The organism is Arthrobacter sp. RAF14 (assembly GCF_052114185.1).
GTDB lineage: Bacteria > Actinomycetota > Actinomycetes > Actinomycetales > Micrococcaceae > Arthrobacter_E.
In genome coordinates, this window is the sequence record NZ_JBFREG010000006.1 from 55,632 (window position 1) to 113,302 (window position 57,671).

A 57,671-nucleotide genomic window follows, 5' to 3' on the forward strand; every position below is an offset into this window, starting at 1 on the left:
GGAGACCCTCGGCAGCGAGATCTTCGGGGAGGAGCGTTCCCGGGAGCCGGAGACTTACGGCGGCCGGTACGACGAGACCTCGGGTGAGGTCATCCACTACGACTCGGAGCAGGGCTGGAACCCCGAGGACGACGCCCCGCGGACCGCTCCGGGTGAGCAGGTCGCCGCGGAACCCGAGCGCCCGGCTCCGGTGGCTCCGACGGCTCCGGCCACTGAGCCTGTGACCCGCACCCGGGAACCCGCTGCCACTGAGCGACCCACGGCGACTGAGCAGCCCAAGGTGACGGTGTGGAACGATGAGGACCGCCGCGATGCCGGTGCCGCCGCCGCGGCGCCCGAGACGGCGGCCTTCCTCCAGCCGTCCGCGAACTCCGCGGAGTCGGACCGTCGCGAAGCGGGTCATTTCCCCGCAGCTGCGAGGGGTCAGATGCTCGGTTTCGACACCGAGACGGACGACGACGAGGAAGCACCTGCCCCGGAGAACCGCAGCACCCGCTGGATCGTCGGCGGGGTGCTGGTGGTCGTGCTGATCGCCGCCCTGGTGTTCGCGGTGAGCAATCTGGGCACGATCTTCAATTCGGGAGCTCCGAGCGCAAGCAAGACGACCACGACGGCCCCGACCTCGGCGAATTCCGGCTCGCAGCCGCCGCCCAGCACGGCGCCCGTCGCCGCGCCTCCGGCGATCGATTCGCTCACGCGCCTGGGTGACTTCGACTTCGCCGCCGGGTTCGACAAGGATCTGCCCAAGGCCATCGACGGTAACAATGCGACGTACTGGTCCAATATGGAGTTCGGTTCGGAGAACTGGGGAGGCCTGGTCAAGAGCATCCCGCTCGTGGTCAAGCTGAAGCAGCCCGCACAGGTCAAGTCGATCACGCTGACCCAGCTTGGCGGCTCCGGTGGTTCGGTGACCCTGTACACCAACGACAAGCCCAGCCTGGACGGGGCCAAGCAGGTGGCCAGCAACTCGTTCACCGGCCCGAACCTGACCATGGCCGTGGGCGGCGAGATCACGACACAGTACGTGATCATGGACATCACGGCGCTGCCGCGCCTGGCCGCTCCACGGACGCAGTTCCCGTACGGACTGCGATTGTCGGAAATCAAAATTCAGTAGTCGACTGGCCCCAGGTACTCTGAGAAGAGGCCTGGGGCCACTTCTTTGACGGAATAGTTCAGCGCTCCGTTCTGTTGTGCCCTCTGCCGCATTCGTTTGGCTTGAGCGAGGAAGAGGATTCCACCCACGTGAGCACGCAAGAAACCACGGCCCCTGAGGTCCACGACGTCATCATCATCGGATCCGGTCCCGCTGGGTACACCGCTGCCATCTACACGGCACGTGCCAAGCTCAACCCGATCGTGTTCGCAGGCTCCGTGACCGCCGGTGGCGAGCTGATGAACACCACCGAGGTGGAGAACTTCCCGGGCTTCCCTGAAGGCATCCAGGGTCCTGATCTGATGGACAATCTGGAGCAGCAGGCCAGCCGGTTCGGCGCTCAGGTGGAGTACGAGGATGTCGTCTCCGTGGACCTCGACGGCGAGGTGAAGTCCGTGACCCTCGGCAACGGCGAAACCCACCGGGCCCGCACCGTCATCGTCTCCACCGGTTCCGCCTACCGCGAGCTGGGCCTTGAGAACGAGAAGCGGCTCTCCGGTCACGGCGTCAGCTGGTGCGCAACCTGTGACGGTTTCTTCTTCAAGGATCAGAACATCGCTGTCATCGGTGGTGGCGACTCCGCAATGGAGGAGGCGCTGTTCCTGACCAAGTTCGCGTCCAAGGTCACGGTGGTCCACCGCCGCAAGGAACTGCGCGCCTCCAAGATCATGGCCGACCGCGCCCTGACCCACGAGAAGATCGACTTCGTGTGGGACAGTGAAGTCGTGGACGTCATCGGTGAGGACAAGGTCACGGGCATCCGGATCCGCAACCTCGTGACCGACGTCGAAGACGAGCTCCCGGTCACGGGCCTCTTCGTCGCCATCGGCAACGACCCCCGCACCGAGCTGTTCAAGGGTGTCCTTGATCTGACGGCGGATGGGACCATCGCGGTGGACGGCCGCACCTCGAAGACGAGCCTGCCCGGCGTCTTCGCCGCCGGCGATGTGATCGACCCGAAGTACCGCCAGGCCATCACCGCAGCCGCCTCCGGTTGCGTCGCGGCCATCGATGTCGAGCACTACCTCCAAAACCACTGAGAATTCCGAGGAAAGAAGGAAACCATGAGCAACGCCAAGGACGTTACCGACGCAAGCTTTGAGAACGACGTTCTCAAGGCTGAAAAGCCCGTGATCGTTGATTTCTGGGCGGAATGGTGCGGTCCCTGCCGCCGGCTGAGCCCGATCCTGGACCAGATCGCAGAGGAGAACTCTGACAAGGTCGAGGTCGTGAAGGTGAACGTCGACGACAACCCCGCCGTCGCCTCCAAGTACGGAATCACTTCCATCCCGGCCGTCTACCTGTTCCAGGGCGGCGAGGTGAAGAACACGGTGACGGGTGCTTACCCGAAGCAGTACTTCGAAAAGGAGTTCGCCGACGTTCTCGGCTGAACAACCGCCTTGCGGTGAGCAGCCGCATGAAAGGGACCTGGCGCCTCAGCGCCGGGTCCCTTTTTGGTGTTTCACGTGAAACACGGGGGATCGAACCGCGGTCCGATGTCGTGGTACCGACACCCGGGCGACAGCGTGCATATCGAGACTTCGAGCATCGGAGCGGACTCATTCTCGGCAACTCCGCACCTCGCCCCAACGCCCTGAGGGTGCACCATCCACTCAGGATTGCGAGCTGCACACGTTGCCAGTAGCCCGTCCCGGAGAGTCTTAGGCGGCCGGATTCCCAGTGGGTCCGAATCCCTGAGCAGGGAACCAGCAGGGAACGCCGCCTGCATGATCAGAACCTGAACCCTCGGACCTTGGCTGCAGACCTGAGTGATCTCCTGCCGAGTGACGAGCCGAATCTCAAGTGAATTCAGTGAATTAGGTGAATACCCTAGGCTGACCGGGGGCCGTACACCGATCAGCGTCCGACTCTCCGTTGCACACCAGGAGGAATCAGTTCTTCGCTCCAGAGACCGCTCAAACCCCGTCCGCTTTCAGGAGACTGCAGGCTGCTTGAGGCCATGGCGCCTACGCAGGCGCTGGTGGATGGGTATCCACCAAGGGATCATCTGGAGGTCTTGGCTTCTCCAATCCCATCGGTCCGCCCACGGCCGCGGGTGCGGAACTGACTGGTGGCGGGGCGCAGCCAAAGGGAGCAATTGCCCTGTAGCGGTGAATGCCGAGTGGGGTGAAGACTATTCAGCGGGCGAACCTGCGCTCGGAGGCAGGGGCTCCAGCTCGTCGGCCCGAAGGTCCAGAAGATCCTCGGCTACAGCGCTCTGGCTCGTCCTCCGCCCGTTTGGACCGCCTGTGTATCGGTCCTACCGAGCCGTGCGCCGTCCTCAAGGAACCGAGCCTGCGTTGATCAAGGAAACTCAATATCAACCTTGCAGCGTCTTCTCGTCCGTCATTTAGGGGAGAAGGCACCCACAGCCTTCGGCCTCATGGAGTGAGCTCCGGTGGCCTTCTGAACGGCCCTGTAGCCTCCGAAGCAGCGACCGCCGGTGTGGCGACCGGATCTTCTGAACCTCAGCACTTCGCGTCCATCTGAGTCCCAGGGCGAATACCCAGAGCCACGGGGAGAGCGGGCCAGGATGCGTCAGGGAGCCTTCCTCAGCTCTATCCTGACCAGCACGCCCCAAGGCTGCGCCGTGGCGGCCGTTCGGTGACCCGTGGGCCTTCGGAGCCACCGACCCTCCAAGTAGTTGTAGGAGCCGACCTCGGGATCTCGCCGAACTCACGGAGGGGCTCACAGGGTTCCCACTCCGGGCGCGGAGCGGCGCGATCCAGATCCCAGCCACCCCGGCATACTCACGCCGGACTGTTCCACGTGCACGAGACCTGAGGCTAGGCACGTACACGACCGGATCATGCTCGTCCGTGATGAGATCCCTGTTTCCAACTCTCACCGGTGGTTCCGCGGATGAGCCACCACGGAGCCACGTGACACCCACACCCACATGATCTCCCGAAGCGGACCCACCAGGTTCCTTCAGGGGTGCCGCCGCCCCCACTAACGCGCGCCCTCACGGAGAGGGGAGTCGGCGCCCTCTTCGGATCCATCAAAGGAGTTCCTACGAGGTGAGGAACCTTGCGCCCGCCCGGCTTAGACTCCCCACGTGAGCTGAGCCACTCAGCAGCGCCCTGGAGCCGCTCAATGCCCCGCAGAGGCCCTCCGAGTCCCTTCTGCACTCCCGAGATCCCCGGGTCGTCCTCCAGGCTCCCAGATGCTCGACTGCCTGGCGTACGTTGAGAGACCGCCAATTGCGAGGGGTGTCATCCACGAGGGGTCCCTTGGGCACTGAAGCATGACCTGGGCCACCCTCGTGACACCACCTGACTGGGCACCGGCCACCCGTGCCGCGCCCTTTGGTCCGGTCGACGTCGAGCATCGCCTTCCTGAGGTCTCCACGGTGGGAAGGCCTGAAGCGCATCCATCGCCCGGCGCGTGGATATTCAGCGTCCCCAATCGTGCGGAGGTTGTCCCCGGTAGCCGGCGCAGTACACGGACCGCTATGCAGACAGTACAGAGGAACACTCATTCAACGCAGCGGCCTTCTACGACGCGCTGCCCTCACTCACCCCTCCAGGAACGCTGAACAAGCGGTGTCGTGATGGACGAACACCCGGGCTGGTGAGCCCCGTCAGCCATGATGAGGATCCGGGGTGTATGGACATGTCCGGGGGAGCAAATGGCCCGGATCCGCGGATCCGATTCATCAACCCAAGCTGCGCTGAAGTCCGCGGTCTTCCGGTATCGCAAGTCGGGACGATCGGTGCTGCTTCGCGATCGCTGAGGTTCACAGGAAGGCACAGCGTTTGAAGGGTGGGTATTGCCCCGTACCTCCGGAGCCTATGGTGAAAAGTCACCGCGCCACTCCGAGGAGGCCCGATCGCCGAAGGACCTCACCATGCTGATACTCCGCGATGATCATTGGTACACCTCAGTAGCCACGCGGAGAAGTCCAATGCGCCTCACTTGTCCGCTCGAGATCCGGGCCGCGGGCAGGACTGCAAAGCGACCGCCGACCCGCATCCGCAGCGCGGGGCAGCCCGGGACGGGGCGGTCGGGGTAGGGTGGGGGCCGGTTAAGGCCTCTGGCGCCCACGCCCGCGTCCGTGCTCTGGAGCTTCCAGATTGCCTCCCATTCCGAAGTACGCGATCCAGAGCGCCGTGCTGAATGCGTAACCCAGGAGTCCGAGCCTTCGTCTACTTATGTCCGCTCGCGACGATCCATCCGTCCGAAGTGATCGCGTTGTTTCACGTGAAACGAACAGCCGCTCGGAAGGCGGACTCGGGACCGGGCCGAGTACCAGAACGCCATGCCAAACCTCGGGCCTCGCCCACGCTGCCCTGGTCGACCGCGTGAGCTATCCACAGGCTGCGCCACGTCCTGGCTCCACTATCGCCCGTGAGGATCCGCCGCCCTCTCACACGGAACGGACACGCCGCAGGGGAGAGTCGCCCAGATACACGGCTCCACAGTCCAGCACCGCACAGAGACAGAGTTAGCGCGATGGGCCATACGAGCGAAGGAGTCACTGCTCGAGGCCAACCTCCACGTCCGAGACAACATTCACGCCTCACCACCAACCACCCAGCTGCATCAGCCAGGGTGGTATCTCGGCGACGTCGTGCAACCAGTACTCCCATTGAGGACACCCAACGGATTCGTTCACCGGTTCAATGCCGGGCTGCGGTCCGCCGTGCATCCGGATGGAACCACGTGTCGGGGATGTCCTAGCTCCAGACCGGCCTACTCCTGAGGTGACAGTTCAGACCGTCCAGCTCGAGAATCCACCACGTCATCCACATACTTTATCCACAGCGAAATCCACAGGCGTCCTACCGATGAAGAGTGAGCTGTCGACACCGTCGCTCATCTTATCCACAGAGGGCTATGGATAAGTTCGCAGTACTGTTTCACGTGAAACATGGAGCGCCGTCGACACTCGATGGTCCCACGACTGCCGCTCACACACGCTCCTGTTGGCCAAGTGGGTCCCGACGGAGTCAGAATCTCCCACCTAGCTAGCCGTCCGAAAACCCCGGAAATTCAAGGCATTTCTAGCTCCTACATGCCAATTCATCAGGAAACCGCACTGATCTCCGAAACACACGCTCGTCGACGGCGGCCACCGACCTGCTGTCCGGGACATCCCACGCAGGAGGCTGGGCCCGCAAGGATCACCTCCCGAGGTAGGCACGCTGTCAACAGCCATGCTGGAAACCGCGGCGAGAACGCACCCCGAGTACGAAACTGCCGATGGGTCTATCCACACGGTTATCCACAGGCGATCTCCACAGCCGCGAAGCCGCTCATCCAAGGCTTCATCGACGGATACGCACTTCGTCCGAACGGCATCGGGGGAGCAGCTCTCGCCGCAGCGGAAGAGGCCATCCACGTTCCACGGACCGACGAACCACACACCCTGACGATGCCCCTATGAGGAAGACAGCGGCACCCGAACAATCCATCTTCCATGCCGATGTGGCTCAGGAACAGGTGGCGCCCCACCCGGTCTGATCACCTATGAAGCTCCGAGCCCAAGACGTTCCTTACCAGACAGGCAACCAGAGTCGGGGAGCAAGTGAGGCCCGAACCTTTCGGTCGGCCTCGGACAAGCGACCGGGTCTAGGGCTCCAAGGAAAGGCCCTCCCGTCGCCCAGGACCAGAGGTTCAATGACTGTTTCACGTGAAACACACTTCCGGTCCTCTCCGTTTGCACGAGCGGAGGCATAAGCTACAGGATCGGCAGCCCCAGTTGAATAGCCCTCGACAGGCCACTCCCGGGGCGTGGACGTCTCGGACACCCCATCTTCGGCCCTGGCCGATTCGAAGGCCCAATGGACTCCTACGCCGCACTGACACGCCATCCAACCGACTCTGGTCCCATCAGCAGGCGGCAGACCATCGGACTTCGGTCCTCCAGCCGTTCCGCATCCCTACGGCGACGGCACGATGGACGAGTTGATCGGAGAGAGTGGCCCTCACGCACCGACGAACCACCACACGGAAACGCGCCCGAGCCCTTGTCAGAGCCTGCCGACGTGGTGTGGCCGCAGCCTCGAATCACGTCCAACGGGGCGGGCCGCAGATTGCCCTTGGGAGCGTTGCTAACGGGAAACGACTCCCTAGACTCGCCCGCGGGTTTGTTCAGTCCTGCTTCGCATTCTTGACTCCCGGGGGAGGCATGTACTGCTGGGCCGTGACCGAGTTGGCGCGGGAACGCATCTCAGAAACGACGCTTGGCGATCTCAGGTCGGATGATCTAACCCGCGGGGTGCGCAATGCCGACTCTGGGTCGAGTCCTTCCATCGTCACCGGAGGAGCACCGAGCAAGTCTGCTTCAAAGGTCCTAGGTGAGCGATCATCTGCTGAACAACCTTTGTCAGTTTATGAGCGTCCTCGTCTAAGGACACCTCGAGGACTTTGGCCCCGTGCGCCGCTCACGAAGCATGAGCAGCTCACCCAGGAGACCGGCGACCTGACGACGCAGTGTTTGGGCCAGCACCCCATCGACCCCCCGAGATGGGAGTCGGAGGCCCTCAGAACCGACTTGAACGCACCCGTAGGCCGGATCGACGTAATCGGAGAACCCGAGAATTTCTATCATGGATGGGGCGCTGATTCGAAGGGCTCTAACTGCCCACCGTACTGTTTCACGTGAAACATGGACAGCCGGCACCTGTCTGTGCGGGGGCGATCAACGACCCATTGTCACTATTCAGTGGAACGGGAACCGAGGCGACGACTCGATTCATCTTCTGCCTCTCATAGGATCACCCACTAGCACCCAAGCAGTATGAATCCCTCCTAGATCTGTTTCGCGCGTACTTATCACCTGGATCGCCCAATAGGGGACATCTCTGATCGCGCAGCGGCTCTCACCGTGTCGACGACGGCAAAGGCAGCTAGTGACTGCGGATTCAATGACATTGACCCAAACTGCGCAGGACTGAAATTGGCGGCTCCGCCAACTTTGCAGTCGGAGCAGGCGCGGAAGGGAACGTTGGTTCGCCCGACCACTCATCAGCATCTACGGTCCGGCGTTAGTTCCGAGGCTTTAAGTCTCCGGGGGAGAGGTCACAACGAGCGACCCGGCGAGCTCGCCACTGTCACTACGGATTGTGTTTCACGTGAAACATCGCCGAGAGTAGCCTAGTTGGCCAACCGAGATGGGGATGGAACTCAGAATCCAGCACCTCCGGTAGCTCGATCGCACAGGTTCACATCAATGACCCCATTGGCAGTCGACAGTGCCCCACATGGAGGAGGCGTCACCCGGAGCGCCGGCAGACCAAGTCAAAACCCAGAACGACACCGATGAGTCCTGCGGGACTTGCCGGGTACGGAGCACGGGAACGCACGGGTCTACTGCTGCCGTAGAGTCCGCGAGAGAGAACCGTCACGGGAGCCATTGTCCGTGAGGTCAGTACTGATAACGCAGCCCTACTCTCGTCACCATGCGCCCTCTTAAGACAATCGAGTAGGGCGAGCTCGCGACGGGTGGCAGCGCACAAGGGGTCTGTGTTTCACGTGAAACACAGACCCCTTGGAGCCCGGGAGGCTTAGGACGGGTTGATCACGTCCATGATACGGTTCAAATCGTCAACACTAGCGAATTCAATGCTCACACGTCCCTTTCGGGCTCCAAGCGTGATCTTCACGTTCGTGTCAAGCCGGTCGGCCAGAGACGTGGCCAGGTAGTCCAGCCGCTCATGCCGGGCCGTGTTCCTCGGCGCGGTTGGCTTCTTCGGATCGGCGGGATCCTGGAAAAGAACCACCGCCTCCTCAGTCGCACGAACGGAAAGACCCTCGGCGACGATCCGCTGAGCCAGACGCTCCATAGCGGGCGCATCGGGAAGACCGAGAAGTGCACGGGCATGACCGGCGGACAGGACGCCAGCGGCCACACGGCGCTGGACCAAGGGAGGAAGCTTCAGGAGACGGATGGTGTTGGACACCTGGGGGCGTGAACGGCCGATCCTGTCCGCCAGCTCTTCATGAGTGGCGCCGAAATCTTCCAGGAGCTGCTGATAGGCGGCTGCTTCTTCAATCGGGTTCAGCTGGCTGCGGTGAAGGTTCTCGAGCAGAGCATCACGCAAGAGATCGTCATCGGTGGTCTCACGGATGATCGCAGGGACCGTTTCGAGGCCGGCCTCCTGAGTGGCGCGCCAACGGCGCTCACCCATGACCAGTTCGAAACCGTCCTGACCAGGCTTCCGGCGGACCACGATCGGCTGCAGGATGCCGATCTCACGGACGGAATGAACCAGCTCCGCCATGTCCTGCTCGTCGAACTCCTGACGGGGCTGACGAGGGTTGGGGGAGATGTCACCGACAGGGATCTCCGCGAACTGGGCACCGGGTACCGGAACCAGTCCATCCTGGGAAGCCTCGGAGTTCACGGAGATTGATGCATCCACCGCATCAGTGGACTCAGGAGCCGCGGCTTCGCCAACCGAGGCCTTTGCCGGCTGAGCCCGACGGGCCCGGGGCGCAGCCTTTTCGGCCGAACCGTCGACGTCCGCGGCAGCCGCCTTCGGTGCGCGACCGGGAGACTTCTTCGCAGAGCTCTCCTCGGCCTGAGAGGCCTTCTCGGACGTCACCGCCGAGCGGGAGCCGCTCGAAGCCTTCGTCGTCCTCTGAGCGGCCTTCTGCGGCTTCTCAGCACCGGCCGGCGCCTCCTGCGAGGGATTCGCTTCGGTCGCCTGTGCGCCATTCTGGTCGCGGGTTCGCTGAGGAGCGGGGAAGAACAGATCCACCGGGCGGGTTGCCGGGGCTGCACTGCCTGCATCGGCAGCATTGGGGATCAAGGCACCCAGACCACGGCCCAGGCCACGTCGCTTTTCACTCATGTGGGATTCCTCCCTCCTTCCGATGGCGCGAAATCAATCGCTGGGGGTTTTGCTCTGTTGGGTTTAGCGTGCGCATCAGCTGCGCTCAGCGATCTCGGCAGCCGCTTCCAGGTAAGACAACGCGCCACTGGAATTCGGATCATACGTCAACACGGTCTGCTGATAACTCGGAGCCTCCGAGATCCTCACGGACCGGGGAATCACCGCGGAGAGGACTTCCTGCGGGAAGTGCTCCCGTACTTCCGCAGCCACCTGAGCCGCCAGGTTGGTGCGACCGTCATACATGGTGAGCAGAATGGTCGACACTCGCAGATCGCCGTTCAGATGCTTCTGAATCATCTCGATGTTCTTGAGCAGCTGACTCAGACCCTCCAGCGCATAGTATTCGCACTGGATCGGGATGAGAACCTCTTGCGCCGCACAGAACGCGTTGACCGTCAGAAGGCCCAGGCTGGGCGGGCAGTCGATGAAGATGAAGTCGAGACGTTCGAGCCCCTGCTGTTCACGGTGCTTGGCGTAGACATCGATGGCCCGGCGGAGCCGCTGTTCACGGGCCACGAGAGAGACGAGCTCGATCTCAGCGCCGGCCAGGTGGATGGTGGCCGGCGCGCACTGGAGGCGATCGATATCCGGGCAGTCCGCCACCACGTCGGCCAGAGGAAGGTCATTGATGAGCACGTCGTAAATGGAGTCGACCTCGGCGTGGTGTTCGATACCGAGGGCCGTCGACGCATTGCCCTGCGGATCGATGTCGATCACCAGGACGTTCAGCCCGGCCGAAGCCAGCGCGGCGGCGATGTTGACCGTGGTGGTCGTCTTCCCGACGCCACCCTTCTGATTGGACACCGTGAAGACCCGCGTGGCCTTCGGCTTGGGCAACACGCGGCCCGCAAGCTTCTCCCGCCTGCGCGTCTCGCTGGCCAGCTGCCGCGCGATAGGGCTGGACTCGTCAATCGAATCGATCACAGTACTCGCCTTCTTGGCAGACGTTTCACGTGAAACGCCTTCTTTAGATGCGTTATCAACCGAATTAGGTTTCTTTACCGAATCCCGGGTCGGAACACTCCGGACATCGGCGGCACGTGCGGAACCCAGCTGAACGAAGGGCGGAATCCGGTGTACGGTACTCTCGCGTTCACTCACGGGACACACTCTTTCTCCTGGAAATCTCTCCGACCGACTTCTAGCCTAACTGCTCAGCCTCCCGGCTGACTGGCGCGCTTCACAGAGCGCGTGCCCCATGGACCACCCCGGGCGGACCCGGAACCGGTCCTCGCCGGCGTCGGCCCTACTTGCCGACCTTCACCCGGACCACCGTCGTGGACTCTTCCAGAAGGCCCTCGCCACAGACCACGATGTCCGTCTTCACCGCACCCAGTTTCCTGAGCACCTTCTGCGCCTTCTCGATCTCCTCCTGAGCACTGCGGCCCTTGATGGCCACCAGCTCACCGTGACCGGAGAGCAGCGGAAGAGTCAGGCGTGCCAGTTTGTCCAGGGCACTCACAGCCCGGGCGGTCACCACCGTGAAATCCTCGAGCCCGAGAGCCGCCTCGGCCCGTCCTCGCCACACCACGACATTGTCCAGGTCGAGATCGTCGATGACCTCCTGGAGCCAGATGCAGCGGCGTTCGAGAGGTTCGATCAGCGTGAGCTTCAGGTCCGGGCGGGCGATGGCCAGGCAGAGACCAGGAAGGCCGGCACCGGACCCGACGTCGGCCACCACGGCTTCCTGCGGAATGCACGACTCGATGACCGCGCAGTTCAGGACATGGCGGCTCCACAGACGGGGCACTTCGCGCGGTCCGAGCAGACCACGTTCGATGCCCGAGGTCGCCAGGTGGTGCACGTAGCGCTCCGCCAGAGGCAGGCGATCGCCGAAGATGCGCTGCGCGGCTTCCAGCTCGCCACCGGTCAACGCGAGATCGGCTGCGGACACCTCATGACCGTCCTCGACGTTCTGCGCCGACTCATCCTGGATGGGGGACATCCGTTCCTCTCCTGATCTGATTCCGGTGGACCGACCGGCGGCCCATGACTTGCGCTTGCTGCGTGAAAAAGTGACCCGCCCGGTCCTCGCGGGGCCGGGCGGGTGAAGAGTCAGTCTGCGCTGACCACGATGTGCCGTCGGGGGCCTTCGCCCTCGGACTCGCTCACGAATCCGAGCTCGGCCACGGCGTCGTGAACGATCTTGCGCTCATAGGCGCTCATCGGCGCCAGCGCGACGCGGCCGCCGTCGTTCTTCACGCGGTCCACGGCGTCCTGAGCGATCTTCGAGAGCTCGACGGTGCGGCCACGGCGGTAACCGTTGATGTCCAGCACCAGACGCGAGCGGTTCTCCGTGGCGGAGAGGACGGCCAGACGAGCGAGCTCCTGCAGGGCCTCCAGGACCTCGCCGTCGTCGCCCACCAGGCTGTCGAGGCCGTGATCCTCGCCCTCGGCCTCGATCGAGATGTAGGTGCGTCCGTTGCGGACCTCGATGTCGATGTCGCCATCGATGTCGGCGATGTCCAGAAGCTCTTCGAGGTAGTCCGCGGCGACGTCTCCCTCCTCGTCAAGACGGTTCACGTTCTCCGGAGCCTCGCTCACGGTGGTCTCCTCGGCCGGCGTCTCTACACTCACTTCTTCTTCTTCCGGTTGTTCTTGCGGCTCGGCTGGTAGCGCTGGCCCTTGGGCTTCTCCGGCTCGGCCGGGATGTCCTCCGGGGCGACCTTCTTGCCCGTGGTCACGTCGATCGGAGCCAGACCCTTGGCCTTGCGGCGCTCATTGAGCTCGCGGGCGGCCTGGGAACCGGGGGTCGGCATCCGGCGGATCACGTAGAACTGCTGTCCCATGGTCCAGAGGTTGGAGACCGTCCAGTAGATCAGGACACCGATGGGGAAGTTGATGCCGCCCACGCCGAAGACCACCGGCAGGATGTAGAGGAGCATCTTCTGCTGGCGCATGAAGGGGCTGGCCAGAGCTTCCTCGGACATGTTCTTGGCCATGATCTGCTTCTGGGTGATGAACTGCGAGGCGGTCATCGCCAGGATCATGATGATGGACAGGATCCAGACGGACACCCCGCCACCGTGCAGCAGCGCGGAGGACAGCGGTGCGCCGAAGATGGAGGACTTGTCGAACTCGACGACGTTCTCATGGCTCAGGGCGCTGATGCCCTCGCCCTTCTCCTTCGCCTGAGAGATGCCGGACAGCACCTGGAAGAGGGAGAAGAAGAACGGCATCTGGATCAGCATGGGGAGACAGGCCGAGAACGGGTTGGTGCCGTGCTTCTTGTAGAGGGCCATCTGCTCCTGCGCCATCGCCTGGCGGGAGAGCTGGTCCGTCTTGCCCTTGTACTTCTCTTGAAGCTTCTTCAGATCGGGCTGCAGAAGCTGCATACCGCGCTGGGCGCGGATCTGCTTCACGAACACCGGGATCAGGGCCGCACGGATCACGACCACCAGGCCGATGATGGACAGGGTCCAGGTCCAACCGGATTCACTGGGCAGGCCCAGGAACGTGAAGGCTTCGTGGAAGCCCAGCATGACAATGCTGACCAGCCATTTGAAAGGCGCCAGTATCGCCCCAAAGATGTCCATGATGTGTCCCTCAATCAGGCCGCTGAGCGGCGCTCTTCTTCAGTGGTCTTGGCTTCTGCGGCCTCGGCTGCGGCCGGGCCGGGCCCGCCGTCGCGCGGCAGATGGTCGTGCGGATGGTTCAGCATGACGATCCGGGGAATCCGGTCGGGCGGCCAGGACCGTCCACCGTCCGGCACCGGGTCCAGGCCGCCCTCGCTCCACGGGTGACAGTGCAGCAGGCGCCGGCCCGCGAGCCAGCTTCCCTTGACCGCACCATGGACGGTGACCGCTTCCAGCGCATAGGCCGAACAGCTGGGGAAATACCGGCACACCTGCCCATAGAGGGGCGAGATCGCCAGGCGGTACAGCTTGAGCGCGCCGATCAGGATGTTTCTCGGCAGATCGATGACACCGCGCACGACGGCGGCCGCCGCGCTCACGCCTGAGCCTCGCCGGGGACGGTGTCCGCCCCGGTCCGCTCGCGCGTGCGCGCGACAAGACGACGCTGTGCCACGGCGAATGCCTGCTCCATGTCCGCCACGAGTCCCTCCCAATCCGCCTGTGCCGCCGCAGGCAGGGACCGCACCACCACATCGATTCCTGTGGGGTGCTCCTGCAGCAGCCGGGCACCGATCTCTCTCAACCTCCGCTTAACGAGGTTGCGGACCACAGCGTTCCCGACGGCCTTGGACACGATGAAGCCGAAGCGGCCCGGTGAGTCCGGTGACGAAAGGCACGCAGATAGAACTAAGTTCCGGCGCCCTACACGGACACCGGAACGAAGCGTGGTGGAGAAGTCGGCAGGGAGCCGCAGGCGGTTCTGTGCGGGAAGCACTGTGACGCCAGGCCTGGCTCGGGTCGACTAGTCGGCTTTACGCCGAGAGCTCAGTGCGGCCCTTGCCACGGCGGGCAGCCAGGATGGCGCGGCCTGCACGGGTACGCATACGAAGACGGAAGCCGTGCTTCTTGGCACGACGGCGGTTATTCGGCTGAAAAGTCCGCTTGCTCACGGTGGTTGCTCCAGTTGTTTGACGGGACGCGTCTACCTGGATCGCGGGGAAGCAAAGGCTGACGCAAAGTGTGTACTCACCCACGGAACGAACGGAACGGCTGGCTGCCATGTTCGTCCCTGAAGTGTGGGCGTGGATCCCCCATGAGGACATAGGGGACTAGTCAACGTTAGGGCAGCCAAGAGCTGGGCGTCAAATCTAGAGCATACCCACACCCATCCACAGGGGAGTGGACAAGGAGCTGTGGAAACTGTGGATGAGCCGTGTTCCCGGCCATTCCGCGGAACCACATCCATGTAATTATCCACAGGCCAGAGGCTGGCTATCTTCTGGATTTTCGATCGTCTACAGTGTCTCAGTAGCCGTTTTCCACCGATTGTGCATAACACTGTGGAAAAGTGCGGTCCATCACCACGGTCCGGCGCGGCACGACGTACGGGAACCCCAGAGTCAGAAAGTCACGGTGCGCATGGACGAGAGCAATCACGCAGACACGGTCGGTGGTCCCTGGCGCCAGGTGGTCCATCTTCTGGAGCGGGATCCGCAGGTTTCCCCACGTCAGCGCGCTTTCGTCTCCCTCGCTCAGGCTCAGGGCCTGGTGGGTTCCACCCTTCTGGTGGCCGTCCCCAACGAGATGACCCGTGACGTCCTGATCAACCAGGTCAAGGATTCCCTCGACGCCGCGCTGCGCGAGGTCTTCTCCGATGAGATCCGCTGCGCGATCGACGTGGACGCCAATCTCTCCCCGGTCGCGCCCGCGGTGCCCGCCGTCGTCGTGATCCCCGAGGAACTGGACATCGAGACCCCGGCCAACGAGGTCCGCGCCCAGCCCACTCCGCCGAGCAACTCGCAGGAGTTCGGCCGGCTCAACCCGAAGTACCTCTTCGACACCTTCGTGATCGGGCAGTCCAACCGCTTCGCGCATGCTGCCGCAGTCGCCGTCGCCGAGGCGCCGGCCAAGGCCTACAACCCGCTGTTCATCTACGGCGACTCCGGTCTGGGCAAGACCCACCTGCTGCACGCGATCGGTCACTACGCCCGGCGCCTCTACAGCGGGATCCGGGTCCGCTACGTGAACTCCGAGGAATTCACGAACGACTTCATCAACTCCATCCGTGATGACGAGGGCACCAGCTTCAAGCAGATGTACCGGAACGTGGACGTCCTGCTGATCGACGACATCCAGTTCCTGGCCGGCAAGGACGCGACGATGGAGGAGTTCTTCCACACGTTCAACGCCCTGCACCAGAACAACAAGCAGGTGGTCATCACCAGTGACCAGCCGCCGAAGGCCCTGGACGGGTTCGAGGACCGACTGAAGTCCCGTTTCGAGTGGGGTCTCCTCACGGACATCCAGCCGCCCGAACTCGAGACCCGCATCGCGATCCTCCGCAAGAAGGCCCTCAGCGAAGGCCTTTCGGCGCCGGACGAGGCCCTCGAGTACATCGCTTCCCGGATCTCGAGCAACATCCGCGAACTGGAGGGGGCCCTCATCCGGGTCACCGCCTTCGCGAGCCTGAACCGGCAGCCGGTGGATGTCGCTCTGGCCGAGATGGTCCTCAAGGATCTCATCACCGATGAGGGCGCCCAGGAGATCACCGCCTCGCAGATCCTCGACGCCACGGCGGACTACTTCAAGCTCTCCCTGGACGAGCTGTGCAGCAAGTCCCGCACCCGCACCCTGGTGACGGCCCGCCAGATCGCCATGTACCTCTGCCGCGAGCTCACGGACATGTCCCTTCCGAAGATCGGGCAGGAGATCGGCGGACGCGATCACACCACCGTGATGCACGCCGATCGGAAGATCCGCGAGCTCATGAGTGAACGCCGTCAGATCTTCAATCAGGTCACCGAGCTGACCAACAAGATCAAGCAGCAGCAGCGCGAGGCCTGAGGGCCTCCGCGGAACCCACTCCTTATTAACTTAACAACACCTGTGGATAAACCTGGGGACAGTTAAGTGGAGAAGCCGCTGCGATGGCCTTAAAACCTCCAGCACGGCTGTGGATCCCCGAAATGGCGCCGAAGCACTGCCCACAGGACTGCTGGAGTTGTCGGCATTAACACCCACAGCGGGTCAACAGGGCACTTCCGCGGAAGGACGCGGCAGGATCCGGTTATCCACAGAATCCACAGCAGTTATTAACACTACGAATCCCAAAAGATCTGAAATCCGTTAGATAACAAGTTCCCTCCACTCCAACGCCCCACCCCGGGAACTTCCAACGGCCTCCGGCCGAGGACGGAAGGAAGCCACCTCGGCGGACGCCTTCCAGCTGTCCGGACCGTCACCCGAACGACCCCTGGCCAGGAACACTCCTGGTGGCCCCGGTTCCACCGAACTCCAGTGACGACCGCCACCGGTGCGGCACTTGGCTCCGGAGCCGGGTATTCTTGCAAGCTGAATCCGACTAAGCTGGGCGCAACGAGCTCCCGTACTTGAAAGGCGGCACCCTTCCGTGAAGTTCAGAGTTGAACGGGACGTTCTCGCCGAGGCAGTGAGCTGGGCAGCACGCTCACTTTCTCCCCGGCCACCGGTACCGGTTCTCTCTGGTCTGCTCCTCAAGGCGGAACACGGGACGGTCAGCCTCTCAAGCTTCGATTACGAGACCTCCGCACGTCTGGAGATCCCCGCCGAGATCCGCGATGAAGGCACGATCCTGGTCTCCGGCCGTCTGCTCGCGGACATCTGCCGCAGCCTGCCCTCCGCACCGGTCGACATCGAGACGGACGGATCCAAAGTCACCCTCAGCTGCCGCCGCAGCTCGTTCCACCTGGCCACCATGCCGGAGAACGAATACCCCGCCCTGCCTGCCCTTCCGGACAGCAACGGCGTGGTCGACGGAGCCGCGTTCTCCCAGGCCGTGAGCCAGGTGATCATCGCAGCCAGCAAGGATGACACCCTCCCGATCCTCACCGGTGTGAGGCTCGAGTTCGAGGACGACCTCATCACCTTCCTGGCCACCGACCGGTACCGCCTGGCGATGAAGGAACTCCCCTGGGCCCCCACCGCCCCCGGGCAGTCCATGTCCGCGCTGGTCAAGGCCAAGACCCTCAACGAAGTCGCCAAGACCCTCGGCGGCAGTGGTGAACTCAAGCTCGCGATCACGCAAGATGACTCCCGCCTCATCGCTTTCGAGAGCGCCGGCCGGGCCACCACCTCGCTGCTGGTCGACGGAGACTACCCCAAGATCCGTTCGCTCTTCCCGGAAACCACGGCCATCCATGCCGTGGTCAGCACCTCCGAACTCGTGGAGGCCGTCCGCCGTGTCTCGCTCGTCGCTGAGCGCAACACCCCGGTGCGTCTGGCCTTCACTGATGGACAAGTCCACCTCGACGCGGGCACGGGCGAAGACGCTCAGGCCTCCGAAGAGCTGGAAGCACGTTTGGAAGGCGAGGACATCACGGTCGCGTTCAACCCGGGTTACCTGATCGAAGGCCTGAGCGTCATCGAGACCAAGTTCGTCAGGTTCTCCTTCACCTCCGCTCCGAAGCCGGCCATGCTGACGGCCCAGGCGGAGCTCGAGGGCGAGGACTCGGACGACTACCGCTACCTGGTGATGCCCGTCCGCCTGCCGAACTGACGTGCGAAACCAGCTAAGGAAAGAAGTGGACGCCATGCACATTGGTCTGATCGGGCTCGGCAAGATGGGCTTCAACATGCGGCAACGTCTCCGCGATGGCGGCGTGACCGTCACCGGATTCGACCGCAATCCGGAGAAGGCCGACGTCGCGAGCGTGGACGAGCTCATCAGCGCGCTTCCCACCCCGCGGGTCGTCTGGGTCATGGTTCCGGCCGGTGAGATCACCGACGCTCTGATCCGCGAGCTGTCCGAGAAGCTTTCCCCCGGTGACCTGGTGATCGACGGAGGCAATTCCCGCTTCACCGAGGACCAGAAGCACGCCGCGCTGCTCGCCGAGAAGGGCATCCGCTTCGTCGACTGCGGTGTGTCCGGTGGTGTCTGGGGTCTGCAGAACGGCTACGGCCTCATGGTCGGCGGCAGCGCCGAAGACGTCGAATCGGCCATGCCGGTCTTCGACGCCCTCCGTCCGGAAGGTCCCCGCGAGGACAGCTTCGTCCACGTCGGTGACGTGGGCGCGGGACACTACGCCAAGATGGTCCACAACGGCATCGAGTACGGCCTCATGCAGGCCTACGCCGAGGGGTACGAGCTGCTCGCCGCCAAGGACATCATCAAGGACGTGACCGGAACCTTCCGTGCCTGGCAGAAGGGCACCGTGGTCCGCTCCTGGCTGCTCGACCTCGCCGTCAACGCCCTCGAAGAGGACCCGGGTCTCGAGAAGATCGCCGGCTGGGCCGACGATTCCGGGGAAGGCCGCTGGACCGTGGAGGAGGCCATCGCCAATTCGGTGCCCGCCCCCGCGATCACCGCTGCGCTGTTCGCCCGCTTCGTCTCCCGCCAGGAGGATTCGCCCGCCATGAAGATGGTGGCCGCCCTGCGTAACCAGTTCGGGGGCCATGCCGTGAAACAGGCTGGCACCGACGCCGTGCAGTAGTCTCCCGGCGTGTATCTGGCGCATCTCTCGCTGACGGACTTCCGCAGTTACCCGCAGCTCGAACTCCCCTTGGAGCCGGGCGTCACCGTCCTGGTCGGATCCAACGGTGTCGGCAAGACCAACGTGATGGAAGCGATCGGCTACCTCTCCACGCTCGGTTCGCACCGCGTCTCCTCGGACCAGCCGCTGCTGAGGTTCGGCACGGAGCAGGCTTTCATCCGCGCCCGTCTGGTCCGCGGTGAGCAGCAGGCGAGCGTGGAAGTGGAGATCAACGCCGCCAGGGCCAACCGGGCCCGCATCAACCGGGGCAACCCGGTGCGGGCCCGGGACATCCTGGGCCTGGTCCGGTCGGTGCTGTTCGCCCCGGAGGACCTGGCCCTGGTCAAGGGCGAACCGGCGCTCCGCCGGCGATTCCTCGACGAGCTGCTCGTCACCCTGGAACCGCGCCACGCCGGGACCCGCGCCGATTACGACCGGGTTCTCAAACAGCGGAATGCGCTCCTCAAATCGGCCCGGGGCGGACGGCTCTCCCCGGCGCAGGAATCCACTCTGGATGTCTGGGACCACCACCTGGCCGCCAAGGGCGCCGAGCTGCTCCATGCCAGGCTCGCCCTGGTCCGGAGCCTTCAGCCGCACATCGACACGGCGTACGCTTCTCTCACCGACGGGTCGAAAATCGCCCGGGCGCACTACCGCTCGACGGTCGCCTTCGAGCCGGAAATGAGCGGAACGCAGCCCTCCTCACCGGAGGATGCCGCCGCGCGGCTCGCTGCGGAAGACGACGGCGGGTCCGCCGTCGTCGGCATCCTCCCGGCCGAGGATGACGCGGCACGGCTCGCCGAAGACGACGTCGCCTCGCTCACCGAACGCTATCTGCAGGCACTGAAGACGAGCCGCCAGCAGGAGGCCGACCGGGGCCTGACCCTGGTGGGACCGCACCGCGAGGAATGGGAACTGCTGCTCGGGCAGGCTCCGGCCAAGGGATTCGCGTCCCACGGAGAGACGTGGTCTTTCGCGCTCTCACTTCGGCTGGCCGCGTACTACGCGCTGCTGGAGGACGATCTTTCCGGGACCCAGGCCCCGATCCTCATCCTCGACGACGTCTTCGCCGAGCTCGACGCCCAGCGCCGGGCCCGTCTCGCCACGATCGTGGCCACCGCCGAACAGGTGCTGGTCACGGCCGCGGTCGACAGCGACGTTCCCGCGGAACTGGCCGGGTCCCGGGTCCGGGTCCTGCCCGGAACGATCCGCCCGGGAGACCGCGATGGTGCGTGAGCCGTCCCCGGGGCATCCGAAGCGTGGGAATCCGAATCAGAAGGACCCGAAACAGGAAAGCCCTGAACTGGAGGGTCCCGACGCGGCACGCGACGCACTGCGCCGTGCCCGCCGTGCTGCGGAACTGCGCGGCGAGATCCGCAGCAAGTCCGCCGCGGGATCGCTCGAAGGCCCCCGGCCCACGAAGAAGAAGGCTCGTCCCTCCCGGGAATTCGGGAGGGGGCGCGACCCACAGGGCGTGGGATCGATCATGGGCAGGCTCGTGGCGGACCGCGGCTGGACCTCGCCCGTCGCGGTGGGTTCGGTGGTCAGCCAATGGCCGTCCTTCGTCGGACCGGAGGTGGCCGCCCACTGTCAGGCGACCGGGTTCGCCGGCACCACGCTGACCGTGCGCTGCGACTCCACCGCCTGGGCCGCCAATATGCGACTGCTGCGGCCCAGCCTTCTGGAGAAGTTCCGGGCCGAGGTGGGGCCCGGGATCGTCACGGTGATCGAGATCCATGGCCCCAACGCGCCGTCCTGGAAGAAGGGCCGCCGGAGTGTGCCCGGACGGGGTCCGCGCGACACCTACGGGTGAAACGCTCCACGGCCTCCAGAAGCTCTGGAGGCCCCGTGAGTCGTATCCCGGGCCATCCAAGAGCCTTCCGAGAGCGCCAGGAGCCCGTTGCGGGCCGGTCAGAGCCATTTTTCTTCGCCAGGAGCATCCCAGAATCAGGAATCGTTCAGTTCTAAAGGGTAGAATGAATGGTGAGGCTCAGAGCGCCGCTTCGTGACGGATCCGGCGCTCGATCCATGTCCCGGGACCGCTCCGGCGGCGCCTCACGCCGGAGGACCCATGGAACGAGCACCACACACGTCAGCCCGTTCACGTCAGCCGACCGCCGCGGCGGATGGCTGGCAGAGCACGCTTTATTGGCAGAGCACGCTTTAAGAGAGCAACGAAGGAAAGACACGCCTGTGGCCATTGAGAACGCCGAACACCAAGACGCCGATTCGCAGCCGGAAAGCGGGCTGTCCACCACCACCCAGCGTGACTACGGCGCCAGTGACATCACCGTCCTTGAAGGTCTGGAAGCCGTCCGCAAACGGCCCGGCATGTACATCGGTTCGACCGGCCCCCGCGGTCTGCACCACCTGGTCTACGAAGTCGTGGACAACTCGGTGGATGAGGCCCTGGCCGGTTACTGCTCGCACATCGAGGTGGTGCTCCAGGCCGACGGCGGCGTGAGCGTCGTGGACGACGGCCGTGGCATTCCGGTGGACATCCACCCCACCGAGGGCAAGCCCACGGTGGAAGTGGTCATGACCATCCTGCACGCCGGCGGCAAGTTCGGTGGCGGGGGCTATTCCGTCTCCGGTGGTCTGCACGGTGTGGGCATCTCCGTGGTGAACGCGCTCTCCCGTCGGGTGGACACCGTGGTCCGCCGTCAAGGTCATGCCTGGCGCATGTCCTTCGCGGACGGCGGCAAGCCCATGGGCCCGCTGGTGGAAGGGGAAGAGACGGATGCCACCGGCACGACTCAGACCTTCTACCCGGACCCTGAGATCTTCGAGACCACCGAGTTCGACTTCGAAACCCTCCGCGCCCGCTTCCAGCAGATGGCGTTCCTGAACAAGGGCCTGCGCATCACGCTCACGGATGAGCGTGAGATCGAGGCGCCCGACGAGGACCTGGATCTGGATCACCTCAATGAGGTGGAGAGCGGCCCCAAGACGGTGGTCTACCAGTACGACAACGGCCTCCTGGACTACGTGGTCCACCTCAACAAGAGCAAGAAGACCGAGCTGGTCCACCCGGACGTCATCTCCCTCGCCACCGAGGACGGGGAGAAGCAGATCTCCCTGGAGATGGCGATGCAGTGGACCACGGCCTACTCCGAGAGCGTCCACACCTACGCCAACACCATCAACACCCATGAGGGCGGCACCCACGAAGAGGGCTTCCGCGCTGCGCTGACCACCCTCATGAACCGCTACGCCCGCGAGAAGAACATCATCAAGGAGAAGGACGACAACCTCACGGGTGATGACATCCGTGAAGGTCTGACCGCCGTCATCTCCGTGAAGCTCTCCGAACCGCAGTTCGAAGGCCAGACCAAGACCAAGCTCGGCAACTCGGAGGCCAAGGGCTTCGTGCAGCGTGCCGTGACCGAGGAACTCGGTGACTGGCTGGAGCGTAACCCCGGCCCTGCGCGGGACATCATCCGTAAGGCGATCAACGCCGCCCAGGCTCGGCTCGCGGCCCGGAAGGCCCGTGACAACGCCCGGCGGAAGAGCCCGCTGGAGTCCTTCGGCATGCCCGGCAAGCTTTCCGACTGCTCCTCGAAGGACCCCTCGCGCTGCGAGGTGTACATCGTGGAGGGTGACTCCGCAGGCGGTTCCGCCAAGCGCGGCCGCAATCCGGAGACCCAGGCGATCCTGCCCCTGCGAGGCAAGATCCTGAACGTCGAGCGTGCCCGCCTGGACAAGGCCCTCGGCAACGCCGAAGTGCAGTCGATGATCACGGCGTTCGGCGCCGGCATCGGCGAGGACTTCGACCTCGAGAAGCTGCGGTACCACAAGATCGTGCTCATGGCCGATGCCGATGTGGACGGCCAGCACATCACCACACTGCTCATGACCCTGCTGTTCCGCTACATGCGGCCGCTCATCGAGAACGGTTACGTGTACCTGGCACAGCCGCCGCTGTACCGCATCAAGTGGTCCAACGCGACGCACGACTACGTCTACAGCGACGCCGAGCGCGACGCGGCGCTGGTCAAGGGCCAGTCCGAGAACAAGCGCCTGCCCAAGGAGAACGGCATCCAGCGCTACAAGGGTCTCGGTGAGATGGACTACACCGAGCTGTGGGACACCACCATGGACCCGGACCGCCGCACGCTGCTGCAGGTCACCATGGACGACGCCCTCGCCGCGGACCAGGTCTTCTCGGTCCTCATGGGCGAGGACGTCGAATCCCGACGGAACTTCATCCAGCAGAACGCCAAGGACGTCAGGTTCCTGGACATCTAGGCGCCCCGACGACGGCGGCCGCGTGCCGCCGTCGTGCGCCTGATCCGGAACTGATCAACGTGAAACGAAAGACGGAACGATGAGTGACGAAACTCCCGAAATCCCTGGCATGAAGAGCCCCGAGGCCGCCATCGAAGGCACGCTGGTGGACCGCGTCGAGCAGGTGGACCTGCAGACCGAGATGCAGCGCTCCTACCTCGACTACGCCATGGCCGTGATCGTGGGCCGCGCCCTCCCGGACGTCCGGGACGGCCTCAAGCCGGTGCACCGCCGCGTGATCTACGCGATGTACGACGGCGGCTACCGCCCCGACAAGGCGTTCAGCAAGTGCGCCCGCGTGGTCGGCGACGTCATGGGCACGTACCACCCGCATGGCGACATGGCGATCTACGACGCCTTGGTCCGCCTCATCCAGGACTGGGTCATGCGGTACCCGCTGGCGCTGGGCCAGGGCAACTTCGGCTCCCCGGGCAACGACGGCGCCGCCGCCCCCCGGTACACCGAGACCAAGATGTCCCAGTTGGCGATGGAGATGGTCCGGGACATCGACGAGGAGACCGTCGACTTCCAGCCCAACTACGACGGCCGCAGCCTCGAGCCCACCATCCTGCCGGCCCGGTTCCCGAACCTGCTGGTCAACGGGTCCTCCGGCATCGCCGTCGGCATGGCCACCAACATCCCGCCGCACAACCTCCGCGAAGTCGCGGACGGTGTGCAGTGGTACCTCCAGAACCCGGAGGCCACGCGCGAGGAGCTCCTGGAGGAGCTCCTGGTCCGCATCAAGGGACCGGACTTCCCGACCGGCGCCACGATCCTGGGCCACAAGGGCATCGAGGACGCCTACCGCACGGGCCGCGGCTCCATCACCATGCGCGCCGTGGTCAACGTCGAGGAGATCCAGGGACGCACCTGCCTGGTGGTCACCGAGCTGCCGTACCAGGCGAACCCGGACAACCTGGCCGTGAAGATCGCCGAGCTGGTCAAGGACGGCAAGGTCCAGGGCATCGCCGACCTCCGTGATGAGACGTCCGGCCGCACCGGTCAGCGCCTGGTGATCGTGCTCAAGCGCGACGCCGTGGCCAAGGTGGTGCTGAACAACCTCTACAAGCACACCCAGCTGCAGGAGAACTTCTCCGCGAACATGCTGGCGATCGTGGACGGCGTGCCCCGCACGCTGAGCCTCGATGCGTTCATCCGTCACTGGGTGGCGCACCAGTTGGACGTCATCGCCCGCCGCACGCGGTACCGCCTGCGCCGTGCCGAGGAAGAGGCGCACATCCTGCGTGCGCTCCTGAAGGCGCTCGACATGCTGGACGAGGTCATCGCCCTCATCCGCGCGTCGAGCACCACCGAGGCCGCCCGTGACGGCCTGATGGGTCTGCTCGAGATCGACGAGCTTCAGGCCCGCGCCATCCTCGACATGCAGCTGCGGCGTCTGGCCGCCCTGGAGCGTCAGAAGCTCCAGGAGCGCCACGCGGAGCTGGAAGCGCTGATCACCGAGTACAAGGAGATCATCGCCTCCGAGGACCGTCAGCGCGCCATCATCTCGGAGGAGCTCGCCGGGATCGTCGAGAAGCACGGTGACGATCGCCGCACGCAGATCCTGCGCGGCTTCGACGGTGACATGTCCATCGAGGACCTCATCCCCGAGGAAGAAGTGGTCGTCACCATCACCCGCGGCGGCTACGTCAAGCGCACTCGCAGCGACAACTACCGCTCGCAGCAGCGCGGCGGCAAGGGCATCAAGGGCGCCCAGCTGCGCGGCGACGACGTCGTCGAGCACTTCTTCGTCACCACCACCCACCACTGGCTGCTGTTCTTCACCAACCTGGGCCGCGTGTACCGCGCCAAGGCGTACGAACTGGCCGAGGCCGGCCGCGACGCCAAGGGCCAGCACGTGGCGAACCTGCTGGCGTTCCAGCCGGACGAGCACATCGCTCAGGTGCTCGACCTGCGGGATTACCAGCAGGCGCCATACCTGGTCCTGGCCACGAAGGGCGGCCTGGTCAAGAAGACCCGCCTGGAGGACTACGACACCAACCGCAGCGCCGGCGTGATCGCGATCAACCTGCGCGACGGCGACGAAGTGGTCTCGGCTCAGCTGGTCAGCGAAACCGATGACCTCATCCTGGTGTCCCGCAAGGGCCAGTCCATCCGCTTCACCGCGGACGACGAGGCCCTCCGTCCCATGGGCCGGGCCACCTCGGGTGTCACCGGCATGAAGTTCCGGGACGCGGATGAACTGCTGGCCGCCGATGTGGTGACCGAGGACTCCTACGTGTTCGTGGTGACCGAAGGCGGGTACGCCAAGCGCACCGCGGCCGACGAGTACCGTCTGCAGAACCGTGGCGGCCTGGGCATCAAGGTGGCCAAGCTTGCCGAGGAACGCGGTGATCTGGTCGGCGCGCTGATCGTCGATGAGAACGATGAGGTCCTGGTGGTCATGGAGGGCGGCAAGGTGGTCCGCTCCTCCGTCCAGGGTGTGCCCGCGAAGGGCCGTGACACCATGGGCGTCATCTTCGCCAAGCCGGACAAGAACGACCGCATCATCGGCATCGCCCGCAACACCGAGCGTGGTCTGGAGGGCGAGGAAACCGGTGACACACCGGACGATGCCGCAGGCGATGACGTAACGTTGAGTGAGAACAAGGACGGCGCCGAGGTGTCCGTCCCCGTCCAGGACACCGAATCCGGCGAAACCGGTTCGGAAGGTCCGCAGAGCGATGAAACCAGTGGAGGTACCGCGTGAGCCCCTCGAACTCGAGCCCCTTTGAGAGCCGACCGACTCCGAAGGACGAAGGCTCCAGGAACCCGTCGGGTGGCTCTGACGACAAGGGCGGTCAGTCCTCGCGTCCGGCGGCTTCCCCCTTCGAGGCCCCGCAGCAGCCGAAGCCTCAGGCGAAGCCTGCCGCCGCGGATCAGCAGCGCCAGGCCCCTGCGGCCCGTCCTGCTCCGGCCGTGAGCAAGTCCCCGGTCCCCGGGACCTCCACAGGGAACGCGGGAGCCGGTCAGGCCGGATCCGCGAACGCCGCCCGTCCCGCCCAGGCCCGTCCGGCTCAGGCTCCCGCGGGCCAGGCCCGTCCCGCCCAGGCCCCCGCGGGTCAGGGCACGGCTGCCGCGTCCACGGCCGGCCTGGTGAAGCCGGCCCCCAAGGCCAAGGTGCGCCGCGCCAAGCTCATGATCAGCAAGGTCGACCCGTGGTCGGTCCTGAAGATGTCCTTCCTGCTTTCCGTGGCACTGGGCATCGTGACCGTGGTGGCCGCGCTGGTCCTCTGGACCGTTCTGGACCTGACCGGCATCTTCAACCAGGTGAACAAGCTGGTGGGTGATGTGGCCGGCAGCGAGAGCGGTGGCTTCGATCTCCGGAAGGTCGCCTCTCTCGGCCAGGTGGTCTCCTTCTCGACGATCATCGCCGTGGTGAACGTCGTCCTCCTGACGGCCATCTCCACGCTGTCCGCCGTGCTGTACAACCTCGCCGCCACCCTGGTGGGCGGCGTGGGCGTCACGCTCACCGACGACTGAACCGCATCGGCACAGAGCCTCTGATCGGCCGGGACACCGCTGGGACGGTGTTCCGGCCGATTTGGATTGGGCAGGGAAGTCCTGTAAAGTCTTATCTCGGCCCGATCGAGGAGACTCGTGGGCTGTGGGGGCGTATAGCTCAGGCGGTTAGAGCGCTTCGCTGATAACGAAGAGGTCCCAGGTTCAAGTCCTGGTACGCCCACGGAACACCGAGTTCACGGAACGAGGAACCATGAAGAAATTGCTCGTCATCGCACTGGCAGTCGCTTCCGTGGTCATCGTGAAGAAGGCCCGGGAGTCCGAAGCCCAGAAGGGTGCCTGGAAGCAGGGAACCGACACGGTTTCCTGACCGGGATTTCTGGGGGCATGGCGCAATTGGTAGCGCACCTGCTTTGCAAGCAGGGGGTTAGGGGTTCGAGTCCCCTTGCCTCCACCACCACAGAAGGATCGTCGCAAGACGGTCCTTTTGTTTTGTCCTGACTTGTTTTGCCCTGACGACGACGGCGGAAGGCTGAGGCATGAACGCATTGATGGCGACGCTGGGCATCCTCGGAGTCTCCGCCTCGGGGCCGCTGGTCTCCGCGACACTGGCGAGCACGACCGTGGGCGTGGTCGCCATCGCGTTCTGGCGCAACGCGATCGCCGCCGTCGTGATGGGCGCTCCCGAACTGGCACGCCGCCCGCAGTCCTTCACCCGGGTGAGCCGCCGCTCCCTCGCGTGGAGCGGCGTCGCGGGCGTGGCCCTGGCCTTCCACTTCATCTGCTTCTTCTACTCGCTGGAACTGACCAGCGTGGCCGCCTCCACGGCTCTGGTCTGCTTGCAGTCGGCCTGGATCGCCATCATCCAGCTGTTCCGGGGAACCAGGCACTCCTGGCACGTCCTGGCGGGTCTGGGGGTGTCCTTCCTGGGCGTCGTGGCGATCACCGGCTTCGACCTGGGATCCTCGCCGCAGGCCCTCTGGGGTGACATCCTGGCAATCCTGGGCGGGATCCTGGCGGGCGTCTACACCCTGGCCGGGAGCAAGGCGCGGGAGGACATGACCACGGGCGCCTACACGGGCATCTGCTATGCCTTCTGCGCCGCGGTGGTCCTGGTGATGGCGCTCGTCGCGCAGCAGCCCCTGGTGGGGTTCGAGGTGAACGGCTGGCTCGGGATCCTGGCGATCACGGTGGCCGCGCAGCTGCTGGGACACACCTCGCTGAACTACCTGGTGGGCCACCTGAGCGCGCTGGTGGTGTCCATGCTGGTCCTGCTCGAGATCCCCGGGGCCGCGATCCTGGCGGCAGTCTTCCTGCACGAGGTGCTTCCGGCGGGGACTTACGCGGGTCTTGCCCTCATCATCGCGGGCCTCGCGGTCGTGATCGCGGGTCAGCGCGGCAAGCGGGAGAAGCTCACCGAAGCACCGATCGACTGACCCGCTCGGGCCGGCCGACTGCCGCTCAGACGCCGCCGCGTTCCGGCACGGCCGCCGTCGCGCTGTGGATCGCCCGCAGGAGCTTGGCCGGGAAGTAGACCGAGTAGAACACCACCATGGGCGCCTTCAGGGCGATCTTCTTGATGTTGTGGGCCTTGTACGTCCGGTCGAAACGGGTCACGTAGTAGCTGTAGTCGCGGGGTGAATCCTCGAGCCGGCGCGCGGACATCCCGGAGATCATCGTGGGGACGTACTGGACGCGCAGGCTGTGCTCCGCCAGGTGCAGGGACAGGTCGATGTCCTCATGCATCTCGTCCTTCTCATCCAGACACGTCTCGGAGCGGATGATCTCCCAGGCGCTCTTCCTCAGCGCCATGTTGGAGCCGAAGAGGAAATGGTATTCGTGGCGGGCCAGCCGGAGCATGAGCTGCCGCATCCGGTCATCGGCCTTCTGTCCCCAGCGGCGCAGCGGCATGTCGTAGTAGAGCACGGGGCCGGTGGCCGCCTGGACGGTGGGGTCCAGGAAGGCGTTCTGCACCTGCTCGACCCACTCGGGCTCCAGCACGGAGTCGGCGTCGATCCGGCCCAGCACCTCCCCGCTGCCGTAGTCCAGGCCGGCGTTGCGGGTGGGGATGAGGCCCTGGGCGTCGTTCTGCGCCACCAGGTGGATCGGGGATTCCGGGTACTCCAGCTGCATGGCCCGGACGATCTCCGCCGTCCGGTCCGTGGATCTGTTGTCCACTACGATGATCTCGTGGGCAGGGGAACTCTGATAGATGGCCGCCGTGAGGCACTGGCGGATGACGCTCTCCTCGTTGTAGGCGGGGATCACGATCGACACACTGGGCCGGTTCACTCAGTCCTCGATTTCCAAAACACGGATGCGCCCGGTGGGGCTTGATCCCCTCAAACATAGCAAGACGCCCCGCCCGGAGTACTCAGGGCGGGGCGTCTTGCTGCTGTTCGGTTATTTGCCGTCCACGGCGTCCTTGGCGTCGGAAGCCGCGTCCTCGACCTTGTCCTTGGCGTCGGAGAGGGTTTCCTTGACCTCCTCGGCCTTCGCCTTGCCCGCTTCAGCGGTCTTCTGGCTGGCTTCGTGGATCTTCTCGGCGGCACGGCGGGCGGTGGTGCGGGCGCGTTCGCTCACGTCCGACGCCGAAGCTTTCTCGGCGGCGTCCTCCACCGTCGCCTTGGCTTCCTCGGCCACATGCTGGGCCTTGCCCGCGACCTCGGCTCCGGCGTCCTTGACGGCCTCGACGACGGCGGGGGCGCTGTGCGCGGGGCCGGAGGACTGTGCGGGACGGTCCTGGGCGCGCTCCGCCGGGACCTTCCACGGATCCTGTGTGGGGCGGGAGGCCTTCCAGACGGCGACACCGGCCGCGACCGCGGCCCCGATCACCGCGAAGACCAGCAGGCCCTTCTTCTTGCTCTTCTGAGGCTTCCCCAGTTCCTGGGTGGCGGCGTCAGCGGCGGCCGAGGCGATCTGGCGGCCCTGCTGGCCGAGCTCGGAAGCCTGCTCCTGCAGCTGGTTCACCACGGGGGAATCGGCGAACCGGCGGGCGACGGCGTCGATCTGCTCGGGCGCCTGCTCCAGTCCATGATGGACGGCCTCGGAGGCCTTGCCGAGCTGTTCGGAGAGGAGGGGGAGGTACTCGCCCACCACCTTGTCCCGAGCGGTGGCGAGGGCCGGGGTGGTCTTGTCCAGGGCTTCCTGGATCCGCGGGCTCGCATCCTCCACGGCGTCGTGGATCTTCGGACCGAGGTGGGCCAGGCCCTCCTGAAGCCGGGGGGTCACGGTGGCCACGCCGTCGGCCAGGTTGTGCGCCGCGCTCTTCAGGCCTTCCTGGATTTTCGGCGACGCCGACTCCAGGCCCTGCTGGATGCGCGGGACGGCCCAGTTGACGGCGGCTTCGACGCGCGGCGCCGCCCAGTCACGGGCCTGTTCGATGCCCTGCGTCACGCCCTGCTCAAGGTCCCGTGCGGAATTGACGGTCTTTTTCATGGTGCCTCCTAGCATCAACACTTCCTGTGGAGCGAAGCCCATCAGTCCCGTGACGGCAACCGGCAGGCGCTCTGCAGTCCTTGGTGTCCTTAGCGTTCAGCCTAGTTGCATTTCCCGATGTGCGGCTATGTGGAATGTGTCGCGGCGCAAGATTTCACCGACCGCGGAACCCAGGCCGCCTCCAGGACCCCTTCAGTGCTGCGTGGGAGAATTGCAGCATGAGTATTGCAACCGCCAAGGCAACCATCCACACCAACCAGGGCGACATCGTCGTCAACCTCTTCGGCAACCACGCGCCCAAGACGGTCAAGAACTTCGTCGGTCTCGCGACCGGCGAGCAGGCCTGGACCCACCCGGAGACGGGCGAGGACAAGACCGGCACCCCGCTGTACGACGGCACGATCTTCCACCGCATCATCAAGGACTTCATGATCCAGGGCGGCGATCCCCTCGGCCGCGGCGTCGGCGGCCCCGGCTACCGTTTCGACGATGAGATCCACCCCGAGCTGGACTTCAACGAGCCCTACAAGCTGGCCATGGCCAACGCCGGCATCCAGATGGGCCAGGGCACCAATGGTTCCCAGTTCTTCATCACCACCATCCCCACCACCTGGCTTCAGGGCAAGCACACCATCTTCGGTGAGGTGGCTGACGAGGAGTCCCGCAAGGTGGTCGACGCGATCGAGGGCGTCCGCACCGGCATGGGCGACCGTCCCGTCGAGGACGTGGTGATCAAGAGCATCGAGATCGAGCAGCTCTAACATCGCATGAGTTACGGAACCCCGGCGGCCGGATCGGTCCCTGTCTGTCCCCGCCATCCTGACCGAGTCTCCTATGTGAGCTGCCAGCGCTGTGGACGGCCGGCCTGCCCGGAATGCCAGAGACCGGCGGCCGTCGGGGTTCAATGCGTCGACTGTGTCCGCGAGGCGCAGGCGACGGCGCCGCGGGTGCGCGGTGCTTTCGGCGGGGCGGTCGCTTCGGACCGGCCCGTGGTCACCTGGGCGATCATCGCCGTGTGCGTGGCGGTCTACGCCCTGCAGTGGCTGATCCCCAACGATTTCATCTTCCAGAACTTCTACTACGCGAACGGATTCGCGACCACAGAACCGTGGCGGATGGTGACCGCGGCGTTCCTGCACTCGCAGGGCAACATCCTGCACCTGGGTCTGAACATGTACACCCTGTGGATCTTCGGCCAGGCGCTGGAGCCTCTCCTCGGACGCGCGCGATTCCTGGCGCTGTACCTGATCTCCGCGGTCGGTGGTTCGGTGGGGTACCTCCTGCTCGTTCCGCCGGCCCTCGACGGCGGTGTGGTCGGCGCGTCGGGTGCGATCTTCGGCCTGTTCGGCGCCATGCTGCTGGTGCAGCGCCGCCGTGGCGGGCCCATGACGCAGCTGTGGGTGCTGCTCGCGATCAACCTGGCCTTCGGCTTCCTGGTGTCCGGCATCGCCTGGCAGGCCCACCTCGGTGGCCTGGTCACGGGCGCCGCCTGTGCCGCGGTGCTGGTGGGCACCGGACGGACCCAGCGGGCTCCGCTCTGGCAGTGGCTCGGTCTGGCGTTGGTGAGTGCCGTGCTGGTGATCCTGACCGTGTGGAAAGCCGGAGCCCCGGCGCTCTCGTAATCCACAGGGGTTGTCCACAGTGTTAATAAGTTACAGCCCTGTAGTTCAGTGCCCTCCAGACCGGGATTGAGCCGAACTGCACGAAATCCCCAGATGTTATCCACTCCTGTGGATAACATCTGGGGATTTTTTTGTGGATTTGTGGGCGAGCAAGTCAGGTGGGCGGCGCTTCCTGTGCTCGCGTCCGGAGGCGTTGTGTCGGGCCGTCTCGCAGGGAGCGGACGCCCCAGGACAGCCCGGGACTCGCTGGAAGGCTCTGTCCACAGGAGATGTCCACAGCTGTGGCTTTCCAAGGGGCGGTGTATGACGCATCATCGAACCCGGATCCCTGCTCTGGCGGCGCGGAGCGCAGTTTCCCACAGTTCCTGTCCACAGCTGTGGATAACTTCGTCATCAGCTATGCAGAGGGTGTGTGTAACCCAGAGTGGACGATCACTTAGGCGGGCTGCGGCGGAAGCGGACGACGCCGGCCGGAAGGTGGGGTGCGGGCCTAGAAGGCCGCGGCGAGTTCCGTTCCCTCGCGGATGGCGCGCTTCGCGTCCACTTCTGCGGCAAGAGCCGCCCCGCCGATGACATGCACGCTCTGTCCGAGCCGTTCCAGTTCCCCGGCCAGGGAGTTCACGGACTCCTGACCGGCGCAGAGCACCACACTGTCCACCTCGAGCACGCGCGGATCCTTCCGCTCGGCACCGAAGCTGAGGTGCAGGCCGGCGTCGTCGATCTTCTCGTAGTTGACCCCGCTCAGCTGCACCACGCCCTTGGCCTTCAGGGACGCGCGGTGCACCCAGCCGGTGGTCTTCCCCAGCCCTGCGCCGATCTTGCCCTCCCGGCGCTGCAGCAGGTAGACCACGCGGGGGCTGGGCTGATGTTCGGGACGCTGCAGAGCCCCCGGAGCCTCCGGGTCCGTGCTCACGCCCCATTCACGGCGCCACAGGTCCAGATCCAGGCTGGGCGACTCCTGATGCGTGAGGAACTCGGAGACGTCCACCCCGATGCCGCCCGCGCCGATCACGGCCACCCGCTTCCCCGCCTGCCGGGTGCCACGGACCAGCTCCGCATACGTCATGACGCTGGGGTGCTCGACCCCCGGGATGGCGGGCCTGCGCGGTTCGACGCCGGTCGCCACGACCACCTCGTCGAAGGCGCCCGCCAGGTCCTGCGCCGTGACGCGTTCGCCCAGACGCACGTCCACTCCGAGCAGTTCCAGCCGTCGCGTGTAGTACCGCAGGGTCTCGGAGAACTCCTCCTTGCCGGGGATGCGCTGCGCGATGCCGAACTGGCCACCGATCACGTCACCGGCCTCGAACAGCGTCACCGCGTGCCCGCGTTCCGCGGCGGTCACCGCCGTGGCGAGTCCGGCCGGTCCGGCGCCGACCACGGCGATGCGTTTGCGGAGCACGGTGGGCCCGAGCGTGAGGGTGAGCTCGCGGCCGGCGCGGGGATTGACGAGGCAGCTGACCTTCTTGCCCGAGAACGCGTGGTCCAGGCAGGCCTGATTGCAGCCGATGCAGGTGTTGATCTCGTCCACACGACCACTCGCGGCCTTGAGGGACCACTCCGGGTCCGCGAGCATGGGGCGGGCCAGTGAAACCGCCTGGATGCCCGTCCCGGCCAGGATCTCCTCCGCCACCGCGGGCATGTTGATGCGGTTCGACGCCGCCACGGGGATGGTCACGGCCTTGGCGACCACCTCGGTGAACTCCGTGAACGCGGCGCGCGGCACCGAGGTGACGATGGTCGGGACCCGGGACTCGTGCCAGCCGATGTCCGTGGTGATCATGCCCGCCCCGGCGGCCTCGAGTTCGCGCGCCAGGTCCAGGATCTCCTCCTGGGTCTGGCCCTGCGGGACGAGGTCCGCCATGGACAGCCGGAACACCACCATGAAGCCGTCCCCCACCGCGGCACGGATCCGGCGGACGATCTCCACCGGCAGGCGGCGTCGTGCGGCCGGGCTGCCGCCCCACTCATCGGTGCGCTGGTTGCTGCGCGAACTGAGGAACTGGTTGATGAAGTAGCCCTCCCCGCCCATGATCTCGACGCCGTCGTACCCTGCGGCCTGTGCCAGGCGGGCACAGCGCACGAAGCCGGTGATCTGGCGTTCGACGCCGCGGGTGCTGAGGGCGCGCGGCGTGAACGGGGTGATGGGCGCCTTGAGCCGCGACGGAGCGACGATCAGCGGGTGATGGCCGTAGCGGCCGGCGTGCAGGATCTGCAGGGCGATGCGGCCGCCGTCGCGGTGCACGGCCTCGGTGACCTTGCGGTGGGCGCCGAGCTGGCGGCGGGAGGTGAGACTGGACCCGAAGGGTGAGAGCCATCCGCTGAGGGTGGGCGCATAGCCGCCGGTCACGATCAGCCCGGCGCCGCCACGGGCCCGCTCCGCATAGAAGGCCGCGAGGGCGTCCGCGTCTTTGCTGTGGTCCTCCAGACCCGTGTGCATGGAACCCATGATGACGCGGTTCTTCAACGTCACACCGTCCACGGTGAGCGGGCTGAACAGCAAGGGGAAGGCTTCGGCCTGGGAACTGTGGTTCACGCCACTATGTTACTCGTCAGTAACATGTTTGGCCAAGGGTTCCGAATGCCTTTTCCACAGCTTGTCCCCATTGTGGGTAACTTACACGCGTGTAAGTCAGGAGTCCGTGCAGGCCGCATCCGGGCGGACGGTGCCGTGATCGGCAGGTTTCCCACAGAAATATCCCCACTGTGGATAACTTGCCTGTGATGTTGTGGACGGAACCGGTCCTGTGTCCGGCCGGGGTGGGCCCTGAATCAAGGAGCCTTAAACGCGCAGGACCCGTCCCTGGCGGGACGGGTCCTGAAAAGCAGGGCTGGGCGGTTCAGGACCGCCAGCGGGTGGTCATGAGGAATCCCACGAGCAGCAGGCCGAAGCCCACGCCGATGTTCCAGCCGCTCAGAGCGGGGATCGGCAGGAGACCGCTGGAGATGTAGAACGTCATGATCCACAGCAGGCCGAGGATCATGAGGCCGAACATGACCACCTTGTACCAGGTGGGGGTCGGCCTGATCGCCTTGCTCTGGGTGGTGGCGGCCGGGCGGGGTCCGCGGCGTCGCTGTTTCGACTCAGGCATGGGGCTCCTCCAGTGGTGTTAAGCGGACGACGGGCCGGTCTTGATATCCTGCTGGGACACGCAGGACCGGCCGCGGACGCCGGGGCGCAAGCGGTTCAGTCTCCAATGGTAGCCGCTGGAACCCGGGCCATTCTGAGCGTGTGCCGTCACGGACCACAGGGTTCAGCGAAGAGGAGGCTCGGTGCGCAAAGTCATCCAGGTGCTGGGTGAGCTCCTCATGACCGCTGGACTGATCCTGTTGCTGTTCGTCGGCTGGGATCTCTGGTGGACCAACGTCACGGCCGATCACCAGCAGGAACAGGCCGTTCAGAACTTCACACGGCAGCTCAACGCCCCCGTGGCACCCCCGGCCGGAACCGCAGAACGGGATTACGGTGTCCCGCGTGTGGCCCAGGCACAGCCTCACGGCGAGATGCTGGGCGTCGTCTACGTCCCTCGTTTCGGAGCCGACTACTCCCGCCCGCTCATCCAGGGAACCAGCCAGGACGTGCTGGACACCCTGGGGCTCGGCCACTACGACAAGACCGCCATGCCCGGGGCCGTGGGGAACTTCGCCCTGGCCGGGCACCGGCAGACCCACGGTTCCGTCCTGGACAACATCCACCTGCTGCAGCCCGGGGACAAGATCTACGTTCAGACCCGTGAAGGCTTCTACACCTACGTGTACCGGAACTCCGAGATCGTCCTGCCCAACCGGGTGGACGTGATCCTCCCGGTGCCCACGGTGCCCGGGGCTCAGCCGAAGGAGCGCCTGATGACCATGACGAGCTGCAATCCCCGTTTCGGCTCGGAGGAACGCATCATCGCCTACTCCGTCATGGACAGCTGGCGCCCTCTGAGCGCCGGAGCACCCCGTGAGATCGCCTCCGTGGTGGCCAAGGTCTCCGGAAAGGGCTGATCACATGTACTCCTGGATCTTCCGGCATCTCCCCGGACCGCTCTGGCTCAGGATCATCCAGACCCTGATCCTGGTGGCCGTGGCCCTGTTCCTCATGGTGCAGTTCCTCTTCCCCTGGATGGCCCAGTTCACCTCCTTCACCGACTCGACGATTGGTTCAGCGCAACGCCCATGAGCACTTCAATCCTGGTCATCGACAACTACGACAGCTTCGTCTACACCCTGGTGGGTTACCTCCAGGAACTCGGCGCCGACACCACCGTGGTCCGCAACGACGACGTCTCGCTCGAGGAGGCGATCGAACTGGCCGCGTCCCGTGACGGCGTCCTGGTCTCCCCCGGCCCCGGGAACCCCGCAGGCGCCGGCGTCTGCATCGAACTGATCAAGTGGTGCGGCGAGCACGCCAAGCCGATGCTGGGCGTCTGCCTGGGCCACCAGGCCCTCGCGGAGGCGTACGGCGGGACCGTGTCTCACGCGCCGGAACTCATGCACGGGAAGACTTCCCAGGTGGAACATGGAACCGACCCGCTCTTCGCGGACGTGCCATCCCCGTTCACGGCCACCCGGTATCACTCACTCGCCGCGGAGAACGACTCCATCCCCGCAGTACTCGAGGTGACCGCCCAGACCGCCAACGGCGTCATCATGGGCCTGCGTCACCGGACCGCGCCCCTCTGCGGCGTCCAGTTCCACCCCGAGTCCGTCCTCACCGAGGGCGGCTACCAGATGCTCGGGAACTGGCTCGAGTCGCTCGGGCTGACGGGAGCCGCGGCCAAGGCGTCGACGCTGTCGCCCCTGATCCGGAAGTAGGCCGGGTCCGGCTGCACGTCCGGCTGCACGCCAGGCGGTGAGCCGGAAGTCCTCGCCATAGGAAAGAGCCCCCAGGACTGAGGTCCTGGGGGCCCTTTTGTGCCTGTTCGCGTCCGGCTCAGCTCAAGCCGGCTCAGCCGCCGTCGGCCGTAGGCTTCCCGCTGGGAGTGGGCGTCGGCTTGCTGCTCGGGGTGGGCGGCGGCGGGGGCTTACGTGCGACCGTCAGGGTCACCACACCACCCTGATCGATCCGTTCCTTGGCCGCCACGCTCTGACCCGTGACCTGACCCGCAGGAACCACGGAGTTGTCCTTCTCCTCGACCCGGACCTGAAGTCCCAGGCCTTCGAGCACCGTGGTGGCCTGGTCCACGGTCTGACCGCGCAGCTCCGGAACCTCCACCTTGCCGGTGGAGACGATGATCTCCACCGTGCCGTTGACCGGGACCGACTGCCCCGCCGCCGGCTTGGTGGCGATCACCTGGTTGGCGGGGACGGTGGCGTTGTCCGCGAAGGTGGTCACCAGTGTGCCCTTGAGCCCCGCATTGCGCAGGATGTCACGGACCGCCGGTTCGCTCTGCCCCTGGAGCTTGTCCGGGATCTGAACGGCCGTGGGTCCGGCGGACACCACGAGCTTGACGTCCTTGTTGACCTCGATCATCTCCCCCTCCTGGGGATCCGTCCCGATGGCGGTGCCCTCCGGGACGGTCGCGCTCGCCACATGGGACAGCTTCGGCTGGAGATGAGCGTCGTAGAGCTTCTGCATGGCGGCCGACTCGGTCAGCTGCGCGACGGCGGGAACGGCCACCAGTTCGGGTGGGATCGGCCGCGTGAGCCAGCTGTAGATCCCGAATCCGCCGCCGCCCAGCACCATGAGCAGGAAGATCCACAGCGTGACCATGAGGCCGCGGCGATGCCGGCGGTGCGTGCGCTGAGCCTGCTGCACCTCGGGGAGGTTGCGGATCTCCGGAAGGAGCACCCTGAGCTGGTCCTGCGTCAGGGTCAGGGCGTCCTCCGCCGTGTCATACGGGGCGGACGCAAGGGTGCCATCGCTCGCGGCGCCGTGGTCCGGCACCTGGGCCAGGGCCGTGGTGGAATCGCCGGGGTGAGCGGCCCCCGCGCGGTGGCGCGCCGTCGTCGGCTCCTCGACGGCGGCGCTGATCGCTTCCGTCGGGACCGCCACGAGGTTCGCCGCGGTGGAGTCCTGGGGCGCGTCATGCACCGCGACACCCCCGAGGGCGGCGCGCAGAGCGCGCCGGAAGGCCGCGGCGTCGGGGAAACGGTCCTCCCGCTTCTTCCGCATGGCCTTCGCCACCACGGAGTCCAGCGCCGCGCTGACCTCGGGATTGAGCTTGCTGGGCGGAACCGCGATGCCCTGGACGTGCTGATACGCCACGGATACGGGGCTGTCGCCCTGGAACGGAGGCCGCCCGGTGAGCAGCTCGTAGAGCAGACAACCGGCCGAGTAGAGGTCGCTGCGGGCGTCCACGGTCTCACCCAGGGCCTGTTCGGGCGAGAGGTACTGCGCGGTTCCGACCACGGCCTGAGTCTGTGTCATGGTCGCCGAGGAGTCCGTCACCGCCCGGGCGATGCCGAAGTCCATGACCTTGATCCTTCCCGAGTCGCCGCGGACCATGACGTTGCCGGGCTTGATGTCCCGGTGCACGATGCCGGACTTGTGGCTGTACTCGAGCGCCGCCAGGATTCCCAGGCTGTACTCCACGGCCTGGTCGATGGAGACCTCGCCGGCTTTCAGGAGGTCCTTGAGCGTCTTGCCGTGGACGATCTCCATGACGATGTACGGGGCCTTCACGCCGTCCACGCCATCGCCCTGGGACTCCTCACCGGAGTCGTAGACCGCCACGATCGACACGTGGTTCAGGCCCGCCACGGACTGTGCCTCGCGCCGGAACCGTGCCAGGAACTGTGGGTCCCGGGCCAGATCCGCGCGCAGGATTTTCACCGCGACATCCCGGCCCAGGCGCAGGTCTGTACCCCGGTACACGTCGGCCATGCCGCCGCGACCGATCAGATCGCCGAGTTCGTAACGTCCGTTGAGGACGCGCGTGCCGGTGGACAGGTGAAACTCCTTACTGCTGCGGGGTGCCGCTCCAGGACGGCGGGGACTCAGGGTGTGGCCGAGCCGGTGGGCTTGGGGCTGGGCGTAGCCGGCGGTTCAGGAGCGGTGATCGTGTACGTCACGGTGCTGCCCTTGGCCACTTCGGTGCCCGACGGCGGGTTGAAGGTCACGGTGCCGGACGGGGCCGAGCCGGCTCCTGCCTGCGGGACCAGACCGGCGCTGGTGAGCGCCTGCCGGACCTGGGCCTCGGTGACCGTGGTGTTCATGCTCGGAACCGCGACCATCTCGGGACCGGTGGAGTAGGTGACGGTCACCGTTCTGCCCTTGGCGACCGGGCCCGCCGGGTTGACGTCGATGACGGTGCCGGAGGCCTCCTTGTTCTCGACGCCCTTGGCATCAACGACGAGGCCGAGATTGATGAGCTCAGTGCGTACTGCATTGATGTCCCGGCCGTTGTACGCGTCCGGGATGATGTTGACGGTGTCCGGCGTGGACGGCGTCGCGCTCGGCGTGGTGCTGGTGGGAGTCTCCGACGGCGTCTGGCTGGCAGTGGTGGCGACGGTGCTCGGCGGCGTGACCGGGGCGCTGGAGGTGCCGGTGCGGGGGCTGAAGAAGCCCGCCGAGCTCAGCCACACGCCCAGGAAGATCAGCACCGCCAGCACGGCGAGGATGATCAGCGGCCACACCCAGGCGCTGCGCTTCTTCTCCTCGCGTTCCGGGGTGGGTTCCTCGTAGTCCTCTTCGTCGTCCGTGAGCCAGTTCCGCTCCGCCGTCAGCTGCTCCGCCGGGACGACCGGCAGGGCGGAGGTCGCGGTGGTGGCGCCGACCGGGGGGACCACCGTGGTGGCCGCGGTCTGCTGGACATCCACGGGCGCCGTGATGGGGCCCGTGGTGGACTCGAAGAGGAGCATGCCCGGAACCGCGCGATGGGCGGCGTCGATGTCGCCCCGCCGGATGGCCTCGGCCGCCTCGGAGAGCTTGAGGGCGTTGGCCGGGCGGTTCGCGGGGTCCTTGGCGAGCATGGACATGAGCAGGGCGCGGATGGGCTTGGCCAGGGAGTCCGGCAGGGGCGGCGGGGCATCGTTGACCTGGGCGAGGGCGATCGCGATCTGCGATTCCCCGGAGAACGGCCGGTGGCCCGTCAGGCACTCGTAGCCGATGATGCCCAGCGAGTAGATGTCGCTGGAGCCGGTGGCGGTCTGGCCGGTGGCCTGCTCCGGAGCCAGGTACTGGGCGGTTCCCATGACCTGGCCGGTCTGGGTGAGCGGCACCTGATCGGCGAGACGTGCGATGCCGAAGTCGGTGATCTTGACGTTGCGGTCCGGCGTGATGAGCAGATTGCCCGGCTTCACGTCGCGGTGCACCAGGCCCTTCTCATGCGCGACGGCGAGGGCACGCGCGGTCTGGGCGATGATGTTGAGCGTGAGGTCCGGGCTGAGGACGTGCTCGCGCTCGATGATGGTGGACAGCGGCTCGCCGGGCACCAGTTCCATGACGAGGTAGGCGGAGCCGCCCTCCTCGCCGTAGTCGAAGACGTTGGCGATCCCCTCGTGGTTCAGCAGTGCCGTGTGGCGGGCCTCGTTGCGGAAACGCTCCAGGAAGCCGGGGTCACCCGTGTACTCCTCCTTGAGGATCTTGATGGCGACGGTGCGCCCCAGGACCTGGTCCTGCGCACTCCACACCTCGCCCATGCCGCCGATGGCAATGCGCGTGGTCAGGCGGTACCTCCCGCCGAGAGTGATTCCAGACGTTGGCCTCACTTGTTCAACACCGCCTCAAAGAGTTTCTTCGCGTTAGGACTGGTCAGTTGCGCTCCGGTGGCCGAATTCACGCCGTGGAAGGCGAGGGTCACGACCACCTGGGGATTGTCCGCCGGGGCAAAGCCGGTGAACCAGGAGTTGTTGTAGTCATCGGCGGTCAGCTCCGCCGTGCCGGTCTTCGCGGCGACCTTGACGCCGGGGATGGCGGCCGGGGCGGCCAGGCCGTTGTCCACCACGCCGACCATCCATTCGGTGATCTGGCGGGCGACTTCGGGGCTCGTGGCGGTCCGGAGGGGCTCGGGCTTGTACTCGGCGAGGACGCGCAGATCCGGGGCCCGGAGGGCCTTCACCAGCTGCGGCTTCATCTGCACACCGCCGTTGGCGATCGCGCTGGTCAGCATGGAGATCTGCAGCGGGGTCACCTGGACGTTGTACTGGCCGATGGCCGACTGGGCCAGCTGGGGCTTGTCCAGATCCGTCGGGAAACGGCTCTGGGCGTACTGAAGGTCCAGCCGGTCGCCGAGGTCCTGGCCGATGCCGAAGTTCTTCGCCGTCTCCGCGATCTTCTTCTCACCCAGGTCCAGGGCGATGCTGGCGAACGGGGTGTTGCAGGAGTTCGCCAGGGCGAAGTCGAAGCTGCTCTTGTCCCGGGCGTAGCACTGGCCGCCGCGGTAGTTCGGCAGGGTGTACTGCAGGCCTGGGAAGGTCAGTTCCGCGGGGTTCGGCAGGACCGAGTCCTTGTTGTACTTGCCCGATTCGAGGGCTGCCGCGGTGTCGATCAGCTTGAAGACGGAGCCGGGTGCCATGAGCGCGCCGGTGGGACCGGAGACGTTCTGGTACAGGTTGATGCCCTTGGTGTCGTCCAGCTTGGCCTTCGCGGCCCGCGCGGCGTCACCGTCGAGGCTGGCGACCGTGTTGGGGTCGTAGGAGGGCTTCGAGACCATCGCGAGAATCGCGCCGGTCTTGGGGTTCTGGACCACGGCGTAGCCCTCGATGTCATCCGGGATCAGATCGTAGGCGAGCTTCTGGATCTTGGGATCAATGGTGGTCTCGACGTTGGCGCCCTGGGGCTGCTTGCCCAGGAACAGCTGGCGCACGCGCTCCAGGAACTGCTGATCCGAGTCGCCGGTCAGGGCGCCGTTGAGCTCACGTTCCAGGCCCGTGGACCCGGCGCTTCCGTTGGTGGAGAAGTAGCCCGTGATGCCCGCGTAGAGGGCTCCGCCGGGGTAGCTCCGCTTGGACTTGCAGTCCTCATTGCCGGGGACGGACTCCGCGATGGGCTGCCCGCCGGCCAGGATGGTGCCCCGGTCGCTGCAGAGGTTCCGCTGGAGGGCCCGGTCGTTCAGAGCATTGGTGCTCAGGTCTTGGGCGCCGATCACCTGGATGTAGCTGATGGCGCCGAAGAGCAGGGCGAAGAGCGCCACGGTGGCGATCCAGGCGTTGCGGATGGACTGGTTCACGGGTGCACCTCCTGGCCCTGCGCGGTGCCCAGAGCGGGCGTGGTGGGATGCGACGGCGCGGCCACCGTGGCGGAGGGGCTGCTCGACGGGGCCTCGCCGTCACGCAGCGGGCTGGTGTCGACTGGGCCACGGGCCACATTGGAGATCATGAGCAGCAGGCCTGCGACGATCCAGTTGGCCAGCAGAGAGGACCCGCCGGCCGCGAGGAACGGCGTGGTCAGACCGGTCAGGGGGATGAGGCGCGTGACGCCGCCGATCACCACGAAGCACTGGACCGCCATGACGAAGGACAGACCCACGCCGAGGAGCTTGCCGAACGAATCCCGGGTGCCGAGGGCGGCGCGGAAGCCACGGGTGATGAGCAGCAGATAGAGCAGGATCATGGCAGTCAGGCCGATCAGGCCGAGCTCTTCGCCGAAGGAGGCGATGATCATGTCGCTGTTCGAGAACGGAACCTTGTTGGGCTGTCCCTGTCCGAGGCCGGTGCCGAAGACACCGCCGTCGGCCATGCCGAAGAGGCCCTGCACGATCTGGTAGCTGCCGCCCAGGTCACGGTTGTAGACCTCGGGGTCGAAGGCGTTGGCCCAGCTCTCCATGCGGTACTTCACGTGGGAGAACAGCTGTGCGGCCACGACGCCGGCCACGGCGATGAGGCTCACTCCGATGATGACCCAGCTGACGCGGCCGGTGGCCACGTAGATCATCACCATGAACAGGCTGAAGAACATGAAGGACGTGCCCATGTCCCGCTGCAGGACCAGGATGCCGATGCTGACGGCCCAGGCTGCGAGCATCGGGCCCATGTCCCGGAAGCGGGGGAACTGGAGCTTGCCCACTTTGCGGCCGGCCAGCAGGATCAGATCGCGGTTCACGGAGAGGTAACCGGCGAAGAAGATGGCGAGGGTGATCTTCGCGATCTCACCGGGCTGGAAGGTGAAGGGCCCGAGCTTGATCCACAGATTGGCGCCGTTGATCTCGCCTGCGGAGAGTCCGGGGACCAGAGGCAGCACGAGCAGGACGGCGCTGGCGGCCAGCGAGATGTACGTGAACCGCCGCAGCCGCCGGTGGTCCTTGAGGAACCAGATCAGCGCGATCGTGCACACGACGGCGATCAGCGTCCAGCGCAACTGGGTGTTGCCGACGTCGCTCTTGGGCCCGTCCAGCCGGTGGATCATGGCGAGGCCGAGGCCGTTCAGGGCGACGACGATCGGAAGAATGAACGGATCGGCATATTTCGCGCGGAGGCGAAGCGTTATATGCACCGCGAGGGATGCGACGACCAGGAGGCTCGACTGGAACCAGAAGTCCCCGTTGAACGAATCCGGGTTGTTGATGCCGACCATGACGCTGGCGCCGATCCCCACCAGGAGGGCGAGGATCAGGAGCACCAGTTCGATGTTGCGCCGCGGCTTGATCACCGGCGGGGCGGCCACCGCTGAACTCATCGGGCACCTCCACAGGCTGCGGGCGAACCGGCCGGGGCCGTGGGTGTGGCCGAAGTGGAGGCCGAGGGTTTCGGCGTGGCCGAGGCGCCGGGCTTCGCTGTGGCCGTCCCCGGACTTGCCGAACTCTTGCCGGTGGGCACCGCCGACGGCGACGGCGAGCCCGTGGGGCACTGGCGCTCGTCGAAGTCGTAACCGAGGCTGAGGTTGCGGACCACCTGCTCGGCGTCCGGAAGATCACGGGCCGGGATGGTCTCCCGAACGCGCTGCTGCGAGAAGGACGGCAGGCTGCTCACCTGGATCTCGGTCACCGAATGCACGGTGGACAGTTTGATGGGGCCCAGCTGCTGCGAGACGCCGTTGTAGATGGCCACCCGTCCGTCGACCTCGCCCACGTAGTAGCGGGTCTGGGTCCAGGCGTAACCGAACCAGAGGCCCACACTGACGACGGCGAGCACCAGCAGCGTCACGACCCAGCGGAACCAGCGACGGCGGGGCCGCCCGGCGGGCGCTGCGGCCTCCTCCTCGAGCTCCGCTTCCGGGCTCTCCTGGCGGTGCGTGAGAACGGTCGCGGCGCGCCGTGCGACGGCGCGGCCGGCGATATTGGGGATCTTGCCGGTCTCCAGGGCCAGGGCCGCGGCGCCGACGAGTTCGTGGGGGCGGGCCTCCAGCTCCAGGCGCAGGACCTCGGCCGTCAGGTGGGCTCCCAGATTGGGGTCCGTCCGGGTGTCCTCGGCCGGAGACGGGGTGAGGAGGACCGTGTTGATCCCCTCCGTGAAAGCCGGGTCGGGTGTGGTCTTCCCGGGCTGCTCCGCGGGGTCGGACGCTTCCGCGGGTCCGTCTGCGGACTCCGGGCTCGGGGAAGCCGGCGCGGCGTCCTCCGATGCGGCGCTCTCGGCGCCAACCCCGGTGCCGGCCGCCGCGGCCGGTGCCGTGCCCGCTGCGGCGGGTCCGGCGTCGTCGGCCACGAGGTCCAGCACGATCACGGTGACGTTGTCCGGGGAGCCGGCGGCGAGCGTGAGCTCGATGAGCTGGTCGGCGGCGCGGGCGACCGACGCGGTCCCGCGCACCACGGCCTCCACCATGTGATGCGGGACGAAGTTCAGGCCGTCCGAGCAGAGCAGCCAGCGGTCGCCCTCGCGGGCTTCGAGGGAGTTCAGATCGAGTTCGGGGCTGGCGTCAACATCGCCGAGGACGCGCATGAGCACGTTCTTGTGCGGATGGGTCTCGGCCTCCTCCGGGCGCAGGCGCCCCTCGTCGACCAGGCGCTGCACGAAGGTGTGGTCCACGCTGACCTGTTCGAAGGCGCCGTCGCGGAGACGGTAGGCGCGGGAGTCGCCGATATGGGCGTAGTTGAGTTTGCCGTCGGCCAGGAGCAGTGCCGTGACGGTGGTCCCCATGCCCGCCAGGAGCGGGTCGACGTGGACGAGCTGGGACAGGATCGAGTTCGCGGTCTGGATCTCGTCCGCCAGCACGGTCCCGGCGTCGCCGTCGTATTCATCGTGGTCGAGGTGGATCAGGTCCAGCACCGTGGAAGCCGAGGCGACGTTGCCGCCCGCGTGGCCGCCCATGCCGTCGGCCACCACGGCCAGGTGGCGTCCGGCGTACGCGGAGTCGTCGTTCTTGGCGCGCACCAGCCCCACATCGGACCGTGCGGCGTAGTGCATGACCAGATGCGGCCGGGTCCCCTCAGGGCCCAGCTCTGCGTTCTTCTCGTCGGATGCCAAGGTCACGGCCTCAATTCGATGACCGTCTTGCCGATCCGGACGGGGACCCCCAGCTCAACGGGAAGCGCTCGGGTGAGCTGCTGGTCGCCGAGGTAGGTGCCGTTGGTGGAGCCGAGGTCCTCGATGAACCAGCGGCTGCCCTGCGGGAAGAGGCGTGCGTGACGGCCCGAGGCGTAATCGTCCTCGAGGACCAGCGTCGCCTCCTGAGCGCGGCCCAGCAGGATCGGGCTGGAGGCCAGGTCCAGGTGGGTTCCGGCGAGTGGTCCTTCGGTGACCACCAGGTGCCGTGCCTGCTGGCGGGCCACGGGCGCCTGGGCCTGGGCGAGTTCGGGGTGCTTGCGGAGCTGGCGGGCGGTCAGGGCGCCCGTCTTCGCCGTCCCGCCGATCATGAGATCCCGGCGCATGGCCGAGACGATGCTGAAGATCAGCACCCAGATCAGCAGGAGGAAACCGAAACGGAGTGCCGTGACGGTCAGGTCGCTGAGTTCACTCATGCGTTCCTCCCCGGGTTGACGGGAATGAGCCGGAAGATCATGCGGGTGCGTCCCATGGTGATGACGGAACCGTCCGTCAGTTCCATGCTGCCCTCCAGCCGCTGGCCGTTGATGTAGCTGCCATTGGTGGAACCCAGGTCCACGGCCCAGGTGGCGTTGCCCTGCGTGCGGATCTCTAGGTGCCGGCGGGAGACGCCCGTGTCGTCCACGGGGATGTCGGCGTCCGTGGCACGTCCGAGGATGATGCTGGCCGCGTTCAGCGAGTAGCGCTGGTCATTGAGGTCCAGGACGGCCTGGACCCTGGCCGGGGAGCGCTCCGGCGCCGACGGCGGGGACGCCTGCTGGCGGGACGACGACGGCGCGGCGCCCTGGGCCTTGTCCGCGCGGGACTGCACGGTCACGTCACCGGGCCTGAGGGAGGGTTCACGGACGAACGCCACGCGCACCGGTCCCGGAAGCGTGTATCCCTGGCTCTTGGCGTGGGCGATGACCACATCACACAGCTCCTCGGCCAGGGCGGTGCCCCATTCCTCGGCGCGGGTGTAGTCCGATTCGCCCAGCAGGACTTCGAAGCTGTTCGGGGCGATGCTGCGGCTGGTGGAGACCGTCAGCACCTTGTTGTCCATTTCGCGGCGCAGGAGGCTGGCGATCTCGACGGGCTGCAGCTGAGCCTTGGAACCGCCGCTGAAGACGCCACGGACGGCCTTTTCCAGGCCGCGTTCAACACGGTCAAGCAATCCCATGACGTACTCCTTTCCTCTCGCTTCCTGAGGGACATCACCCAGGGACGGCCGACGGCGAAGTGCCGGCCATTGAATCCGATACTACTGTCCAGGCTCCGCCAGACCCTACCCCGGACTCCTCTGAAAGCCCCGAAATCGCAGAACTCCCAGCAACTTCCCACCGGGTCTCCGTCCTGGGTAGGAGGGCCCGGAACCCAGTGCCGGCGCGGCAGGACCGGGCACCGGGAGGGGGTGACGAGGTGGCAGCGGCAGCGGCCTTCACCTCGATTTCACATTCCGGCGCGAACATGGTTATGATTGTTCCCGTTGCTTTCGCCGGATACGGCGAAAGCAAAGTGCGCGCGAGTGGCGGAACGGCAGACGCGCTGGCTTCAGGTGCCAGTGTCCGAAAGGGCGTGGGGGTTCAAATCCCCCCTCGCGCACAAAGGGAAACTCCCGGTTCATTGAACCGGGAGTTTTTTGTTGTCCGGGCGGCGGTGGGCCTCGGACGGAGCCGCTCTCAAGAGTTCCCGCCCACCCGTTGACACCCACTGTGGCGCGCGTCACGATGGAGTTACTTGCAAAAAGCAAGTGACATCACAGCATCGGAGTATCGACGTGAGCACCATGATTTTCGTGAACCTGCCCACCAGCGACCTGGACCGGGCCAAGTCCTTCTACACCTCCCTCGGTTTCACCATCAACCCCCTCTTCACCGACGAGAACGCGGCCTGCGTGGTGGTGGATGAGAACGTCTTCTTCATGATCCTGCGGCGCGAGTTCTTCTCCACCTTCACCACCCGTGAGCTGGTGGACCCCGCTACCCAGATCCAGGTCCTGACCGCGATCAGCCGGGACTCCCGTGAGCACGTGGACAGCACCACCGAATCCGGCGTGGCCGGCGGCGGCAAGGAGCACCGCGATCCCCAGGACCTCGGGTTCATGTACTCGCGCTCGGTCGAGGATCCGGACGGCAACATCCTGGAGTTCGTCTTCATGGAGCCGCAGGCCGTGGAGAACGGCCCGGGCGAGCACGTCTCCGAACAGGCGGCCGACTGAAAGCACCGACGAGCGAAGGAGGAACGCATGGCCGCGCGGAATTACGGCCAGTACTGCGGTGTGGTGCGGGCCCTGGAACTGGTGGGGGAGCGCTGGACGCTGCTCATCGTCCGGGATCTCCTGGTGGGCCCGCGCCGCTACTCCGATCTCAAGAACGGCCTGAGCCGTATCCCTACGAACATCCTCAGTGACCGGCTCAAGGAGCTCCAGGGGGCCGGTCTGGTGCGGCGCGTTCCCGTGCCGAGCTGCGGGCTGGTCTACGAGCTCACGTCGTACGGCCGGGAGCTGGAGGATGTGATTCTGGCGCTCGGCCGCTGGGGGTTCAAGGCGATGGGAGAACCTCGCGAAGGGGACGAGGTCACCGCGGGCTCCCTCTCCATGGCGTTACGGACGGCCTTCGACGCGGAGGCCGCCGCGCGTGTCCCGCCCACCGTTTTCACCCTCCACCTGGGGGACGTCACTCTCGTGGCGCGCTCCGCCGAGGGGCGTCTCGACGTCGTCGTCGGCGGGGAAGCGCCGTCCTCACCGGGCGAGGTGGATGCCGTGGAGTTCGCGGCGGGGCCCCGGTTGCGTGAGCTCATCGCCGGGACGCTGTCGCCGCAGGAGGCGGAGCGCTCAGGCGCGGTCCACGTGCTCGACGGCGACGCGCGCCTGCTGGAGCGCTTCGCCTCGCTCTTCCATCTGGACGGAGCGGTGGTCGCCTGAGCCGGTCAGGCCGGCGATGTCGCGGGCAGGAAGGCGCGGAATCCGCCGATCAGCGCGTCCAGACCCATGCTGAAGGCGCGGTCCGGGTTGCTCCCGCCCTCAGCCTCTTCGAAGCTGGCCACCGCCGACGTGAAATTCGGGGTGTTCTCGCCTTCGGAGCCCGTGCTGAAGATGTCCGACGGCGCGGTGGCGTCGTAGGCGGAGCCGAAGATGAAGGATTCCAGGGCGACGATGGCCGGAACGATCCGGGCTTCGGGGAATCCCGCCCGCCGGAATCCGGCGCTGACCACTTCATACATGGCCAGCGTCCGCGGGGCGTCCGTCACCGGCAGCACCGCGATGATGGGGATCAGGGGCGTGTGCTGGGCGAAGACCTCGCGGTAGCTCCAGGCCCAGTGCCGGACGGCCTCCTCCCACGGCTCGCCGTCGAAGGCGCTCACGTCGACCTGGGCGGCGAGGTGGTCCTCCACCAGGATGAGGATCTCCTGCTTGTTGGTCACGTGGTTGTACAGCGCGGACGGCGAAACCCCCAGTTTCTTCGCCATGGCGGACATCGTGAGGCCCTCGTAGCCCTTGACCGTCACCAGTTCGAGGGCGGCCTGGACGATCGAGTCGTGGGTCAGGACGGCCTTGATGGGCCGGCCCACGCGACGACGGGGGGCCTGGTCCGCGGTGCTGGGGGTGCTCATGGGGTTCCTCGTTCGTCAGGTCTGGGGCTTGCACCACTCTAGCGGGAGGAGCACCCGGCGACGGGGTCTTTGCGAGATGCGTCTTATGGGTTATAGTCATTCTAAATGAATGGTGTTCATTTAGTGACCCGAGTCACGGCACCACCTGACCCATCCACTTGGAGGAAAAATGCTCACTCTTGATCGCGACGTCGTGATCGTCGGCGCCGGCCCGTCCGGCCTGACCGCAGCCCGTCGGCTCAAGAAGGCCGGCCTGAGCGTGGCCGTCCTGGAGGCTCGTGATCGTGTGGGTGGGCGCACCTGGACCGACACCATCGACGGCGCCATGCTCGAGATCGGCGGCCAGTGGGTCTCGCCGGACCAGACCGTGCTCATGGAACTGCTCGACGAGCTGGGCCTGGAGATGTACTCCCGCTACCGCGAGGGCGAGTCCATCTACCTGGGCGCCGACGGCAAGCTCAGCCGCTACACCGGCGCCAGCTTCCCGGTGGACGAGGAGACGGCCGCCGAAATGGATCGCCTCACGGCCATCATGGATGAACTCGCCGCCGAAATCGGCGCCGAGGAGCCCTGGGCGCACGCCAAGTCCCGCGAACTGGACACCATCTCCTTCCACCACTGGCTCCGTCAGAACTCCAGCAACGAGGAGGCCTGCAACAACATCGGCCTGTTCATCGCCGGTGGCATGCTGACCAAGCCGGCCCACGCCTTCTCCGCACTCCAGGCGATCCTCATGGCCGCCTCCGCGGGTTCCTTCACCAACCTCACGGATGAGGACTTCATCCTGGACAAGCGCGTGGTGGGCGGCATGCAGCAGGTTTCGCTGCTCCAGGCCGCTGAGCTGGGCGATGACGTGGTCCTGGACTCCCCGGTCCGCACCATCAACTACACCGAGGACGGCAACGGCGGCTACAAGGTGGTGGCCGAGTCCGATCGTGCGATCGTCAACGCCCGCTTCGTCATCATGGCCGTGCCGCCGAACCTCTACAGCCGTGTGTCCTTCAACCCGCCGCTGCCCCGCCGCCAGCACCAGATGCACCAGCACCAGTCGCTGGGCCTGGTCATCAAGGTCCACGCCGTGTACGAGACCCCGTTCTGGCGCGAGAAGGGCCTCTCCGGCACCTGCTTCGGCGCCGACTCCATCGTCCAGGAGGTGTACGACAACACCAACCACGAGGATCCCCGTGGCACCCTGGTGGGCTTCGTCTCCGACGAGAAGGCGGACGCCATGTTCGAACTGAGCGAGGAGGACCGCAAGGCCGCCATCCTCGACTCCATCGCGACCTACCTCGGCGAAGAGGCCAAGAACCCCTCCGTGTTCTACCTCTCCGACTGGGGCTCCGAGGAGTGGACCCGTGGCGCCTACGCCGCCAGCTACGACCTGGGTGGCCTGAGCCGCTACGGCAAGTCGCAGCACGACGCCGTGGGCCCGATCTACTGGTCCTCCTCCGACCTGGCCGCCGAAGGCTACCAGCACGTCGACGGCGCGGTCCGCATGGGCCAGAAGACCGCCGACCGCATCATCGCCGCAGCCAAGGCCTGATCCAGGCCGCACCACCGTCCCCGGCCCCCGGAAGATCCCGGGGGCGGAGGCACGCCTCGCAACAGGCGCACGACGCCGCACCGGAACTGACTCCCCGGTGCGGCGTCGGCGTTTAACGGGTGTTCCGCCCGGCCGCGGCTCAGAGCGCGGCGAGGTCCTCCCGCAGCGCACGGACGACGGCGGTGGCGCGGCCGGCGTCGGGCTCCATCCAATTGCTGAGGTACCCGAACCCCACGCCGTGCGTGGGGTCGGCGAAGGCGAGCTGTCCACCGGCTCCGTAGTGCCCGAAGCCGGACGGGCTGAGCAGGTCTTGATCGGTGCCCGGCAGCTGGAAGCCCGCGGCGAAACGGTCCGCCCACGGTCCCGGGATGTCCAGCTCCTGCGGACCCTCACTCACCGGACGCAGGGCGTTTTCCAGGGTCTCCGGGGCCACCAGGGTGACGCCCGCGGTGTCCCGGACCGTCGCGGACCAGAGGGCCGCCAGGCCCCGGGCCGTGCTGATGGCGCCCGCGGCCGGGAACTCGGCGGCGTGGAAGGCACGGTCATTGGCGCCACGGTCCTCCGTCACCAGCTCCGGAGGCAGGGCGCCGCCCAGGGTCGGGCCGGATGCTGCGAAGGGGTTCGGCAGCTGCTGCATGGCCTGAACGCCCTGGCGGTACGCCTCGGAAAGGCTGATGTGGGCCACCCGGTTCTCCTCTTCGGCGGGCAGGCCCAGCCAGGCCTCCGCGGAGACCGGGGAGAAGACCTCCTGGAAGAGGGTGCCCGCGCTCCGGCCGGTGACCCGCCGGATGAGCTCGCCGCTCAGCCAGCCGTGGGTGATGGAGTGGTAGGCGTAGCCCGAGCCCGGTTCCCAGAGCGGTTCCTGGGCGGCCAGGAGGTCCGTCATGAACTCCCAGTCCAGGATCTGCTCCCGGGTCAGATTCTCGCGGACCGCTGACAGACCGGCGCGGTGGCCCAGTGCCTCCCGGACCGTGAGCCGGTCCTTGCCCTGGGCGGCGAACTCCGGCCAGTAGGTGGCCAGCGGGACGTCGTAGTCCACCAGACCCTGCTCCACGAGGCGGGCCACCAGCACGGAGGCCAGGCCCTTGGTGCAGGAGAACATCACCGCGGCCGTGTCCTCCTCCCAGTCCTGTCCGGAGCGGGCGTCCCGCGTGCCGGCCCAGAGGTCCACCACCTTCTCCCCGTCCCGGTAGACGGACACGGCGGCGCCCATGCCGGGCCGGTCCTCGAAACCCTGCGCGAAGGCCTGACGGGTGCGTTCGAATCCGGGGGCGACGGCGCCGTGGACGGTCACGGGGTGGGAGGCGTTCATGCGGATCCTTCCGGGTGCTGTGGAGTGATGGATCAGACGCTACACGGTCCCTCCGACAAGCCCGGGGATACCGTCCGGCGAACGCTCCGGCCCGGGCGAAGCGAAGGGGACTACCCTTGATTTCATGCGAGTGAAGATGTGCAGTATCCATGTGACCGACCCGGCCGCGGCTCATGCCGTCTACACCGAGAAGTTCGGTTTCGACACCCTGATGGCGATCCCGGAGGCGAACCTCTTCATCGTCCAGGACGCCTCCATTCCGGGCGGCCCCGGCCTCCTGCTCGAACCGAGTGACAACCCGATCGGCGAGGACTACCGCTCCCGCGTCTACGAAGCCGGAATGCCGGCCATCGTGTTCGGAGTCGCGGATGTGGCGGCCGAGGCGGAGCGTCTCGCCGCAGCCGGACTGCGCGTGCTCGGCGAGCCCGTGGCGGATCCGTCCGGGACCTACGTGGACGTGGACGACTCCTGCGGCAACCTCATCCGCCTGCACCAGGACTGATGTGGACTCCCTGACCTTCCTCTACGTCCCCGGCGTCACCCCGGGGAAATGGATCCGCCGCTGGGAAGAGCGGATGCCTCAGGTCTCGCTGGAGCACCGGTTGGTGGACGACGACGTCGCAGCCACCCTGGCGCTGCTGGAGGCCGGCGAGGCGTCGCTCGCCTTCGTCCGGGTCCCCGCCGGGACGTCCGCCACGCTGCGTGAGGGCCGTTTCGCGATCCCGCTCTACGAGGAGCAGCAGGCCGTCGTGGCCGCCAAGGGCCATGAGATCGCGGCCTTCGACGAGCTCGACCTGGAGGACCTGGAAGGCGAGACCTTCTTCGACAACTCGCCCGAGGGGATCCAGGCGCTGGGCGGCCTCGAGACGGCCCTGGAGGTCGTGGCCAGCGGCGCCGGTCTCCTGGTGCTGCCGATGCCGGAGGTGCGGCACCTGAACAATCCGGAGGTCGTGGCCCGCCGCCTGCGTGATTCCGAGCCGAGCGAGATCGTGCTGGTGTGGCGTCAGGACGCCGATTCGGACCTGATCCAGGAGTTCGTGGGGATCGTCCGGGGCCGTCGTGCCGATTCCGGCCGGCAGCCCTCGGTCAATCAGGAGCAGCAGGCGCAGGCGGCCAAGGCCCGGAAGACCCGCAGCGTGGTGGCCGGGGCCCAGGGGACGTCGAAAGCCCGGAGCGGCGCCCAGAAGGGACGCTCCGGCGGGAAGCCGGGCACGGGGAAGCCGGGTGGCGGCAAGGGTTCCGGCCGCGGGCGCGGCAAGCCGCCGTCGTCGGGCCGGAAGGGCCGCTGAGCACTGCCCCTTAAACGCCGAGTTCGGGGGTTCTTTCCGGGTTCGTGGCCTGCAGACCACGGTTTCGGAACGAACCCCCGAACTCGGCGGGGACGAGGATGGAGAGCGTCAGACGCCTGCGGGAACCTCGGCGTTCTCGGGCGTGGCGGCGGGCTGCTCCTCCACGGGCTTCCTGCGGCCCTTGCCGTAGCGGAAGTGGAAGAACACGTAGCAGGCCACCGTGAACGGGACGCCGATGTACAGTGCCGCCACCTGGGTGGGGTCGAAGGCGATGCCCACCATCGAGGCCAGGCAGGCCGTGAACGCCAGGATCGGCACGAGCGGGAAGAACGGGGCCCGGTACGGCAGCGTGCGCACATCCCCGCCGTTGCGGACGAACGCCCGGCGGTGGAAGAAGTGCGAGGCCGCGATGGACATCCACACGGCCACCGTGGCGAACGCGGCGATCGAGATGAGCACCAGGTACACCGTGGTCGGAGCGACGATGCTGCTGACCAGGGACGCGAGGCCGCCCACCAGGCTCACCAGGAGCGCGATCATCGGGATGCCCCGCTTGGTCAGCTTCGCGAAGGCCTTGGGCGCGTGACCCTCATCCGCCAGGGAGAACAGCATGCGTGCGCAGGAGTACAGGCCGCTGTTGCCGGCGGAGAGCAGCGCGGTGATGACCACGAAGTTCATGATGTCCGCCGCGTAGGGGATGCCGAGCTCGGAGAAGACGGTGACGAAGGGGCTTTCGTCCAGGCCGGCCTTGTCGTACGGGATGGTGGCCGCGATGACCGTGATGGCGCCGATGAAGAAGATCACCAGGCGGAGCACGGTGGTGCGCATGGCGCGGGGCACGCTGCGGACGGGATCCGCGGTCTCCCCGGCGGCGACGCCGATCAGCTCGGAGCCGGAGAACGCGAACAGCACGGCGAGCACGGTGACCATCACGCCCGTGAAGCCGTTGGGGAAGAGGCCGCCCGGCGTCGCGAAGTTCTCGAAGAGGTGCGGGTAGTGCCCCTGCGCGGCGGGGTGGAAGCCGAGCAGCGCGGCGCCGCCCAGGATGATCAGGCCGACGACGGCGGCGACCTTGATCATGGCGAACCAGAACTCGCTCTCGCCGAAGACGCGGGAGGAGATGGCGTTCATGGTGAACAGGACCGCGGCGAAGATCAGGCAGAAGATCCACACGGGCACGCCCGGGAACCAGCGCTGCATCATGACGCCGGCCGCCGTGAACTCGGAGCCGATGGCCACGGCCCAGGTGAGCCAGTACAGCCACGCCGTCGTGAAGCCGGTGGCGGGACCCATGGTGCGGTCGGCGTAGATGTGGAAGGCGCCGGAGACCGGGTAGGCGATGGCCAGCTCGCTCAGACACGCCATCACGAGATACACGACGACGGCGCCGATCAGGTAGGCGATCACGGCGCCGAGAGGGCCGGCCTGGGAGATGGTGTAGCCGGAGCTGACGAACAGCCCGGAGCCGATCACTCCGCCGAGGCCGATCATCACCAGGTGACGGGTGTCCATCGATCGCCGGAGGCCCTGCTGGGGCGGTTCGGGCAGGGGGTCATTCACACCGGATTCGTGGAGCGGGACAGCGCTCATGGATCCTCCAGGGGGTGGGGCAGCGGCAAAACGGGCGCGCGGAGGCCGCCGGTCAGCACCGGATTCTGCAAGGGTTGCGGTTTCAGGGTAGGGGGTCTTCGTTCCCTGCGACCATGTTGGTGATCAAGCTAACACCGGGCGTCGCGCGGCCTGAGACCTTCGCCACAGCGGTTAAGGATCCTCAAGGAAGTCCCCCGCAGACTCCAGCCGAGCAACAGCAGAGCTGATGCTCGCGGCTCAATGTTTCAAGCATTGCTGGTGGATGCTGTTATCGTGCCCCGCGCCGGGGGGAACGGACCGCGGTGGCGGGCTCAGTGGAGGGTGGGGTCAGTCCTTGAGGGGCTTGCGGGCCAGCCAGGCCGCGACCACGGCACCCGAGATGTTGTGCCACACCGAGAACACGGCCGAGGGGAGCGCCGCGAGCGGGCTGAAGTGCGCATTCGCCAGGGTGGCGGCCAGCCCCGAGTTCTGCATGCCCACTTCGAAGGCCAGGGCACGCCGTGCCCGGCTGTCCAGTCGGCCGATCTTCCCGGCCAGATAACCCAGTCCCAGGCCGAATCCGTTGTGGAGCACCACGGCCAGGAACACGATGCCGCCGGCCGCCACGAGCTTGGAGGCGCTTCCGGCCACCACGACGGCCACGATCAGCGAGATCACCACGGCAGACGCCCAGGGCAGGGCGGGCAGGATGCGGGCCACGGCGTTCTTCAGGAAGAGGCGGGCGAGCAGGCCCGCGACGACCGGGAGGAGCACGGTCTTGAGGATGTCCAGGACCATGCCGCCGGCGTCGATGTGGAGGAAGGACCCGGCCAGCAGGAGCGTCAGGGCCGGCGTCACGAGGGGTGCGATCAGCGTGGACACCGAGGCGACGGCCACGGAGAGCGCGACGTCGCCCTTCGCCAGGAAGGCCATGACGTTCGAGGCGGTGCCGGAGGGCGCGCAGCCCACCAGGATGACGCCCACAGCCAGCTCTGGCGGGAGCTGCAGCAGCACGGCGATGGCCCACCCGGCGCCGGGCATGATCACGTAATGCGCCACGATCCCCAGCAGCACCGCCCAGGGACGCCGTGCCACCGAGGCGAAGTCCGGGGGAGTGAGCGTCAGGCCCATGCAGAACATGATCACGCCCAGCAGGTACGGCACGGCCGGGGCAAGAGGCTTGAAGGCGTCAGGCGCCGCGAACCCCGCGATTCCGGCCGCGAGGACCAGGAGCGGGAACACCGTGACCGCCAGGCGGGCCACCTTCGCTTCGGCGGCCAGGGCGGGATTCTCCAGAGCGGGAGTGATCGCGACCGGAGTGTTCCCGGGCGGATTGTCCGCTGTCAGGACCTTCGGCTCCCGGTTCTCCAGGGAGTCGCTGTTCACGGGGTTTTCCGGTGCTTCGGGCATCCACCCATCGTGACACGGGAGCGCTCATCTGTTCGCCGAGACAGTGGTTTTCCGTCGAAACAGTGCGTTTAAACCTGACCTCCGGGTGCACGGTCCGGTAGCGCTCGATCTGACGGAGCCGGCGGCCCAGGGAGTCGCGGCGCGGGTGGGGGGTGACGTCGGGCGCCTCGCCCGTGAGCTCGACGTGCTCCTGGCCGTACTTCCAGAGTAGGAGGTCGTCCAGGAGGCGATCGGGACCGGGGGAGTAGCGGTGGTCCAGGGCGTCGCGGACCTGGCGGATCCGTTCGGCGCTCAGCAGGTCCGCCATCTCGATGGTGCGCGTCAGCCCGTGGGCGGCCAGGAGTTCGGCGGCCCAGCCCCAGTCGTCGTCGACCTTGCGGTCCACATGGGGAAGGAGGGTCTGCCAGACGCGCCGCACCTGATCCGGGGTAAGAGGGATGGAGCCGTTGCCCTCCTCATCCCAGTAGCTCCGGACCTCCTGGTAGCTCTCCTGAAGGTCGGCGAAGGCGCCCTCGACGGTCTCCAGCATGGCCGCCGTCGCGGTGAACTGACGGTCGAACTGCGGGGTCCAGGCGCGCGGGTCGTCCGCCTTGAAGCGGATGTCGTGCTCGATCTCGCTCCAGGCGTGCGCGAACACCGTGCGGATCTGGCATTCGAAGAAGTAGCTGCCGTTCGGCGGGATGTCCGGGTTGAAGAGCTTCTGGTACTCCCGGACCACCTCGTTCTGAATGGTGCGCAGGATGAGGTGACGGCTGGAGTAACCGTACGTGCCGGATTCGATGGACCCGATGTCCTTCTCGCGGTCGCCGCGGCAGTCGAAGAGCTGGCGCTGCTTCTTGATGACATTGGCCACCGTGGCGTTGTCCGCCGGGAGCTTGGTGATGACGCGGATGCCGACCATGTCGTTGAGGGTCCGGAAGGGGTCCGGGAATTTGAGCACCGGCTTGCCGCCCGGCTCCAGGGGCGCTTCGAGCCGGGAGATCTTCTCCTGGAAGGACTCCACGGTCTTGGTGCGGCCGGTGACGAACAGCGGGGTGACCTCGGAGGCCTTCAGAATCCCGCGCAGCGTCAGCAGGACGTTCTGGGTGACGAGTTTCAGGGACGGCCGGACTTTCCGGTACAGCTCGACGTGCTCTTCGACGAGCGCGCGCTGGTCATCGTCCAGACGATCCCAATTGATTGCCATGCCGCCCAGCGTACTAGGCGCCGGGAGGCCGGGAATGACGCTCGCGTCATGCAGGGGACCGGATCGGCTGGGCACTTCCAGCGCATAGCACGTGTTAGTTACGATGAGGCCCATGCTCACAGTCATTGGCGAAGCCCTCGTGGACGTGGTCCACAGCAAGTCCGGAACCTCGGCGCATGTGGGCGGCAGCCCCCTCAACGTGGCCGTCGGCCTCGCTCGTCTGGACCACCCGGTCCAGTTCCTCGGACGGTACGGGCAGGACGAGTTCGGTGACGCCATCGCCGCTCACCTGCGGGATTCCTCCGTCATGGTCCCGCTGCCGCCGGACGCGCTGCCCACCAGCGTCGCCAAGGCCACACTGGACGACGACGGCGCGGCCACCTACGAGTTCGACCTCGTCTGGGAGCTGCCGGGCCTCGCCGAACGGCTTCCCGTGGTCCTGCAGGGCGGCACGCTGCTGCACACGGGATCCATCGCCACCGTCCTGGCACCCGGCGCCGCGGACGTGCTGGCCGCCGTCGAGGTCGCTCACCCGAACGT

Annotated in this window: 47 protein-coding genes, 3 tRNA genes and 1 pseudogene (2 of these 51 cut by a window edge); 27 read left to right on the forward strand and 24 right to left on the reverse strand. The window is 66.4% G+C overall.

Features of this window, described 5'->3' with window-relative positions; translation table 11 throughout:
- The 3 genes from AB4Y75_RS13235 to trxA all read left to right on the forward strand — a co-directional run.
- Nucleotides 1–1,117, forward strand: partial view of an ABC transporter substrate-binding protein gene (locus AB4Y75_RS13235; RefSeq protein ID WP_441436345.1) — the 3' portion only. The gene continues 335 nt to the left of window position 1, outside the view; only the last 1,117 of its 1,452 coding nucleotides appear in the window; the start codon falls outside the window, past its left edge; the stop codon is at nucleotides 1,115–1,117.
- Between the two features lie 128 nt (nucleotides 1,118–1,245).
- A complete protein-coding gene (gene trxB, locus AB4Y75_RS13240; protein ID WP_441436346.1) occupies nucleotides 1,246–2,196 on the forward strand; it encodes a thioredoxin-disulfide reductase in 951 nt (316 codons plus the stop codon).
- A 24-nt stretch (nucleotides 2,197–2,220) separates the two neighbouring features.
- Entirely contained in the window at nucleotides 2,221–2,547 is a 327-nt protein-coding gene (gene trxA / locus AB4Y75_RS13245) for a thioredoxin (RefSeq protein WP_441436347.1), read from the forward strand.
- Nucleotides 2,548–8,667: 6,120 nt separating this feature from the next.
- Here trxA and AB4Y75_RS13250 read toward each other — a convergent pair.
- The 8 genes from AB4Y75_RS13250 to rpmH all read right to left on the reverse strand — a co-directional run bounded on the left by AB4Y75_RS13250 (nucleotide 8,668) and on the right by rpmH (nucleotide 14,524).
- The gene (locus AB4Y75_RS13250; protein WP_441436348.1) at nucleotides 8,668–9,957 is read right to left on the reverse strand and encodes a ParB/RepB/Spo0J family partition protein; all 1,290 of its coding nucleotides are present in this window, start codon (nucleotides 9,955–9,957) and stop codon (nucleotides 8,668–8,670) included.
- Nucleotides 9,958–10,032: 75 nt separating this feature from the next.
- Nucleotides 10,033–11,100 carry a ParA family protein gene (locus AB4Y75_RS13255; RefSeq protein ID WP_441436349.1) on the reverse strand — a complete coding sequence of 356 codons (1,068 nt, stop codon included), beginning with the start codon at nucleotides 11,098–11,100 and terminating at the stop codon, nucleotides 10,033–10,035.
- A 145-nt stretch (nucleotides 11,101–11,245) separates the two neighbouring features.
- Nucleotides 11,246–11,944, reverse strand: a complete 699-nt coding sequence (rsmG, locus tag AB4Y75_RS13260) for a 16S rRNA (guanine(527)-N(7))-methyltransferase RsmG (protein WP_441436350.1) — start codon at nucleotides 11,942–11,944, stop codon at nucleotides 11,246–11,248.
- A 110-nt stretch (nucleotides 11,945–12,054) separates the two neighbouring features.
- Nucleotides 12,055–12,576, reverse strand: coding sequence for a Jag family protein (locus tag AB4Y75_RS13265; protein WP_441436351.1), 522 nt, complete (start codon nucleotides 12,574–12,576; stop codon nucleotides 12,055–12,057).
- Nucleotides 12,573–13,535 (reverse strand): membrane protein insertase YidC, encoded by a 963-nt coding sequence (yidC, locus tag AB4Y75_RS13270; protein ID WP_278267712.1) that lies wholly within the window; start codon nucleotides 13,533–13,535, stop codon nucleotides 12,573–12,575. Before yidC ends, AB4Y75_RS13265 begins: the two co-directional genes overlap by 4 nt.
- A 14-nt stretch (nucleotides 13,536–13,549) precedes the next feature.
- Nucleotides 13,550–13,954: a membrane protein insertion efficiency factor YidD gene (yidD, locus tag AB4Y75_RS13275; RefSeq protein ID WP_441436352.1), complete on the reverse strand. Its 405-nt coding sequence runs from the start codon at nucleotides 13,952–13,954 to the stop codon at nucleotides 13,550–13,552.
- Nucleotides 13,951–14,349, reverse strand: coding sequence for a ribonuclease P protein component (gene rnpA / locus AB4Y75_RS13280; RefSeq protein ID WP_441436353.1), 399 nt, complete (start codon nucleotides 14,347–14,349; stop codon nucleotides 13,951–13,953). Before rnpA ends, yidD begins: the two co-directional genes overlap by 4 nt.
- Before the next feature lie 37 nt (nucleotides 14,350–14,386).
- Nucleotides 14,387–14,524 carry a 50S ribosomal protein L34 gene (rpmH, locus tag AB4Y75_RS13285; RefSeq protein WP_003800212.1) on the reverse strand — a complete coding sequence of 46 codons (138 nt, stop codon included), beginning with the start codon at nucleotides 14,522–14,524 and terminating at the stop codon, nucleotides 14,387–14,389.
- A gap of 463 nt (nucleotides 14,525–14,987) precedes the next feature.
- On the opposite strand from rpmH, the gene dnaA reads away from it, so the two are divergent.
- The 12 genes from dnaA (at nucleotide 14,988) to AB4Y75_RS13345 (ending at nucleotide 28,266) form a co-directional block, all read left to right on the forward strand.
- Nucleotides 14,988–16,418 carry a chromosomal replication initiator protein DnaA gene (gene dnaA / locus AB4Y75_RS13290; RefSeq protein WP_441436354.1) on the forward strand — a complete coding sequence of 477 codons (1,431 nt, stop codon included), beginning with the start codon at nucleotides 14,988–14,990 and terminating at the stop codon, nucleotides 16,416–16,418.
- 565 nt (nucleotides 16,419–16,983) lie between these two features.
- Nucleotides 16,984–18,108 (forward strand): DNA polymerase III subunit beta, encoded by a 1,125-nt coding sequence (dnaN, locus tag AB4Y75_RS13295; protein ID WP_441436355.1) that lies wholly within the window; start codon nucleotides 16,984–16,986, stop codon nucleotides 18,106–18,108.
- 1 nt (nucleotide 18,109) lies between these two features.
- Complete coding sequence (gene gnd / locus AB4Y75_RS13300; RefSeq protein WP_441436356.1) at nucleotides 18,110–19,042, forward strand: phosphogluconate dehydrogenase (NAD(+)-dependent, decarboxylating); 933 nt, start codon at nucleotides 18,110–18,112, stop codon at nucleotides 19,040–19,042.
- A 9-nt stretch (nucleotides 19,043–19,051) separates the two neighbouring features.
- Complete coding sequence (gene recF / locus AB4Y75_RS13305; RefSeq protein ID WP_441436357.1) at nucleotides 19,052–20,317, forward strand: DNA replication/repair protein RecF; 1,266 nt, start codon at nucleotides 19,052–19,054, stop codon at nucleotides 20,315–20,317.
- Nucleotides 20,307–20,894 (forward strand): DUF721 domain-containing protein, encoded by a 588-nt coding sequence (locus tag AB4Y75_RS13310; RefSeq protein ID WP_441436358.1) that lies wholly within the window; start codon nucleotides 20,307–20,309, stop codon nucleotides 20,892–20,894. The genes recF and AB4Y75_RS13310 overlap by 11 nt, the downstream gene beginning before the upstream one ends.
- Before the next feature lie 434 nt (nucleotides 20,895–21,328).
- Nucleotides 21,329–23,329, forward strand: a complete 2,001-nt coding sequence (gene gyrB / locus AB4Y75_RS13315; RefSeq protein WP_441436506.1) for a DNA topoisomerase (ATP-hydrolyzing) subunit B — start codon at nucleotides 21,329–21,331, stop codon at nucleotides 23,327–23,329.
- 79 nt (nucleotides 23,330–23,408) lie between these two features.
- Nucleotides 23,409–26,078: a DNA gyrase subunit A gene (gene gyrA, locus AB4Y75_RS13320; protein WP_441436359.1), complete on the forward strand. Its 2,670-nt coding sequence runs from the start codon at nucleotides 23,409–23,411 to the stop codon at nucleotides 26,076–26,078.
- Nucleotides 26,075–26,851, forward strand: a complete 777-nt coding sequence (locus AB4Y75_RS13325; protein WP_441436360.1) for a DUF3566 domain-containing protein — start codon at nucleotides 26,075–26,077, stop codon at nucleotides 26,849–26,851. Before gyrA ends, AB4Y75_RS13325 begins: the two co-directional genes overlap by 4 nt.
- A 128-nt stretch (nucleotides 26,852–26,979) precedes the next feature.
- Nucleotides 26,980–27,053, forward strand: a tRNA-Ile gene (locus tag AB4Y75_RS13330).
- A 30-nt stretch (nucleotides 27,054–27,083) separates the two neighbouring features.
- Nucleotides 27,084–27,200 (forward strand): DLW-39 family protein, encoded by a 117-nt coding sequence (locus tag AB4Y75_RS13335; RefSeq protein WP_217640435.1) that lies wholly within the window; start codon nucleotides 27,084–27,086, stop codon nucleotides 27,198–27,200.
- Between the two features lie 11 nt (nucleotides 27,201–27,211).
- Nucleotides 27,212–27,287 (forward strand) — tRNA-Ala (locus AB4Y75_RS13340).
- Between the two features lie 82 nt (nucleotides 27,288–27,369).
- Nucleotides 27,370–28,266, forward strand: coding sequence for a DMT family transporter (locus tag AB4Y75_RS13345; protein ID WP_441436361.1), 897 nt, complete (start codon nucleotides 27,370–27,372; stop codon nucleotides 28,264–28,266).
- A 25-nt stretch (nucleotides 28,267–28,291) separates the two neighbouring features.
- Here the strand turns inward: AB4Y75_RS13345 and AB4Y75_RS13350 are convergent, their stop codons facing one another.
- The gene (locus AB4Y75_RS13350) at nucleotides 28,292–29,122 is read right to left on the reverse strand and encodes a glycosyltransferase (protein WP_441436362.1); all 831 of its coding nucleotides are present in this window, start codon (nucleotides 29,120–29,122) and stop codon (nucleotides 28,292–28,294) included.
- A 111-nt stretch (nucleotides 29,123–29,233) separates the two neighbouring features.
- Nucleotides 29,234–30,268, reverse strand: a complete 1,035-nt coding sequence (locus AB4Y75_RS13355) for a hypothetical protein (protein WP_441436363.1) — start codon at nucleotides 30,266–30,268, stop codon at nucleotides 29,234–29,236.
- 218 nt (nucleotides 30,269–30,486) lie between these two features.
- On the opposite strand from AB4Y75_RS13355, the gene AB4Y75_RS13360 reads away from it, so the two are divergent.
- Nucleotides 30,487–31,029 carry a peptidylprolyl isomerase gene (locus AB4Y75_RS13360; RefSeq protein WP_441436364.1) on the forward strand — a complete coding sequence of 181 codons (543 nt, stop codon included), beginning with the start codon at nucleotides 30,487–30,489 and terminating at the stop codon, nucleotides 31,027–31,029.
- Nucleotides 31,030–31,215: 186 nt separating this feature from the next.
- Nucleotides 31,216–31,890 (forward strand): rhomboid family intramembrane serine protease, encoded by a 675-nt coding sequence (locus AB4Y75_RS13365; protein ID WP_441436365.1) that lies wholly within the window; start codon nucleotides 31,216–31,218, stop codon nucleotides 31,888–31,890.
- A gap of 490 nt (nucleotides 31,891–32,380) precedes the next feature.
- Here the strand turns inward: AB4Y75_RS13365 and AB4Y75_RS13370 are convergent, their stop codons facing one another.
- Together AB4Y75_RS13370 and AB4Y75_RS13375 are read right to left on the reverse strand one after the other, a co-directional pair.
- Nucleotides 32,381–34,423 (reverse strand): oxidoreductase, encoded by a 2,043-nt coding sequence (locus AB4Y75_RS13370; RefSeq protein ID WP_441436366.1) that lies wholly within the window; start codon nucleotides 34,421–34,423, stop codon nucleotides 32,381–32,383.
- Between the two features lie 304 nt (nucleotides 34,424–34,727).
- Nucleotides 34,728–34,979, reverse strand: coding sequence for a cell division protein CrgA (locus AB4Y75_RS13375; RefSeq protein WP_441436367.1), 252 nt, complete (start codon nucleotides 34,977–34,979; stop codon nucleotides 34,728–34,730).
- Between the two features lie 181 nt (nucleotides 34,980–35,160).
- Between AB4Y75_RS13375 and AB4Y75_RS13380 the strand changes: the two genes are divergently transcribed.
- The 3 genes from AB4Y75_RS13380 to AB4Y75_RS13390 are packed head-to-tail and all read left to right on the forward strand — an operon-like array spanning nucleotide 35,161 to nucleotide 36,687.
- Nucleotides 35,161–35,877, forward strand: a complete 717-nt coding sequence (locus tag AB4Y75_RS13380; RefSeq protein WP_441436368.1) for a class E sortase — start codon at nucleotides 35,161–35,163, stop codon at nucleotides 35,875–35,877.
- Nucleotides 35,878–35,881: 4 nt separating this feature from the next.
- A complete protein-coding gene (locus tag AB4Y75_RS13385; RefSeq protein WP_441436369.1) occupies nucleotides 35,882–36,052 on the forward strand; it encodes a hypothetical protein in 171 nt (56 codons plus the stop codon).
- Nucleotides 36,049–36,687, forward strand: coding sequence for an anthranilate synthase component II (locus AB4Y75_RS13390; protein WP_441436370.1), 639 nt, complete (start codon nucleotides 36,049–36,051; stop codon nucleotides 36,685–36,687). The genes AB4Y75_RS13385 and AB4Y75_RS13390 overlap by 4 nt, the downstream gene beginning before the upstream one ends.
- A 133-nt stretch (nucleotides 36,688–36,820) precedes the next feature.
- Here the strand turns inward: AB4Y75_RS13390 and pknB are convergent, their stop codons facing one another.
- Genes pknB through AB4Y75_RS13425 form a run of 7 tightly spaced genes read right to left on the reverse strand, consistent with a single transcriptional unit; the run spans nucleotide 36,821 to nucleotide 46,390 of the window.
- On the reverse strand, nucleotides 36,821–38,815 hold the full coding sequence (gene pknB, locus AB4Y75_RS13395; RefSeq protein WP_441436507.1) for a Stk1 family PASTA domain-containing Ser/Thr kinase: 1,995 nt from the start codon (nucleotides 38,813–38,815) through the stop codon (nucleotides 36,821–36,823).
- Nucleotides 38,812–40,524, reverse strand: a complete 1,713-nt coding sequence (locus AB4Y75_RS13400; RefSeq protein ID WP_441436371.1) for a protein kinase domain-containing protein — start codon at nucleotides 40,522–40,524, stop codon at nucleotides 38,812–38,814. The genes pknB and AB4Y75_RS13400 overlap by 4 nt, the downstream gene beginning before the upstream one ends.
- Nucleotides 40,521–41,984 (reverse strand): peptidoglycan D,D-transpeptidase FtsI family protein, encoded by a 1,464-nt coding sequence (locus AB4Y75_RS13405; RefSeq protein ID WP_441436372.1) that lies wholly within the window; start codon nucleotides 41,982–41,984, stop codon nucleotides 40,521–40,523. Before AB4Y75_RS13405 ends, AB4Y75_RS13400 begins: the two co-directional genes overlap by 4 nt.
- The gene (locus AB4Y75_RS13410; RefSeq protein WP_441436373.1) at nucleotides 41,981–43,429 is read right to left on the reverse strand and encodes an FtsW/RodA/SpoVE family cell cycle protein; all 1,449 of its coding nucleotides are present in this window, start codon (nucleotides 43,427–43,429) and stop codon (nucleotides 41,981–41,983) included. Before AB4Y75_RS13410 ends, AB4Y75_RS13405 begins: the two co-directional genes overlap by 4 nt.
- Entirely contained in the window at nucleotides 43,426–45,153 is a 1,728-nt protein-coding gene (locus tag AB4Y75_RS13415) for a protein phosphatase 2C domain-containing protein (RefSeq protein ID WP_441436508.1), read from the reverse strand. Before AB4Y75_RS13415 ends, AB4Y75_RS13410 begins: the two co-directional genes overlap by 4 nt.
- A gap of 2 nt (nucleotides 45,154–45,155) precedes the next feature.
- A complete protein-coding gene (locus AB4Y75_RS13420; protein WP_441436374.1) occupies nucleotides 45,156–45,647 on the reverse strand; it encodes an FHA domain-containing protein FhaB/FipA in 492 nt (163 codons plus the stop codon).
- Nucleotides 45,644–46,390 (reverse strand): FhaA domain-containing protein, encoded by a 747-nt coding sequence (locus tag AB4Y75_RS13425; protein ID WP_441436375.1) that lies wholly within the window; start codon nucleotides 46,388–46,390, stop codon nucleotides 45,644–45,646. The genes AB4Y75_RS13420 and AB4Y75_RS13425 overlap by 4 nt, the downstream gene beginning before the upstream one ends.
- Nucleotides 46,391–46,729: 339 nt before the next feature.
- Between AB4Y75_RS13425 and AB4Y75_RS13430 the strand changes: the two genes are divergently transcribed.
- The 3 genes from AB4Y75_RS13430 (at nucleotide 46,730) to AB4Y75_RS13440 (ending at nucleotide 48,133) form a co-directional block, all read left to right on the forward strand.
- Nucleotides 46,730–46,812, forward strand: a tRNA-Leu gene (locus AB4Y75_RS13430).
- A 184-nt stretch (nucleotides 46,813–46,996) separates the two neighbouring features.
- Complete coding sequence (locus tag AB4Y75_RS13435) at nucleotides 46,997–47,428, forward strand: VOC family protein (RefSeq protein ID WP_441436509.1); 432 nt, start codon at nucleotides 46,997–46,999, stop codon at nucleotides 47,426–47,428.
- 27 nt (nucleotides 47,429–47,455) lie between these two features.
- Nucleotides 47,456–48,133 carry a winged helix-turn-helix transcriptional regulator gene (locus AB4Y75_RS13440; RefSeq protein ID WP_441436376.1) on the forward strand — a complete coding sequence of 226 codons (678 nt, stop codon included), beginning with the start codon at nucleotides 47,456–47,458 and terminating at the stop codon, nucleotides 48,131–48,133.
- Nucleotides 48,134–48,138: 5 nt separating this feature from the next.
- On the opposite strand, the gene AB4Y75_RS13445 is transcribed toward AB4Y75_RS13440, so the two are convergent.
- A complete protein-coding gene (locus AB4Y75_RS13445) occupies nucleotides 48,139–48,822 on the reverse strand; it encodes a TetR/AcrR family transcriptional regulator (RefSeq protein ID WP_441436377.1) in 684 nt (227 codons plus the stop codon).
- 169 nt (nucleotides 48,823–48,991) lie between these two features.
- On the opposite strand from AB4Y75_RS13445, the gene AB4Y75_RS13450 reads away from it, so the two are divergent.
- The gene (locus AB4Y75_RS13450) at nucleotides 48,992–50,365 is read left to right on the forward strand and encodes a flavin monoamine oxidase family protein (protein ID WP_441436378.1); all 1,374 of its coding nucleotides are present in this window, start codon (nucleotides 48,992–48,994) and stop codon (nucleotides 50,363–50,365) included.
- Nucleotides 50,366–50,504: 139 nt separating this feature from the next.
- On the opposite strand, the gene AB4Y75_RS13455 is transcribed toward AB4Y75_RS13450, so the two are convergent.
- Nucleotides 50,505–51,677 (reverse strand): serine hydrolase domain-containing protein, encoded by a 1,173-nt coding sequence (locus AB4Y75_RS13455; RefSeq protein ID WP_441436379.1) that lies wholly within the window; start codon nucleotides 51,675–51,677, stop codon nucleotides 50,505–50,507.
- 124 nt (nucleotides 51,678–51,801) lie between these two features.
- Between AB4Y75_RS13455 and AB4Y75_RS13460 the strand changes: the two genes are divergently transcribed.
- Both AB4Y75_RS13460 and AB4Y75_RS13465 read left to right on the forward strand, forming a co-directional pair.
- Nucleotides 51,802–52,179, forward strand: coding sequence for a VOC family protein (locus tag AB4Y75_RS13460; protein ID WP_441436380.1), 378 nt, complete (start codon nucleotides 51,802–51,804; stop codon nucleotides 52,177–52,179).
- A gap of 1 nt (nucleotide 52,180) precedes the next feature.
- Nucleotides 52,181–52,966 (forward strand): LysR substrate-binding domain-containing protein, encoded by a 786-nt coding sequence (locus AB4Y75_RS13465; protein WP_441436381.1) that lies wholly within the window; start codon nucleotides 52,181–52,183, stop codon nucleotides 52,964–52,966.
- 108 nt (nucleotides 52,967–53,074) lie between these two features.
- Here the strand turns inward: AB4Y75_RS13465 and AB4Y75_RS13470 are convergent, their stop codons facing one another.
- The 3 genes and pseudogenes from AB4Y75_RS13470 to AB4Y75_RS13480 all read right to left on the reverse strand — a co-directional run.
- The gene (locus tag AB4Y75_RS13470; protein WP_441436382.1) at nucleotides 53,075–54,556 is read right to left on the reverse strand and encodes an amino acid permease; all 1,482 of its coding nucleotides are present in this window, start codon (nucleotides 54,554–54,556) and stop codon (nucleotides 53,075–53,077) included.
- Nucleotides 54,557–54,883: 327 nt separating this feature from the next.
- Nucleotides 54,884–55,945: a bile acid:sodium symporter family protein gene (locus tag AB4Y75_RS13475; protein ID WP_441436383.1), complete on the reverse strand. Its 1,062-nt coding sequence runs from the start codon at nucleotides 55,943–55,945 to the stop codon at nucleotides 54,884–54,886.
- A 94-nt stretch (nucleotides 55,946–56,039) separates the two neighbouring features.
- Nucleotides 56,040–57,131 (reverse strand): annotated as a pseudogene (locus AB4Y75_RS13480) (GTP pyrophosphokinase); the annotation flags it as partial.
- A gap of 112 nt (nucleotides 57,132–57,243) precedes the next feature.
- Between AB4Y75_RS13480 and AB4Y75_RS13485 the strand changes: the two are divergent.
- On the forward strand, nucleotides 57,244–57,671 hold the start of the coding sequence (locus tag AB4Y75_RS13485) for a carbohydrate kinase family protein (protein WP_441436384.1). 502 nt of this gene lie beyond the right edge of the window; the window shows 428 of its 930 coding nt (coding positions 1–428); it begins with the start codon at nucleotides 57,244–57,246; its stop codon lies off the right edge, out of view.

Excerpts from the sequence above, each read along its gene's own strand:
- AB4Y75_RS13410 (WP_441436373.1), bottom strand. The coding sequence starts at position 43,429 with ATGAGTTCAGCGGTGGCCGCCCCGCCGGTGATCAAGCCGCGGCGCAAC.
- AB4Y75_RS13250 (WP_441436348.1), bottom strand. The coding sequence starts at position 9,957 with ATGAGTGAAAAGCGACGTGGCCTGGGCCGTGGTCTGGGTGCCTTGATC.
- AB4Y75_RS13345 (WP_441436361.1), top strand. The coding sequence starts at position 27,370 with ATGAACGCATTGATGGCGACGCTGGGCATCCTCGGAGTCTCCGCCTCG.
- yidC (WP_278267712.1), bottom strand. The coding sequence starts at position 13,535 with ATGGACATCTTTGGGGCGATACTGGCGCCTTTCAAATGGCTGGTCAGC.
- AB4Y75_RS13425 (WP_441436375.1), bottom strand. The coding sequence starts at position 46,390 with ATGGGATTGCTTGACCGTGTTGAACGCGGCCTGGAAAAGGCCGTCCGT.
- AB4Y75_RS13455 (WP_441436379.1), bottom strand. The coding sequence starts at position 51,677 with ATGAACGCCTCCCACCCCGTGACCGTCCACGGCGCCGTCGCCCCCGGA.
- AB4Y75_RS13470 (WP_441436382.1), bottom strand. The coding sequence starts at position 54,556 with ATGAGCGCTGTCCCGCTCCACGAATCCGGTGTGAATGACCCCCTGCCC.
- AB4Y75_RS13390 (WP_441436370.1), top strand. The coding sequence starts at position 36,049 with ATGAGCACTTCAATCCTGGTCATCGACAACTACGACAGCTTCGTCTAC.
- AB4Y75_RS13385 (WP_441436369.1), top strand. The coding sequence starts at position 35,882 with ATGTACTCCTGGATCTTCCGGCATCTCCCCGGACCGCTCTGGCTCAGG.
- AB4Y75_RS13420 (WP_441436374.1), bottom strand. The coding sequence starts at position 45,647 with ATGAGTGAACTCAGCGACCTGACCGTCACGGCACTCCGTTTCGGTTTC.
- AB4Y75_RS13335 (WP_217640435.1), top strand. The coding sequence starts at position 27,084 with ATGAAGAAATTGCTCGTCATCGCACTGGCAGTCGCTTCCGTGGTCATC.
- AB4Y75_RS13460 (WP_441436380.1), top strand. The coding sequence starts at position 51,802 with ATGCGAGTGAAGATGTGCAGTATCCATGTGACCGACCCGGCCGCGGCT.
- rsmG (WP_441436350.1), bottom strand. The coding sequence starts at position 11,944 with ATGTCCCCCATCCAGGATGAGTCGGCGCAGAACGTCGAGGACGGTCAT.
- AB4Y75_RS13475 (WP_441436383.1), bottom strand. The coding sequence starts at position 55,945 with ATGCCCGAAGCACCGGAAAACCCCGTGAACAGCGACTCCCTGGAGAAC.
- AB4Y75_RS13375 (WP_441436367.1), bottom strand. The coding sequence starts at position 34,979 with ATGCCTGAGTCGAAACAGCGACGCCGCGGACCCCGCCCGGCCGCCACC.
- AB4Y75_RS13355 (WP_441436363.1), bottom strand. The coding sequence starts at position 30,268 with ATGAAAAAGACCGTCAATTCCGCACGGGACCTTGAGCAGGGCGTGACG.
- gyrA (WP_441436359.1), top strand. The coding sequence starts at position 23,409 with ATGAGTGACGAAACTCCCGAAATCCCTGGCATGAAGAGCCCCGAGGCC.
- AB4Y75_RS13435 (WP_441436509.1), top strand. The coding sequence starts at position 46,997 with ATGATTTTCGTGAACCTGCCCACCAGCGACCTGGACCGGGCCAAGTCC.
- trxA (WP_441436347.1), top strand. The coding sequence starts at position 2,221 with ATGAGCAACGCCAAGGACGTTACCGACGCAAGCTTTGAGAACGACGTT.
- AB4Y75_RS13445 (WP_441436377.1), bottom strand. The coding sequence starts at position 48,822 with ATGAGCACCCCCAGCACCGCGGACCAGGCCCCCCGTCGTCGCGTGGGC.
- AB4Y75_RS13360 (WP_441436364.1), top strand. The coding sequence starts at position 30,487 with ATGAGTATTGCAACCGCCAAGGCAACCATCCACACCAACCAGGGCGAC.
- AB4Y75_RS13310 (WP_441436358.1), top strand. The coding sequence starts at position 20,307 with ATGGTGCGTGAGCCGTCCCCGGGGCATCCGAAGCGTGGGAATCCGAAT.
- AB4Y75_RS13450 (WP_441436378.1), top strand. The coding sequence starts at position 48,992 with ATGCTCACTCTTGATCGCGACGTCGTGATCGTCGGCGCCGGCCCGTCC.
- AB4Y75_RS13440 (WP_441436376.1), top strand. The coding sequence starts at position 47,456 with ATGGCCGCGCGGAATTACGGCCAGTACTGCGGTGTGGTGCGGGCCCTG.